Origin of the sequence: Streptomyces spiramenti (assembly GCF_012034385.1) — a bacterium.
Taxonomy (GTDB): Bacteria; Actinomycetota; Actinomycetes; order Streptomycetales; family Streptomycetaceae; genus Streptomyces; species Streptomyces spiramenti.
The window spans coordinates 1-57,067 of the sequence record NZ_JAAVJB010000005.1; the positions used below are offsets into that span (position 1 = coordinate 1).

The window sequence follows — 57,067 nt, forward strand, 5'->3', positions numbered from 1 at the left end:
GGGCGGCGGAGCGGCGCGGCGCGGCCGAGGCCGGAGTCTCCCGCGGCGCCACGGCAGCGGCCTGCCGTTGCATGCCCAGCCCGGCGCCCCGGGCTTCGCGCGTGGCGATCTCCTTCAGCCGCATCGAGAGCTGCAGGGTGGTCGGACGCTCCTCCGGCTGCTTGGCCAGGCAGGCGCGCAGCAGCGGGCCCAGGGCCGCCGGCACGCCCCGCAGCTGCGCCTCCTCGTGCACCACCCGGTAGAGCAGTACCTCCGAACTCCCCTCACCGAAGGGCGACTCGCCGAGCGCCGCGTGCGCCAGCGTCGCCCCCAGCGAGAACACGTCGGTCGCCGGGGTGACGGCCACCCCGCGGACCTGCTCGGGGGCGAGGAAGCCCGGCGACCCCACCGCGGTGCCCACGTGCGTCAGCGTGGAGGCACCCGTCGCCCAGGCGATCCCGAAGTCGATGATCCGCGGCCCCTTGGGCGACAGCAGGATGTTGGAGGGCTTCAGGTCGCGGTGGACGACCCCCGCCTCGTGGACCGCGACCAGCCCCTCGGCCAGCGCGGCGCCGATCGCGGCGGTCTCCGCCGCCGGCAACGGGCCGTCCGCAGCCACCCGGTCGTGGAGGGAGGGGCCCGGCACGTACTGGGTCGCGAACCAGGGCTTCGCCGCGTCGAGATCCGCGGCGACCAGCCGCGCGGTGCAGCCACCACGGATGCGGCGGGCCGCCGAGACCTCGCGCGCGAACCGCGACCGGAACTCGGGGTCCTCGGCGAGGTCGGGACGGATCACCTTCAGCGCCACCCGCTGACCGCGCCGGTCCGAGCCCAGGTAGACCACGCCCATGCCGCCGGCCCCCAGGCGCCGGTGCAGCCGGAACGAGCCGACGACCCGCGGGTCCTCGCGTCGCAGCCGCATCATCGCCATGTCCATCCCCGTCGCCGGCCGGTTGCACTGTCGCGGACAGCTTACGGACTGAGGGCCCCCGCCGCCGACAGGCCGCGCACCCGACGCGCCCTTGGGGGACAACCCTGAGACGGGGGAGCGGGAGTCCACCTTCAGGACGACACCGCACCCCGGTCGTCATACTCCCGGAGGCGCCGGGACGGTACGGCGGGGTGACGACGGCGGGGACGCCTCCGCCATAACGTGGGAACCAGCGGCGGGCGGTCCGTTGTACTCGCCCCCCGAGGCCGATCGCCCGCCGCGACCACGTGACAACTCCCCACGCCCCGGCCCCGGTCGGACCGTCGGGGAGACCGACCAGGCGGCGAGCAGGAGGTGGCGGGAATGGCCCAGGCGGCACCGTCGGCGGCAGCGGTGAAGGACCGGCCGCTGGAGTACGGCCAGGCGAACGGCCGCCGCCACCCCCTCGTCGCGCTCGCCATGGTGCTTCCGTTCGCCCTCGCGCTCGCCGTGCTGTTCGGCGGCGTGGAGGCGGTCGTGACACAGGTGTCGTCCGTGGCCGGTGCGATCGGGTGGTGACACCCGGACCCGGAAGAGCGGCCGGGTCTGCTCGCACCGGATGACGGCCCCGTGGGGACGGGGGTGTCGGACGGCACGGTGGCCGGGGAACCAACGGTTCCCCGGCCACCGTCATGCTCGGCGCCCGCCGGTCTCCTGCACCCACCGCGGACGCGGTGCGAACCGCCCGGGCACAGCGCGAACAGCACAGCGGCCGGGGAACCGTTGGTTCCCCGGCCGCTGCCGGTGGTGGACGATACTGGGATTGAACCAGTGACCTCTTCCGTGTCAGGGAAGCGCTCTCCCGCTGAGCTAATCGTCCGAGGTGGAGACGGGATTTGAACCCGTGTAGACGGCTTTGCAGGCCGTTGCCTCGCCTCTCGGCCACTCCACCACGAGGGGCAGGCCCCTCGAGAGCGGACGACGAGACTCGAACTCGCGACATCCACCTTGGCAAGGTGGTGCTCTACCAACTGAGCTACGTCCGCATTGCCGTTCCGGTCCGCTCACGCTTCCCGGCGACGTGGTGAACTCTATCCGATTCCGGTGACAGCTCAAACCCGGTTCCCCACACCACGTGCGGCGGACCCGCCCACGGGCCGTCGTGCGGACCCCCGTCCTAGACTCGCTCGCGTGCACGACATCGCCCCCATGGCCCGCTTCGGCGGCCTCCTCGCCACCGACCTCCGCGACGTGACCGACGACCCGGGTGCCCTGTCCTCCAGCGGCTGGTGGGCGGTGGCCGCGCGGTACGACGGCGGGCTGGTCTGCGCGCGGTTCGGCGACGTGCGACCCGCGCCGGTACCGTCACCCGGCCGCTGGCACGGCCCCGCTCCCGACGGCTGGCGCAGCTCGCTCGACCGCGCCGCCTACACCGCCGGGGTGCGGCGCATCCGTGAGCACATAGCCGCCGGCGAGGTCTACCAGGCCAACCTCTGCCGTGTCCTGACCGCCGAGGTGGAACCCGACGCCGACATCGACGCCCTCACCGCCCACCTGGCGCGCGGCAACCCCGCACCCCACGCGGGCACCGTCCGGCTGCCGCGCCACGGGGTGGAGATCGCGACCGCCTCACCGGAGTTGTACCTGCGGCGCGCCGGCGACACCGTCGAGTCCGGCCCGATCAAGGGCACCGCGCCCACCGCCGGCGAACTGCTCCCCAAGGACCACGCCGAGAACGTGATGATCGTGGACCTCGTCCGCAACGACCTCGGCCGGGTCTGCGTCCCGGGGAGCGTCACCGTCCCCGAACTGTGCGTCACCGAGAAGCACCCCGGGCTCGTCCATCTCGTCTCCACCGTGCGCGGTCGCCTCAGCCCCGGTGCCGGCTGGCCGGAGCTGCTGGAGCACACCTTCCCGCCCGGTTCGGTGACGGGCGCGCCCAAGTCCAGCGCCCTCGCCGTCATCGACGCCCTGGAGACCGCACCCCGCGGCCCGTACTGCGGCGGGATCGGCTGGGTGGACGCCGACCGGGGCACCGGCACCCTGGCCGTCGCGATCCGCACCTTCTGGATCGACCGACCGGCCGACGGCCCGCCCCTGCTGCGGTTCGGTACCGGCGCCGGCATCACCTGGGGCTCCGACCCCGACCACGAGTGGCGCGAGACCGAACTCAAGGCGGACCGGCTCCTCACCGTCGCGGCCGGCTGAGCCGCCCGCGACCGCCCGGCGGGGCCACGGGCGTCTCGTGCGCGCGTGCCGGACGTCCGTCCTACGCTGGAGGCCGCGGCGCCCCGCGCCCGGCCCGTCCAGGCCGGGCGCGGGGCCGCCGACCGACATCCCCGAGGCGAGGCACACATGCGGATCTGGCTCAACGGCACGCTGCGGACCGAGCAGGAGGCGGGCGTCTCCGTCTTCGACCACGGCCTCACCGTGGGCGACGGCGTCTTCGAGACGGTGAAGACCGTGGACGGGGCGCCGTTCGCCCTCACCCGCCACCTGGACCGGCTCGCCCGGTCCGCCGCAGGCCTCGGTCTGCCCGCCCCCGACCTCGACGAACTGCGTCGCGCCTGCCACGAGACGGTCGCCGCCACGCCCCACCCGCTGGGACGGCTCCGCCTCACCTACACCGGCGGGCGGGCGCCGATGGGGTCCGACCGCGACGAGAAGGTCACCCCGACCGTCCTCGCCGCCCACTTCGGCATCACCCGTCGCCCCGACACCACCGCCGCCGTCACCGTGCAGTGGACGCGGAACGAACGCGGCGCCCTCAGCGGACTCAAGACCACCTCCTACGGCGAGAACGTCGTGGCCCTGGCCGCCGCGCGCGCCCGCGCCGCCACCGAGGCGATCTTCCCCAACACCACCGGCGCACTGTGCGAGGGCACCGGCACCAACGTCTTCGTGGTCATGGACGGCCGGGCGCTGACCCCGCCGCTCTCCTCGGGCGCGCTGGCCGGCGTCACCCGGGCGCTGGTCCTGGAGTGGACCGGCGCACAGGAGGCCGAGCTGCCGATGGACGCGCTGGAACGTGCCGAGGAGGTCTTCCTCACCTCCACGACCCGGGACGTCCAGGCCGTCGCCCGGCTCGACGGCCGCGACCTGCCGGGCGCCCCGGGGCCCGTGACCGCCGAGGCGATGCGTGTGTTCGCCGAGCGGTCCGCCGCCGACATCGACCCCTGACGCGCCCGGTCACCCGCCGGACCCCGATCCGCGGCGGGGGCTGGTCCGCGGCCGAGGCCGTGCGCGAGGATGCGGAGGTGACGACCACACTGCGACCCATCGGCCCCGAGGAGCGCGACGCCGCGGGCGTCCGCTCCCGCCGCTACACGATCTCGGTCAACGGCCGCCCCGCCGGACGGCTCCACCTGGCCGCCGACCCCGCCGGCCCCGAGGCCGGCACGATCGGCCGGATCCACGAGCTCGTCGTGGACCCCGCCGACCGCCGCCGCGGTCGCGGCACCGTCGCCGCCCTCGCGGCGGAGGAGGTGCTGCGTGGCTGGGGCTGCGGCACCCTGGAGGTGCGGCTCGACGCCGGCGCAGAGGCCGCGTCGGGCCTCGCCGAGCAGCTCGGGCTGGTCGAGCGCAGCCGGAACATGGTCAAGGAGGTCGCCCCGGGCGCGACCGCGCCCGACCTGCCGGAGGGGGCGGAGCTGCGGGAGATGACGGCGGCCGAGTACCCGGACTGGCTGGCCGCGGAGCGGGAGGACTTCGTCCGCGCCTGGACCGACCGCGGTGTCCCGGCAGCCGCCGCCGCCCGCCGGGCGGACGGCGCGTACACCCGGCTCCTCGCCGAGGGGCCGGTGACGCCGGGGACGGTCCTGCGGGTGCTGGAGATCGGGGGTGACCGTGCCGGTGCCCTGTGGGTCCGCAACGGCGGGGAGCTGCCCGACGGCGCGGATTCCTACGTGTACTCGGTGCACGTCTCGGAGGGGCGGCGTGGCCAGGGGCTCGGCCGGGCCCTGATGGTCGAGGCGGAGCGGGTGTGCGCCGCCGCCGGCCTCAGCCTGCTGGGCCTCCACGTCTTCGCCGACAACACCCCGGCCCGGCGCCTCTACGACTCCCTCGGCTACCGGACGGTCGCGGTCAACACCGTCAAGCGGATCGGCTGAGCACGGACTCGGTGATCTCCGCGATCCGCTGCCGCAGCCCCTCCTGGCTCGTGCCACCGTCGAGCCGCTGCCCGTCGATGAGGTAGGTCGGCGTCCCGGTGACGCCGAGGGCCGCACCCTCGGCCTGGTCCGCGTCCACCATCAGCATGTGGCGGCCGTCGATCAGCGCGGTGTCCATCTCCTCGGCGTCGAGTCCGAGTTCGGCCGCCACGGTCAGCAGCGTCGCCTGGCCCCGCTTTCCCAGCTCCTCGGTGCGCGCCAGCACCGCCGCGACGAAGTCGTCGCCTCTGCCCTGGGCGTAGGCCTCCTCCGCGGCCTGCGCGGCGGCCAGTGCGTGCTGATGGCGGGGGAGGGGGAAGTGGCGCAGGCGGATGGTCAGCGAGTCGCCGAACCGCTCGCGGAGCGCGATGAGGTCACCGTGAGCGAGGTGGCAGTCGGGGCACTGGAGGTCGCACCACACGTCGAGGACGGCGGCTCCGGGGGAATCGTTCATGGCCGTATTCTCCCTCCCGCGCGCGGTGCGCCGGTGCTCCGGGAGGCGTCGGCGGCGGGGGTGCGGGCCGTCTCACCCCGAAATGTCCCTGACATTCGGCCGGGCAATGGCCCATCGGGGCTCGGCGCGGCAGGATGGAACCATGCTTGGGATGCTTATTTACGCCGTCTGCGGCACGCTGAGCGCCGCGGGGCTCTGGTTCGCCTACCGCTCCTTCCGGCGCCGCCGCTACGCGACGGGGCTGCGCACCGCATCGGTGGCGCTGCTGCCGATGGGTCTCGCCATGACCGGTGTGGTGAGGTTCGTCCTCAACATGACCTTCAACCCGATCGCGTGGGCGGGCGTCGCCGCGGTGGGGCTCGCGGTGGTGCTGTTCATGGTGGCGCGCGCCCTGGACGCGAGGGGGGTTCCCGACGGTGGCTCCGGCCCCACGCCGGGCGAAGCCCCGGCGGCCGTCCCGGCCGTGGCGGGCGCCGGCGGGGAGCTCCCGGCCGCCCCCCGTCGCGAGGCGCCTGCGAAGAAGTCCGGAGGCGCCACCGGGACGGAGGACTTCTCGGACATCGAAGCGATCCTCAAAAAACACGGGATCTGACGAATTAGCAGCCCGCGGGGGCCTTTTGGGCTCAGCGGGGGTCCGGTCTGCGCCATGATCGCCGGGAGATGGCGCACAGAACTCGGGGAGCGATCTCCCCCCTCACGACCGACCGCCCGCCGCCCCTTCCCGGGCGGCGGGCCACCGAGGAACCCCGGGGTTGCCTCTTCGCCCTGGCGCAGCTTCCGCTGATCATCTTCCTTGCGGTGATCGGGACTCTGCTGACCGTGGCGGCGGTGCACGACCTGTTCCTGTTGTGAGCACGTGCCGTGGGGCCGGGGCGCCGAACCCGGACCGAGCCCCCGCCCGGTCCGCCGGCTCAGCGAGCGGCGTCCGCGCGTCGCTGCCGCGCGCGGTACGCGGCGACGTGCAGCCGGTTCCCGCAGGTGCGGCTGTCGCAGTAGCGGCGCGAGCGGTTGCGGGAGAGGTCGACGAAGGCCCGGCCGCAGTCCGGCGCCTCGCAGTGGCGCAGCCGCTCCAGCTCCCCGGCGACCAGCAGGAACCCCAGCGCCATGCCGCAGTCGGCCGCCAGGTGGTCTGCGAGGGAGGCGCCGGGCGCGAAGTAGTGGACGTGCCAGTCGTAGCCGTCGTGGTCGGTCAGCTGCGGCGTGGTGCCGGCCGAGGCCACCATCTCGTTGAGGAGCCCGGCGACCTCCCGTCCGGAGTCCGAGGCCAGTACGCGTTCGAAGCGCTCCCGGGTGCGCAGCACGGCCTGGAGGTCGGCCTCGGTGAGGTCCGCCGGCGCGATGCCGCTGACGGTCAGGGTGCCGACGAACGTCCGGAGGGCCGCGACATCGGTGAGGCGCTCGCCCTCCCCGGTGGCGGGGGCGGTGTTGAGGAGCTCGACCACGTGGTCCAGCGCGCACCGCGTGTCGTGGTTGATGAGCACCTGGTGGGTCTCCCGGTCCGGAGGCGCGGCGAGTAACCGGGAAACTCTAACGCGCGTGCCGGGTACCGCCGCGTGGTGGTGCGGCGGTACCCGGCACGCGCGAGCCGTTTCCCGGCCCCGCCGTCGCCCCGAGTTCGGACGGCGGGGCCGACGGCCTCAGCTCTCCGCGAGGATGTGCGAGAGCTCGGTGTCGAGGTCGAAGTGGCGGTGTTCGGTTCCGGGCGGCACTGCCGCGTCGGTCCGCTTGAGGAAGGACTCCAGAGCTCGGGCGGGAGCTTCCAGCAACGCCTCGCCCTCGGGGGAGCTGAGGGCGATGCAGACCACCCCCTGACCGTGGCTGCGCGAAGGCCACACCCGGACGTCACCGGTGCCGGTGGGCCGGTGGAGCCCCTCGGCCAGCAGATCGCGGGCGAAGACCCATTCGACGGTCTCCTCCGCTCCGGTGTGGAACGTGGCATGCACGGCGTACGGATCGCCGGTGTCATACCGCAGTCCTGCGGGTACGGGCAGTGACGACTCGCTCGATACGACGAGGCGCAGGTGCAGCTCGCAGCTGACCGTGGTGTTCATAGGCGCCAGTGCCTTTCGCTCAGTGTGCGCTCGGGGCTTCGCACGTCGGCGAGATCGATGTGCCACGTACTGGTGGGTTGTAAACCCTTCTGTGCCATTTGCGAGGTTTGAAGTCATTCGAATGGCGCAGTCTGTGGCGTCACGGCTCCCCCGGGCGAGTGATTGCCACAGATGTTCGAATGAGGTCTCTTGAGGGTGAAGCGAGTGCCCGGGAGGGGTGGGGGAGGGGTGCGGGGGGTGGGGTAGTCTGTGATCACCGCAGCGGGCGATTAGCTCAGTGGAAGAGCGCTTCGTTCACACCGAAGAGGTCACTGGTTCGAACCCAGTATCGCCCACCGTGCAGGTCGAGGGGTCGGGGCATCACGCTCCGGCCCCTCGGTGTTTCCGGGGTTCCGCCCGGTCGGCAGAGCGTGTCCGGCGGCTCCTCCGGTGCGACAGGAGCCCGCGGTCGGCGCGGGTTTGGACGGACGGTGACCGACCTGTATGGTTCTCACGTGCCGCAGGGCACCGACGCGAAGGGCGATTAGCTCAGCGGAAGAGCGCTTCGTTCACACCGAAGAGGTCACTGGTTCGAACCCAGTATCGCCCACCCCTGCGAAAGCCGGTCCGTCCGCAGACGGACCGGCTTTCGCGTGTTCACGGGGCGCGTTCCGGGGGTCCGGGCCCGGCCCGGGAATCGTTTCGCCCCGTGACCACCGCCCTCGGTACGATTCACGCGGCTGCGGCGACCGCCGCAGCGGCTGGACCTGTGTTGAGGAGAGACCGGTGTCGGACGTCCGTGTGACCATCCATCGCGATTCCGAGCGGGAAGAGCGTGTGGTGACCACGGGCACTACCGCAGCCGCCCTGTTCGAAGGCGAGCGCTCGATCGTCGCCGCACGCGTCGGCGGTGAGCTGCGCGACCTGGCTCACGAGCTGGGCGACGGCGACGAGGTGGAGCCCGTCGAGATCGGTTCGCCCGACGGTCTCGACATCCTGCGGCACTCCGCCGCCCACGTCATGGCCCAGGCCGTCCAGGAGCTCTTCCCCGCCGCCCGCCTCGGCATCGGCCCGCCCATCCGGGACGGCTTCTACTACGACTTCGACGTCGAGAACCCGTTCCACCCCGAGGATCTCAAGCGCGTCGAGAAGAAGATGCAGGAGATCATCAAGCGCGGTCAGCGCTTCGAGCGGCGGGTCGTCGGCGACGACGAGGCACGTGAGGAACTGGCCGCCGAGCCCTACAAACTGGAGCTGATCGGGCTCAAGGGGTCCGCCGCCGAGGCCGCGGAGGGCGCTTCCGCCGAGGTGGGCGCCGGCGAGCTGACGATCTACGACAACATCGACCCCAAGACCGGCGAGCTGTGCTGGAAGGACCTCTGCCGCGGTCCGCACCTGCCCACGACCCGCCTGATCCCGGCGGTCAAGCTGATGCGTTCCGCCGCCGCCTACTGGCGGGGCAGCGAGAAGAACCCGCAGCTCCAGCGGATCTACGGCACTGCCTGGCCGAGCCGGGAGGAGCTCAAGGCCCACCTGGAGTTCCTCGCCGAGGCCGAGAAGCGCGACCACCGCAAGCTCGGCTCCGAGCTGGACCTCTTCTCGATCCCCGAGGAGATCGGCTCCGGGCTGGCCGTGTTCCACCCGCGCGGCGGCGTCGTCCGACGTGTCATGGAGGACTACTCCCGCCGCCGCCACGAGGAGTCCGGCTACGAGTTCGTCTACACCCCGCACGCCACCAAGGGCACGCTCTTCGAGAAGTCCGGCCACCTCGACTGGTACGCCGACGGCATGTACCCGCCCATGCAGCTCGACGGGGGACAGGACTACTACCTGAAGCCCATGAACTGCCCGATGCACCACCTGATCTTCGACGCGCGCGGCCGGTCCTACCGCGAACTGCCGCTCCGCCTGTTCGAGTTCGGCACCGTGTACCGCTACGAGAAGTCCGGCGTGGTCCACGGACTGACCCGGGCCCGGGGCTTCACCCAGGACGACTCCCACATCTACTGCACCCGTGAGCAGATGGCGGACGAGCTCGACTCGCTCCTCACCTTCGTGCTCAACCTGCTGCGGGACTACGGGCTCGACGACTTCTATCTGGAGCTCTCCACCAAGGACCCGGAAAAGTTCGTCGGCTCCGACGAGGTCTGGGAGGAGTCCACCGCCGCGCTGCGCCAGGCCGCGGAGAAGCAGGGACTGGAGCTGGTCATGGACCCGGCCGGCGCCGCGTTCTACGGCCCGAAGATCTCCGTCCAGGCCAAGGACGCCATCGGCCGCACCTGGCAGATGTCCACCATCCAGGTGGACTTCAACATGCCCGAGCGGTTCGAGCTGGAGTACACCGCCGCCGACGGCAGCCGGCAGCGCCCCGTCGTCATCCACCGCGCGCTCTTCGGCTCGATCGAGCGGTTCTTCGCGGTCCTGCTGGAGCACTACGCGGGCGTCTTCCCGCCCTGGCTGGCACCCGTACAGGCCACCGGCATCCCGATCGGCGACGCCCACGTGCCCTACCTGCAGGAGTTCGCCGCCGAGGCGAAGGCGAGCGGGTTGCGGGTAGAGGTCGACGCCTCGTCGGACCGGATGCAGAAGAAGATCCGCAACGCGCAGAAGCAGAAAACCCCGCTCATGATCATCGCCGGCGACGAGGACGTCGCCGCCGGCGCGGTCTCTTTCCGGTACCGCGACGGCACCCAGCGCAACGGGGTGCCGCGGGAGGAGGCGCTGGCCGAGCTCCTCGAACTCGTCCGGAGCCGCGCCCAGATCTGAGTCCGGCCCGGGCGGCCGGCCGGGGACCCGAACGGTCCCCGGCCGGCCGCCCGTCCTATGCTGGCCGGCATGACGCGTGAGCCCGAGCAGCAGACCGGCGCCGGGGAACCGGACGCCTACCAACGCCTCTGGACGCCCCATCGGATGGCCTACATCCAGGGCGAGGGCAAGCCCACCGGGCCGGGGGCGGGCGACGGCTGCCCGTTCTGCGCCATCCCCGGCCTGGGCGACGAGGAGGGTCTCGTCGTCGCGCGCGGCGAGCACGTCTACGCCGTCCTCAACCTCTACCCCTACAACTCCGGGCACCTGCTCACCGTGCCCTACCGCCACGTCGCCGACTACACCGACCTGACCGGCCCGGAGACCGTCGAGCTGGCCGAGTTCACCAAAGGCGCGATGCGGGCGATCCGGGCCTCGGCCGGGCCGCAGGGGTTCAACATCGGACTCAACCAGGGCGACGTCGCGGGTGCCGGTATCGCGGCCCACCTCCACCAGCACGTCGTCCCCCGCTGGGGCGGCGACGCCAACTTCATGCCGGTGGTGGGCCAGACCAAGGTGCTGCCGCAGCTGCTCGCCGACAGCCGCGCCGCGATCGCCGCGGCCTGGCCGGCCTGAGCCGCCGACGCCGGGCGGTGCCCGGCCCCGCCGCCGACACGTCCCCGGCGGACGGGGACGTGTCGGCGGCGGTGGGCGCTTCCCGCCCGCCACCGGCCCTCCCCACCGGGCGTCCTCACATGCCGTACTCGTCCGCCTTGCGCGGCTCGACCGCCTGCACCGCGCCGCTGAGACCCTGGGCCCGCGCGTTGAACTGCGAGACGTCCACGTTGTTCTCGGCCAGGACCCTGATGGCCGCCTGGTGGGCCACCCGGAGCACCGGCGTCGCCACCCGCAGCGCGTCGTCCGCCATGAAGCGGTGCCGCCAGGGCTTGGTGGCCCAGACGTGCCGGACGCCGAACGGCTCGGGCAGGCTCATCTTCCCGCCCAGCTCGTCGAGCTTCTTCGGGTTGAACCGTGCCAGCGGTGCGCGCGCCGCCAGCCGCACCGCCTCCTTGGCGTCCACCAGCGGGAGGCTCTGCGAGATCTTCTTCCAGGGCTTCACCGGGTTGCGGTAACTGCGGCTCTTACCTGCCGGCTTGCCGTAGAACCAGGGGTGTGTCGGTCCCAGCGCGTGGCCGTTGACCTCGATGCGCAGCGTCCGGTGCAGCACCGTCACGCTGATGAGCATGGTGATGACCAGCCCGCCGTCCCAGAGCACGAACTGCACCCCGAGGTAGTGACGGTCGTTGCTGTCGAACTGCTGCTCGTTGCAGATCCGCTGCACCTCGATGGCGTTGATGCTGTACGCCTCGACGTTGGGGCCGTCGGGCCGCGACACCGCGCCCGCCCCCTCGCCGACGTGGCGCACGACCCAGTGCTTGATCTCCGGGGGCGCCTTGAAGCCACCGGTGTGCACCGGGGTCCGCTCCAGCATGCGCAGCTGGTCCTGCATGGCCCGCACCACGTCCCAGCTGCGGAACGGGTCGATGTCCTTGCCCGCCTCGGCCGGCACGAGGTCCTCCGCCAGCTGCCAGCTGCCCCACCGCACGCCCATGCCGAGGATGCCCTCGGGGCCCGCGTAGTAGGCGACGTTCGACTCCTGCTCCGCGGCGATCTTCGCCAGCCCCAGCCGCAGCCGCTCCGCCTCCGCGTCGTTCGGGTTCTGCGGCACCGCCTCGGGGATCTTCGCCCCCGCGCCGCCACCGCCCGCGAGGTTCGCCCAGTGGGCGCGCAGGTTCTGCGCCGCCTGCTCACTGATGCGCTTGGCCCACAGCCAACCGATGATCGGCGCCGGGAGCACCAGCCACACGTACAGCTGGAGCAGGCCGTCGACCGGCAGGGTGACCACCAGCAGTACCGCCAGGACGGCGAGCGCGACGAGCGCCGCCGTCCCGATCGCACCCGCGCGCTTGTCCTTGGAGCCGGCGAGGGTCCGACGGGCCTGGAACAGGCCCAGCCACACCAGGACACCGGGCAGGAAGAGGACGCCGCACACCAGCATGATCACGGTCAGCCGGTTGTCGCGCTGGGTCCGGATCCGCTTGGCCGCGATCGCGTGCTCCACCACGGTGTGGGGCTCCACGCCGAAGGACTGGATGAGGGGCTTGCGGTCGGAGGCGAGCATCCGCGTCTCCACCGCGCGGGTGAACGCCTCGCCCAGGTTCGGCTCCAGCAGCGAGATCTTCGGATCGGTGACCGCGGCCTTGCCGTTCGGGTCCTTGATCGACTTAGCCTCGCCGTCGCGGTAGGCCGTGGCGGCCAGCGCGGAGCCCGCCGCGGTCTGCCCGTGGCCGGCGCCCGACAACGGCACCTGCGCTCCGGGGCTGAAGTCGAAGTCCACCCCCACCGAGCGTTTGAGCTCCTCCAGGCCCGCCATCGGTACACCCCCAGCTCGGGATCGGTTCACGTCCGCGTCCGGTCGGCCCCAACGGCCCCTGCGTGAGCGGGGGTCGGCCGTCGGCCCCATCGAGCCGGGCACCGCACCAGACCAGGGTAGCGGCGGAGGCCCCCGTGCCGGTCCGATCGCGCGAACCCGTCCGGAACCGTCCGGAACCCGCCCCCGTACCGCTCCCTCCCGCGGCGCCCACCGCCCCCCCGGAGCGGCCCGCCACCCCCGCCCCACCACCCGCCCGGCGAGCGCCCGGCGCCCCCGCCCGTCCGTGCGCTGGCTACGATGGGGCCGCCGGTGGCCGAACGACCACCCGGCCCGCCCCGAGCTGTTGGGAAGACCATGCTCAACAAGTACGCGCGTGCCTTCTTCACGCGTGTCTTCACCCCTCTCGCCGCGCTGCTGATCCGGTTGCGCGTCAGCCCCGACGTGGTCTCCCTGGTGGGCACCGGCGGTGTGATGGCGGGAGCCCTGGTCTTCTACCCCCGCGGTGAGTTCTTCTGGGGCACGATCGTCATCACCCTCTTCGTGTTCTCCGACATGATCGACGGCAACATGGCCCGGCAGCTGGGCCGTTCCAGCCGCTGGGGCGCCTTCCTCGACTCCACGCTCGACCGGCTCGCCGACTCGGCGATCTTCGCCGGACTCGCGCTGTGGTACGCCGGTCGCGGCGACGACCTGCTGCTGTGCGGTCTGGCCATGTTCTGCCTCGCCTCCGGCCAGGTGGTCTCGTACACCAAGGCGCGCGGCGAGTCGATCGGGCTGCCGGTGCGCGTCAACGGGCTGGTCGAACGCTCGGAACGGCTGGTCATCACCCTCGTCCTCACCGGTCTTTCGGGGTTCACCCTTTTCGGTGTCCCGCACATCCAGGTGCTGCTGCCGGTGGCGCTCTGGGTCGTCGGCGTCGGCAGCCTGGTCACGCTCGTCCAGCGGGTCGTGACCGTACGGCGGGAGTCCGCCGAGGCCGACCTCGCCGACGCCGCGGAGGCCGCCCGACTGGAGGCAGCCGCCCCCGGGAACGGCCGCACCGCCGGCACGACCGAGGACGCGCAGGGCAACGGCGGTGAGGACCGATGAGGGAGCAGCTGGCGGACACCGTCTACGGCCTCGGCTGGGCCACCGTGAAGCGGCTCCCCGAGCCCGCCGCCGTGGCCCTCGGCCGCGCCACCGCCGACGCCGCGTGGCACCGCCGCGGTCGGGGGGTACGGCAGCTGGAGGCCAACCTGGCACGGGTGCGCCCCGGTTCGACCGCCGAGGAGATCCGCGAACTCTCCCGGGCCGGCATGCGCTCCTACCTCCGCTACTGGATGGAGTCCTTCCGGCTGCCGGTATGGCCGGAGGACCGGGTCCGGGCCGGGGTGCACGTCCACGGGATCGAGCGGGTCACCGGCACCGCCGCAGAGGGCCGCGGCGTCATCCTCGCGCTGCCCCACATGGGCAACTGGGACCTGGCCGGGGCCTGGCTCGCGACAGCGCAGGACCTTCCCTTCACCACGGTCGCCGAGCGCCTGCGGCCGGAGAGCCTCTACGACCGGTTCGTCGCCTACCGCGAGGGCCTGGGCATGGAGGTGCTGCCGCACACCGGCGGCTCCGCCTTCGGGACCCTCGCCCGCCGGCTCCGCGCCGGCGGCGTGGTCGCCCTCGTGGCCGACCGGGACCTCTCGACCTCGGGGGTGGAGGTCGACTTCTTCGGGGAGGCGACGCGGATGCCCGCCGGGCCCGCCCTGCTGGCCCAGCAGACGGGCGCCGTCCTCTTTCCCGTGACGCTCTGGCACGACACCACGCCGGTGCTCCAGGTCCAGGTCCACGACCCCGTCGAGGTCCCGGCCGACGGCACCCGGGCCGAACGCGGCGCGGTGATGACCCAGCGCCTCGCGGACGAGTTCGCCGCGGGCATCGCGTGCCACCCCGAGGACTGGCACATGCTCCAGCGACTGTGGCTGAGCGACCTCGCCCGGGGAGGGACCGCGTGAGGATCGGCATCGTCTGCCCCTACGCCTGGGACGTCCCCGGCGGCGTGCAGTTCCACGTCAGGGATCTGGCCGAGCACCTGATCCGCCTCGGCCACGATGTCTCCGTGCTGGCCCCCGCGGACGACGAGGCGGGGCTGCCCGACTACCTCGTCTCCGCCGGGCGCACCGTGCCCGTGCCGTACAACGGGTCCGTGGCCCGCCTCAACTTCGGCCCGCTCTCCGCCGCGCGGGTCCGGCGCTGGGTCCTGGACGGCGACTTCGACGTCCTCCACGTCCACGAACCCGCCGCCCCCTCGCTGGCGCTGCTGACCTGCTGGGCGGCGCGCGGGCCCATCGTCGCCACCTTCCACACCTCCAACCCGCGGTCGCGGGCGATGATCGCTGCCTACTCCATGCTCCAGGCGGCGCTGGAGAAGATCAGCGCGCGCATCGCGGTGAGCGAGTACGCCCGCCGCACCCTCGTGGAGCACCTCGGAGGCGACGCCGTGGTCATCCCCAACGGTGTCGACGTCGACTTCTTCGCCCGGGCCGAGACCAACCCGGAGTGGACCGGGACCGCCGACGCGCCGACCATCGGCTTCGTCGGTCGGATCGACGAACCACGCAAGGGGCTGCCCGTCCTCATGCGGGCCCTCCCGGAGATCGTGGCCCGGCGCCCCGGGACCCGGCTGCTGGTCGCCGGGCGCGGCGACGCCGACCAGGCGGTGGCCTCGCTGCCCGCCGGGCTCCGCGACCGCGTGGAGTTCCTCGGCATGGTCAGCGACGAGGACAAGGCGCGGTTCCTGCGCTCCGTCGACCTCTACGTCGCCCCCAACACCGGTGGTGAGAGCTTCGGGATCATCCTCGTGGAGGCGATGTCCGCCGGCGCCCCGGTGCTCGCCAGCGACCTCGACGCCTTCGCCCAGGTCCTCGACCAGGGCGCCGCCGGCGAACTGTTCGCCAATGAGGACGCCGCCGCGCTCGCGCGCGCGGCCGTCCGGCTGCTGGGCGACCCGGCGCGGCGGGACGCCCTGCGGGAGAGCGCCACCGCCCATGTGCGGCGCTTCGACTGGCGCACCGTGGGAGCGGACATCCTCGCCGTCTACGAGACCGTCACCGAGGGCGCGGTGGCCGTCGCCCCCGACGACCGCGCCACCCCGCGCGGGTAGCCTGTCCCCTCGTGACGACCCTGATCATCATCTGCGCCGTACTGCTCCTGACGGGGGTCTACCTCAGCTGGACCGCGGGCCGCCTCGACCGGCTCCACACCCGCATCGACGCCGCCAGGGCAGCGCTCGACGCGCAACTGCTGCGGCGCGCCTCCGTCGCGCAGGAACTGGCGACCTCGGGGGTCTTCGACCCCGCCGCATCGATGGTGCTCTACCAGGCGGCGCACGCCGCCAGGCAGGCGGAGCCGGACCACCGCGAGGTCGCCGAGAGCGAGCTGAGCCAGGCGCTGCGCGCGGTCTTCGGCGAGCCCGGCCAGGTCACCGCGGTCCGCGAGGCACCCGGCGGCGCGGAGGCCGTGAGCGAGCTGGGCGCCGCGGTGCGACGCGTCCCCATGGCGCGGAGGTTCCACAACGACGGGGTGCGCGCGGCGCGTGCCCTGCACCGCCACCGCAAGGTCCGCTGGTTCCGGCTCGCCGGTCACGCCGCCTTCCCGCTCGCGTTCGAGATGGACGACGAGCCCCCCGCGGCACTCGCCGCCCGTGCCGCCGGCCCGGGAGCCACCCGGGGCACCTGACGGGGGCCAACGGCGCGGCGCTGCGGTCCACCGATCGGGGATTGGCCCTTTGCCGCCCACCGCGCCGTCCGCTTTCATCGGTGACGAACCGGTTCGGCCCGCACGCCCGGCACCAGGAGGGCGAACGTCGCGGCCCCACCGGCACCCGACAACCGACGAGAGGTCGCCTCGTGTCCACCACGCCCCCCAGCACGTCCGACGCCACTACCGGTACCACCGCCGAGACCGGCACCGCGCGGGTCAAGCGCGGCATGGCCGAGCAGCTCAAGGGTGGCGTCATCATGGACGTGGTCACGCCGGAGCAGGCGAAGATCGCCGAGGACGCCGGCGCGGTCGCGGTCATGGCGCTGGAGCGGGTCCCCGCCGACATCCGCAAGGACGGCGGCGTCGCCCGTATGTCCGACCCGGACATGATCGAGGGCATCATCGAGGCCGTCTCGATCCCGGTCATGGCCAAGTCCCGGATCGGCCACTTCGTCGAGGCGCAGATCCTCCAGGCGCTCGGTGTCGACTACATCGACGAGTCCGAGGTCCTCACCCCGGCCGACGAGGTCAACCACAGCGACAAGTTCGCCTTCACCACCCCCTTCGTCTGCGGTGCCACCAACCTGGGCGAGGCGCTGCGCCGCATCGCCGAGGGTGCGGCGATGATCCGCTCCAAGGGCGAGGCCGGCACCGGCAACGTCGTCGAGGCGGTCCGCCACATGCGGCAGATCCGCGGCGAGATCGCCCGCCTCCGCGGCTACGACCGCAACGAGCTCTACGCCGCCGCCAAGGAGCTGCGCGCCCCCTACGAGCTGGTCGCCGAGGTCGCCGCGCTCGGCAAGCTCCCGGTGGTGCTCTTCTCCGCCGGTGGTGTCGCCACCCCCGCCGACGCGGCGCTGATGCGCCAGCTCGGCGCCGAGGGCGTCTTCGTGGGCTCCGGCATCTTCAAGTCCGGCGACCCGGCCAAGCGCGCCGCCGCCATCGTGAAGGCCACCACCTTCTACGACGACCCCAAGGTCATCGCCGACGCCTCCCGGGCGCTGGGCGAGGCCATGGTCGGGATCAACTGCGACGACCTCCCCGACAGCCAGCGGTACGCCGACCGCGGCTGGTGACCCCGGCCCCCGGTCGCACCGCCTGCTGACTGCGGCGCGACCGGTCCCCACGCGACCGACCCCGGCGGGCGGGCCGTGCCCCGGCACGCCCCGCCCGCCGCACCCGTTCCCGAAAGGCCAGCCGTGACCACCCCGAACCCCACCGAAGCCGCGCTCCGCCCCGCCGTCGGTGTGCTCGCCCTCCAGGGCGACGTACGTGAGCACCTGGCGGCGCTCACCGCCGTCGGCGCACGGGCCACCACCGTTCGCCGCCCCGAGGAGCTGGCCGCGGTCGACGGTCTGGTGATCCCCGGCGGGGAGTCGACCACGATCTCCAAGCTCGCGGTCGCCTTCGGTCTCATGCAGCCGCTGCGCGCCCGCGTGCGTGCCGGGATGCCCGTCTACGGGTCCTGCGCCGGGATGATCATGCTGGCCGACGGCATCCTCGACCCGCGATCCGGCCAGGAGACGGTGGGGGGCATCGAGATGGTCGTGCGGCGCAACGCCTTCGGGCGTCAGAACGAGTCCTTCGAGGCGAGCCTCCCGGTCGCCGGGATCGAGGGCGGCCCGGTGCACGGTGTCTTCATCCGCGCTCCCTGGGTCGAGTCGGTCGGCGACGGCGCCGAGGTGCTGGCGAGGTACGAGGGCCACCCCGTGGCCGTGCGGCAGGGGCCGCTGCTGGCGACGGCGTTCCACCCGGAGCTGACCGGGGACACCCGGGTGCACCGGCTCTTCACCGACATGGTGGCGCTCACCACCGGAGCGCCGGACGTCGCGGGCGAGGCCGCGGGGGCCGGGCGGTAGGATTCCGGTCCCGGTACTGTTGGTGACTGTGAAGGAGCGAGGCTGTGTCCGGCCACTCTAAGTGGGCAACCACAAAGCACAAGAAGGCCGTGATCGATGCCAAGCGCGGCAAGCTCTTCGCCAAGCTGATCAAGAACATCGAGGTCGCGGCGCGCACCGGCGGGGCCGACCCCGACGGTAACCCGACGCTCTTCGACGCCATCCAGAAGGCGAAGAAGAGCTCGGTGCCCAACAAGAACATCGACTCCGCCGTGAAGCGCGGCGCGGGGATCGAGGCCGGCGGCGCCGACTACGAGACGATCATGTACGAGGGCTACGGCCCCAACGGTGTGGCCGTCCTCATCGAGTGCCTCACCGACAACCGGAACCGCGCCGCCTCCGACGTACGGGTCGCGATGACCCGCAACGGCGGCTCGATGGCCGACCCCGGTTCCGTCTCCTACCTCTTCAACCGCAAGGGCGTCGTCATCGTGCCCAAGAGCGGGCTGAGCGAGGACGAGGTCCTCGGTGCGGTCCTCGAAGCCGGCGTCGAGGAGGTCAACGACATCGGTGAGTCCTTCGAGGTGCTCAGTGAGGCCGGCGACCTCGTCGCGGTGCGCACCGCCCTGCAGGAGGCGGGTATCGACTACGACTCCGCCGAGGCGAACTTCGTCCCCACCATGCAGGTGGAGCTCGACGAGGACGGCGCGCGCAAGATCTTCAAGCTCGTCGACGCGCTGGAGGACAGCGACGACGTGCAGAACGTCTTCGCCAACTTCGACGTCTCCGACGAGGTCATGGAGAAGGTCGAGGCCTGACCGGCAGGCGTCATCCGCGGACCACGGGCGGCACGCCCGGCGCCCTCACAGGCGTCGGGGGCCGCCCGTCCGCGCGTTCCGGGGCGGGACGCCCCGCCCCGGGCGGGACACGGGCGGGCCGCTGGCCCGCGCTGTCGGTGGCGGCCGGTAGCCTGCTCGAAGTGCGGAGACGAGGAGGCGCGTTGCGAGTTCTGGGGGTCGATCCCGGGCTGACCAGGTGCGGGGTCGGAGTCGTGGAGGGCGAGGCCGGTCGTCCGCTGCGGATGGTCGCGGTCGGAACGCTCCGCACGCCCGTCGAGGCGGAGGTCCCGGAGCGGCTCCGTCTCCTGGAGGTCGGCCTGGAGGAGTGGTTGGACACCCACCGGCCCGAACGCGTCGCCGTGGAACGGGTCTTCAGCCAGCACAACGTCCGCTCCGTCATGGGTACGGCCCAGGCCAGCGCCGTGGCGATGCTCTGCGCCGCCCGCCGCGACCTCCCGGTCGCGCTGCACACCCCGAGCGAGGTCAAGGCCGCCGTCACCGGCAGCGGTCGCGCCGAGAAGGCGCAGGTCGGCGCGATGGTGACCCGGCTGCTGCGCCTCACCGAGCTGCCCCGGCCCGCCGACGCCGCCGACGCCCTCGCCCTCGCGATCTGCCACATCTGGCGTGCGCCCGCCCAGCAGCGCCTCGCCCGCGAGAGCCTCCGGTCGCGCACCGCCGCATCCCGTCTCCCGAAGGGCGCCCGTCCATGATCGCCTCCATCCAGGGCACCGTCGCCGCCCTCACGCCCGACGCGGCCGTCATCGAGGTCGGCGGGTTCGGCGTGAGCGTCCAGTGCGGACCGGGGACCCTCGCCACCCTGCGTGCCGGCGAGGCCGCCCGCCTCGCGACCTCGCTCGTCGTGCGCGAGGAGTCGCTGACGCTCTACGGCTTCGTCGACGACGACGAGCGGCAGACCTTCGAACTCCTCCAGACCGCCAGCGGCGTCGGACCCCGGCTCGCCCAGGCGATGCTCGCGGTCCACACCCCGGACGTCCTGCGCGCCGCCGTCGCCACCGGCGACGAGAAGGCGCTCACCGCCGTCCCCGGCATCGGCAAGAAGGGCGCGCAGAAACTCCTGCTGGAGCTCAAGGACCGGCTCGGCGCGCCCACCGGCGGCCCTGTCCGCGCCCCGGCTGCCGCCCGCGGCCCGTCGCCCTGGCAGGACCAGTTGCACGGTGCGCTCGTCGGTCTGGGCTACGCCCCGCGGGAGGCGGAGGAAGCGGTCGTCTCCGTCACCCCCCGCGCGGAGGCCGAGCAGGCCGAGGGCAGGACGCCGGAGACCGGCGCGCTGCTCCGCGCCGCCCTGCAGTCGCTGGGCCGTCCCCGCTGACCGGGCGGCCGAACCCGCCGACCGGTACCACCAGCCCGGGCCCGAGCCCCTCCCCGTCGCCGAACCCCGAGGAATCCCGATGACCCCCATCGCCCCGCCGACCACCCGCGACAGCCGGGGGGCCCGGGCATGAGCGTGGAACCCGGTGGGGAGCGGTTGGTGGACTACGACGCCGACAGCGAGGACCGCGCGGTCGAGGCAGCGCTGCGTCCCCGGCAGCTGGGCGAGTTCATCGGGCAGGAACGCGTCCGGGAGCAGCTGGACCTGGTGCTGCGCGCCGCCCGCGAGCGGGGGGCCACCGCCGACCACGTGCTGCTCTCCGGCGCGCCCGGCCTGGGCAAGACCACTCTCTCGATGATCATCGCCGCCGAGATGGGCGCCCCGATCCGGATCACCTCCGGGCCTGCGATCCAGCACGCGGGCGACCTCGCGTCCATCCTCTCCTCGCTCCAGGAGGGCGAGGTGCTCTTCCTCGACGAGATACACCGCATGTCGCGGCCCGCCGAGGAGATGCTCTACATCGCGATGGAGGACTTCCGGGTCGACGTCATCGTGGGCAAGGGGCCGGGGGCCACCGCGATCCCGCTGGAGCTGCCGCCCTTCACCCTGGTCGGCGCCACCACACGGGCGGGGCTGCTGCCGCCGCCGCTGCGCGACCGGTTCGGGTTCACCGCGCACATGGAGTTCTACGCCCCGGCCGAGCTCGAACGGGTCGTGCACCGCTCCGCCGGGCTCCTCGACGTCGAGGTGGACCCCGCGGGAGCCGCCGAGATCGCCGGCCGCTCGCGCGGTACGCCCCGGATCGCGAACCGGCTGCTGCGCCGGGTCCGCGACTACGCGCAGGTCAAGGCGGACGGTTCCATCGACCGGGAGACCGCCTCGCGCGCTCTGGAGGTGTACGAGGTCGACGAACGCGGGCTGGACCGACTGGACCGCGCGGTCCTGGAGGCACTGCTGAAGCTGTTCGGCGGTGGGCCGGTCGGGCTGTCGACGCTCGCCGTGGCGGTGGGGGAGGAGCGGGAGACGGTCGAGGAGGTCGCCGAGCCCTTCCTCGTCCGGGAGGGGCTGCTCGCGAGGACCCCGCGGGGCCGGGTCGCCACCCCCGCGGCATGGGCCCATCTGGGTCTGACGCCCCCCGCGCAGCAGGCCGGACAGCCCGGCCTCTTCGGGGGCTGACCAGGCGGGCCCGCGTCTCCGGGGCGGTGGTGCACGGCGGGGTCGGGAACGCCCCGGGAGGTCGCGGTCCGGCGACTTCCCGGCCTCGGTGGTAACGGATCGCCTCTCGGGAACCCCGTGGTGTGTCCGCGACGTTGTTCCCCTGGTGAAGCCTCGCTTAGACTGCGCCGACGCCACCCCCGACGAGTGGCGATCCCACCCCAGACCAGGTCGAACGCTCGACGCTCGGCCGCGCTAAGGAATGTCCTCCGCCGTGGAACTTCTTCTTCCGTTCATCCTGCTCATCGGTGTCATGCTTCTCATGACCCGATCGGCCAAGAACAAGCAGCGCCAGGCTATGGAGATGCGCAATTCCATGGAACCCGGCACCGGTGTCCGCACGATCGGCGGCCTCTACGCCATGGTCGTCGAGGTCCGCGAGGACGCGGTCCTGCTGGAGTCCGAGGACGGCTCGCAGCTGCTGTTCGCCAAGAACGCCATCGGCGCGGTGCTGGAGCCCGAGGAGTACGAGCGCATCCTCAGTGGTGACGACGGCTACGACGCCGAGGACGCCCCGGTGGTTCCGGACGACGCCTCCTCGCTGACCGGTACCGACGACGAGCGCGACGCCGAGGAGCGCCGTATCGGCCTCGACAAGGACGGGGACGCCGAGGGCACCACCAAGCCCGAGGCCACCACCGAGCCCGAGGGCACCGACTCGCCGGACGCCCCGTCCACCGGGACCGAGGACACCGAATCCAAGGGCTCCTCGCGCGACGGCGAGAACGGGTCCAAGCCCTGACCGCACACTGACGCCGGCTCGCGGGCCGGCGTCAGTGCCGTAGGTCGTGCCCATTCATCCCGTGAACCGTGCCGCCACCACCGGGCGCGGTGCCGTTGGACAGAGAGAGACGAAAAGGTGGCTGGACCCAACCAGGGCCTCAGGTCTTCCCAGAAGAAGGAATTCAGGTCCACGCAGGCCAAGCCCGGCCGCGCGCTCCTCCTGATCCTGCTGCTCGCCGTGATGCTCACCGGCGGCATGCTGCTCTCCGGGGAGAAGTCCCCCCGGCTGGGGATCGACCTCGCAGGTGGTACGAGCATCACACTCACCGCCACGTCCGACGCCCGCAACGAGGGGGCGGTCAACTCGACCAACCTCAACACCGCGGTGGACATCATCGAGCGCCGTGTCAACGGCCTCGGTGTCTCCGAGGTGGAGGTGCAGGCGCAGGGCGACCGCAACATCATCATCAACATCCCCCAGGGCACGGACGAGCAGCAGGCGCGCGAGCAGGTCGGCACGACCGCGCAGCTCGGTTTCCGTCCCGTCCTGGACGCCCAGATGGTGGGCCAGCCCGGCGAGGAAGTCCCCGAGGGGGAGGAGCCGCCGGCGGAGGAGGAGGCCGAGACCGAGGAGGGTGCGGACGCGCCGTCGGACGACGCCGAGGGCGAGGACTCCGAGGAGGGCACGGAGGGCGACGGCACCGAGTCCAGTGACAACAGCCTCCCCGAGCTCTCCGCTCCCGGGGCCGTCACCGGCGCGACCCAGGCCGCCTTCCGGACCCAGGACGACTCCACCGAGGAGCCCGGCACCGAGGAGGGCGAGGCCCCCGAGGACGACGCTCTTCAGCCCGGTGGCCTCGGTGCCCAGCTCACCGAGCTGGACTGCTCCACCCTCGAAGCCCGGTTGGCGAGCAGCAACGAGAACTCGGCCGCGGGTGACGACGAGGCCATCGTGGCCTGCGACGCCGACGGCATGGTGAAGTACGAGCTCGGCCCGGTCGCCGTCCCCGGCACCGACGTCAGCTCCGCGGACTCGATCTACGACAACCAGTCCGGGCAGGGCTGGATCGTCAACATGGAGTTCAACTCCGCGGGTGCGACCAAGTTCGCCAACATCACCAACGAGCTGCGCACCCAGATGCAGCCGCGCAACCAGTTCGCCATCACGCTGGACGGCGAGGTCGTCTCGGCGCCCCGCGTCAGCGAGCGGCTCGCGGGCGGCTCGGCGACGATCTCCGGCACCTTCGACGAGGAGTCGGCCGGTGAGCTCGCCAACATCCTGAAGTTCGGCGCCCTGCCGATCAGCTTCGAGGAGGGCAACTACAGCACCATCTCCGCGTCGCTCGGTGGTGACCAGCTCAAGGCGGGTCTGATCGCCGGCGGCATCGGTCTGCTGCTGGTCTTCGGGTACCTGCTCTACTACTACCGCGCGCTCTCCCTGGTGGCGATCTTCAGCCTCGCCGCCATGGCCTACCTGACGTACGTGATCATGACGTTGCTGGGCCCGGCCATCGGCTTCGCGATGAGCCTGCCCGCGATCTGCGGTGCGATCGTCGCGATCGGCATCACGGCGGACTCGTTCATCATCTACTTCGAGCGCATCCGCGACGAGGTACGTGAGGGACGGCCGGTCCGCGCCGCCATCGAGCGGGCGTGGCCCCGGGCGCGCCGCACCATCGTCATCTCCGACGTGGTGTCCTTCCTCGCCGCGATCGTGCTCTTCCTTGTCTCCGTCGGTTCGGTGCAGGGCTTCGCCTTCGTGCTCGGTCTGACCACGGCGCTGGACCTGATCATCGTGTTCCTGCTCACGAAGCCGCTGGTCACGCTCGCCGCGCGTCGCCCGTTCTTCGCCAAGGGGCACAAGTGGTCCGGGCTCGACCCCAAGCGGTTGGGCGCACGTCCGCCGATCCGGCGCTCCATGAGCCGCCCCACCACCGTTCCCGCCGAACCGAAGGAGGCGTGAGATGGCACGGCTGAGCACGCTCGGCGCCAGGCTGTACCGCGGCGAGACCGCCTATGACTTCGTCGGCAAGCGGAAGTTCTGGTACGCCATCTCCGTCCTGCTCGTCATCGTCTCCCTGACCGGACTCGGGGTGCGCGGACTCTTCCTCGGGGTGGAGTTCCAGGGCGGCGCCGTCTACAACACCCCGGACAGCAGTTCGCTGACGGTGGAGGAAGCCCGGGACGTCGTCCGCGAGACCGTCGCTCAGGAAGCGCGGGTGCAGACCGTCGGCGACGGCGGGGCGCTGCGCATCCAGGTGACCGACCTGGAGACCGAGCAGTCGGACGTGACGCGCGCCGCGATCGCCGAGGCCGCCGGTGTCCCGGTCGAGGAGGTGGACGCGGAGCTGGTCGGCCCCAGCTGGGGCGAGCAGATGACCGAGAAGGCCTTCCAGGGCATGATCATCTTCATGCTCCTGGTCTGCGTCTACCTGGCCATCACCTTCGAGTGGCGCATGTCGTTGGCGGCGATGGTCGCCTTGCTCTTCGACCTGATCGTCACCATCGGGGTCTACGCGCTGGCGGGATTCGAGGTGACGCCGGGCACGGTGGTCGGGTTGCTGACGATTCTCAGCTACTCGATCTACGACACTGTGGTCGTCTTCGACAAGGCGCAGGAAAAGACGGCCGACCTGGAGAAACAGAGCAGGTTCACCTACGGGGAACTCAGCAACCAGGCCGTCAACGCCACCATCGTCCGGTCGATGAACACCTCCATCACCGGCGCCCTGCCGGTGGCGGCGCTGCTGTTCATCGGCACCGGTCTGCTGGGCGGCGGCATGCTCAAGGACATTGCGTTGCCGCTGCTGGTCGGCCTGATCGCGGGCACCTACTCCTCGCTCTTCATCGCCGTCCCCGTGGTGGTGGACTTCAAGCTCCGTGACCCCGCCATCCGCTCGCACGAGCGCAAGGTGCTGGCCAAGCGCGCGGAGCGCGGCGGCAGCGCGCCGTCGCCCGCCGCCGGCCAGCCCTCGACCGGACTGCCTGGGCAGGGCGGCGAGGCCATGACGGAGGAGGAGTCCGAGGCCGCGGCGCACGCCGCCGCCACCGGACAGGTCACCGTCGAGCGTCGCCAACCGGTCTCGCGCGGCCGGAACCGGGGTCGCCCCTCGGGCAAGCGCCGATGAGCGGGGTGGAGACAGCGGCGCCGCTCGCCGGCGGCGACCGTGAGCTGCTCCTCAACGCCATCCGCGACGTCGCGGACCACCCCCGGGCGGGTGTGGTGTTCAAGGACATCACCCCGCTGCTCGCCGATCCCCACGCCTTCTCGGTCCTCACCGACGCGCTGGCCGCCGCGGTCACGCGGCAGGGTGCCACCGCCGTCGCCGGGCTGGAGGCGCGCGGGTTCATCCTCGCCGCCCCGGCCGCGCTGCGCGCCGGCGTCGGCTTCGTCCCGGTCCGCAAGGCCGGGAAGCTGCCCGGCGAGACGATGGGGGAGAGGTACGAGCTGGAGTACGGCACGGCCGAGGTGGAACTGCACACCGACGCCGTGGGCCCCGGGGACCGGGTGCTGGTCATCGACGACGTGCTCGCCACCGGCGGTACCGCCGAGGCGTCGGTCCGGCTGATCCGCCGCACCGGAGCCGAGGTCGTCGGAGTGACGGTCCTGCTGGAGCTGGGGTTCCTCGGCGGTCGCGAGCGGCTGCTGTCGGCCCTGGACGGGACTCCGCTGGAGTCGCTGATCACCGTGTGAGTCCGGTTCCGGCGCGCCGGAACCGGAGAGCCGTCTCGGGGGTCGGCCCGAGCGCCCCGGCTCCCGTCCCCGGCCCGGCGCCGCAGGAACGCCCGATTCCGGAACACCCCGCACACGTCCGGACACCCGGTGCGACGCCGTGCCCCGCCGGGTCGGCAACGGCCCCGGGGAAGCGCCCGGCCAGGCCCGTCGGACAGGCCGGGGGTCCCGCACGGTCGCTACCATGGCAGTCCGATCGTCTCCCGGGAGTGCACTTGCCAGACGAGCCCACACCGCGCACCCCCGCCGGGCGGCCCCAGGGCGAGCAGGCCCGGGACCGCGTCGGCGCGGACCGGGACGACGCCGCGCAGGGAGCCCCACGGCCCGCCGGTGGCGCCACCGCGATCAGCACCCGAGGGGGTTCGACGCCCCCGCCAGCCGCCGCGCAGCCGGCGCCGTCACCGCCCGCCGAGGCCCCCGCGCCGCAGCCGCCCGTCTCCGGGATCTCCGGCCGCTCCGGCTCCTCCAACCGTGTCCGCGCCCGCCTGGCACGCCTCGGCGTGCAGCGCTCCACCCCGTACAACCCCGTGCTGGAACCCCTGCTGCGAGTGGTGCGGGCCAACGACCCCAAGGCCGACACCGCCGTCCTGCGGCAGCTGGAGCGGGCCTACCAGGTCGCCGAGCGGTGGCACCGCGGGCAGAAGCGCAAGAGCGGCGACCCGTACATCACCCACCCGCTGGCCGTGACGACGATCCTGGCCGAGCTGGGCATGGACCCGGCCACGCTGATGGCGGGCCTGCTCCACGACACGGTCGAGGACACCGAGTACGGCCTGGACACCCTGCGCCGCGACTTCGGCGACCAGGTCGCCCTGCTGGTGGACGGCGTCACCAAGCTGGACAAGGTCAAGTTCGGCGAGGCCGCGCAGGCCGAGACGGTCCGCAAGATGGTCGTCGCCATGGCCAAGGACCCCCGTGTCCTGGTCATCAAGCTCGCCGACCGGCTCCACAACATGCGCACCATGCGGTTCCTGAAGCGGGAGAAGCAGGAGCAGAAGGCCCGCGAGACGCTGGAGATCTACGCGCCGCTCGCCCACCGCCTGGGCATGAACACCATCAAGTGGGAGCTGGAGGATCTGGCGTTCGCCATCCTCTACCCCAAGATGTACGACGAGATCGTGCGGCTGGTCGCCGAGCGCGCCCCCAAGCGGGACGAGTACCTCGCGACCGTCATCGACGAGGTCCTCGGGGACCTCCGGGGCGCCCGCATCAAGGCGACGGTCACCGGCCGACCCAAGCACTACTACAGCGTCTACCAGAAGATGATCGTCCGTGGCCGGGACTTCGCCGAGATCTACGACCTGGTGGGCATCCGGGTCCTCGTCGACTCCGTCCGCGACTGCTACGGCGCGCTGGGCACCGTCCACGCACGGTGGAATCCCGTGCCGGGGCGGTTCAAGGACTACATCGCGATGCCCAAGTTCAACATGTACCAGTCGCTGCACACGACGGTGATAGGACCCGGCGGCAAGCCCGTCGAGCTCCAGATCCGCACCTTCGACATGCACCGCCGGGCCGAGTACGGCATCGCGGCGCACTGGAAGTACAAGCAGCAGGCCGTCGCCGGTGCCTCCAAGGTCCGCAGCGACGCCCCCGCCCGCAAGGGGGAGAAGGCGGGCGAGGCGGTCAACGACATGGCCTGGTTGCGGCAGCTGCTGGACTGGCAGAAGGAGACGGAGGACCCGGGCGAGTTCCTGGAGTCGCTCCGCTTCGACCTCTCCCGCAACGAGGTCTTCGTCTTCACCCCCAAGGGCGACGTCATCGCCCTGCCGACCGGGGCGACCCCGGTGGACTTCGCCTACGCCGTCCACACCGAGGTCGGTCACCGCACGATAGGGGCGAAGGTCAACGGCAGGCTCGTGCCGCTGGAGTCGACCCTGGACAACGGGGACACCGTGGAGGTCTTCACTTCCAAGGCGTCGGGTGCCGGCCCCTCCCGGGACTGGCTGGGCTTCGTCAAGTCGCCCCGGGCCCGCAACAAGATCCGCGGCTGGTTCTCGCGCGAGCGGCGGGACGAGGCGATCGAGCAGGGCAAGGACGCCATCGTCCGCGCGATGCGCAAACAGAACCTGCCGATCCAGCACATACTGACCGGCGACTCACTGGTCACCCTCGCCCACGAGATGCGCTACCCCGACATCTCCTCGCTCTACGCGGCGATCGGGGAGAACCACGTCTCGGCGCAGAGCGTCGTGCAGAAGCTCGTGCAGGCCGTCGGCGGCGAGGAGGCCGCCAACGAGGACGTGGCCGAGACCGCCCCGCCGGTGCCCGCCTCCCTCGGCCGGCGCCGCAGCAGCGGCGACCCCGGCGTCGTCGTCAAGGGCACCGACGACGTCTGGGTCAAGCTCGCCCGCTGCTGCACACCCGTGCCGGGCGACCCGATCATCGGCTTTGTGACCCGCGGCAGCGGCGTCTCGGTCCACCGGGCGGACTGCGTCAACGTCGACGCGCTCTCCCGTGAGCCCGAGCGGATGCTGGAGGTCGAGTGGGCACCCACCCAGTCCTCGGTCTTCCTGGTCGCCATCCAGGTGGAGGCGTTGGACCGCTCCCGCCTGCTGTCCGACGTCACCCGAATCCTCTCCGACCAGCATGTCAACATCCTCTCGGCCGCGGTGCAGACCTCGCGCGACCGGGTGGCCATCTCCCGCTTCACCTTCGAGATGGGCGACCCCAAGCACCTGGGGCACGTGCTGCGCGCGGTGCGCGGCGTCGAGGGCGTCTACGACGTCTACCGCGTCACCTCCGCCCGCCGAGGCGGCTGACGGGAGCGGCGGCTCTCACGACGACGGGCCGGTCGGTGGTCTCAGCCGCCGAACTCGCGCAGCCCCTTCACCGCCTGGTCCAGCAGCTCCTGACGGCCCGCCAGCTCACGCTCCAGCTTCTCCGCCTTCGCCGTGTTCCCGGCGGCACGCGCCTGGTCGGCCTGGCGCCGCAGCTTGTCGACCGCGTCCTGGAGCTGGCCGGTCAGCCCCGCGGCCCGGGCGCGCGCCTCCGGGTTGGTCCGGCGCCACTCGCCCTCCTCGGCCTCCGCGACGGCACGCTCCACCGCCTGGATGCCGCCCTCCACCGAGGCACGGGCGTCCCGCGGCACGTGACCGATGGCCTCCCAGCGCTCGCCGATGGAACGGAGAGCGGCGCGGGCCACCTTCACGTCGGTGATCGGCAGCAGCTTCTGCGCCTCTGTGACCAACTCCTCCTTGCGGGTCAGGTTCTCGCGCTGCTCGGCGTCCCGCTCGTCGAAGACCGTGCCCCGCGCCTGGAAGAAGACGTCCTGCGCCGCCCGGAAGCGCGCCCACAGGTCCTCCTCGGCGTCCCGCTGCGCCCGCCCGGCCGCCTTCCAGTCCCGCATGAGGTCGCGGTACCGGGCAGCGGTGGGAGCCCAGTCGGTCGAGGTGGAGAGCTTCTCGGCCTCGGCGATCAGCTTCTCCTTGCGGCGCCTGGTCTCCTCGCGCTGCGCGTCCAGCGAGGCGAAGTGGGCCTTGCGGCGCTTGGAGAACGCCGACCGCGCCTGGGAGAACCGGTGCCACAGCTCGTCGTCGGTCCTGCGGTCCAGCCGCGGCAGGCCCTTCCAGGTGTCGACCAGTGCCCGCAGCCGCTCGCCCGCGGAGCGCCACTGCTCGCTGGCGGCCAGCTCCTCGGCCTCGGCGACCAGTGCCTCCTTGGCCTTGCGGGACTCCTCGCTCTGCTTCGCCTTGTCGGCCTTGCGCTGCTCCCGGCGCTCGCCGACGGTCGTCACCAATGTGTCGAGCCGCCGGGAGAGCGCGTCCAGGTCGCCCACTGCCGCGCCCGCGTCCACCTGCTCGCGCAGGTGGTCCACGGCGGCGGTGGCGTCCTTCGCCGACAGGTCGGTGGTCCGCACCCGGCGCTCCAGCAGCCCGATCTCGACCACCAGGCCCTCGTACTTCCGCTCGAAGTAAGCGAGGGCCTCCTCCGGCGAGCCCGCCTGCCAGGAGCCGGCGACCTTCTCCCCGTCGGCAGTCCGCACGTACACGGTGCCGGTCTCGTCGACTCGACCCCACGGATCGCTGCTCACAGCGCCTCCTCCATTTGACGCCCGCCCGGTCGTCGCCCGGGTGGCATCGTCCACAGTTCCCAGCCCGGACGGCCCGTGCGCGTCGGCCGGGTCGTCCGGTGGCGGCCCGCACCACACAGTGCCCCGCCCCACGCCCCAACATAGGCGACGGGCGGGCCGGCTGTCCGCACCTCCAGGGGCCCAACTTCCGGCAGGTCCGCACGGCCGGGCCACTGGGCGCCCGTGACCTCCCGGTCACCGGCGAACCGGTTGGCGCCGCGCTCCCCGCCGCCGGTAGGGTGCGGTGACGCACGGCGACCGGCCCGGCCGGGACACCACCCGGCCCGGCGGACGTCGCCGCAGCCGGAGCCGCGAGGAGAGTTGGGACCGACATGCTGATCGCCGGCTTCCCCGCAGGAGCGTGGGGCACCAACTGCTATCTGGTCGCCCCCGCCGCCGGTGAGGAGTGCGTGATCATCGACCCCGGCCACCAGGCCGCCGACGCCGTCGCGCAGACGGTCGAGAAGCACGGCCTCAAGCCGGTGGCCGCCCTCGCGACCCACGGCCACATCGACCACGTCGCCTCGGTGACACCGCTCTGCGGCGCGCGGTCCATCCCCGCTTGGATCCATCCCGAGGACCGCTACATGCTGGGCGACCCGGAGAAGGCGCTCGGCCGCCGCCTCGGCGAGAGGCTGATGGGCGACCTGACGCTGGGCGAACCCGACGACCTGCGGGAACTCGTCGACGGCACCACCCTCCGCCTCGCCGGGCTGGAGCTCGTCGTCTCGCACGCCCCCGGCCACACCCGCGGCTCGGTCACCTTCGGTCTCCCCGAACAGTCCGACGTGCCCCCGGTCCTCTTCACCGGCGACCTGCTCTTCGCCGGCTCCATCGGCCGGACCGACCTGCCCGGCGGCGACCATCCGGAGATCCTCCGGTCCCTGGAACGCGTCTGCCTCGCCCAGGACGACACCACGGTCGTCCTCGCCGGGCACGGCCCCCAGACCACCATCGGCCACGAGCGCGCCACCAACCCCTTCCTGCGGGAGACGGCAGCCGGCCCCGGGGCGGACGGCGCGACACCGCCGGCCGCCCCCCGTCGAGGAATGTGACGACCACACCCCGTGAATACTTTCCGTGCCCCCAAGGGCACCTACGACCTGCTCCCGCCCGACTCCGCGCGGTTCCTCGCGGTCCGCGAGGCGATGTCCGCGCCGCTGCGCCGGGCGGGCTACGGCTACGCGGAGACCCCCGGCTTCGAGCACGTGGGCCTGTTCGCACGCGGCGTCGGTGAGTCCACCGACATCGTCACCAAGGAGATGTACACCCTCACCACCCGCGGCGGCGACGAGCTCGCCCTGCGGCCGGAGGGCACGGCCTCGGTGCTGCGCGCCGCCCTGGAGGCCAACCTCCACAAGTCCGGCAACCTGCCGGTGAAGCTCTGGTACTCGGGCTCCTACTACCGCTACGAGCGTCCCCAGAAGGGCCGTTACCGGCACTTCTCCCAGGTCGGCGCCGAAGCGGTGGGAGCAGAGGACCCGGCTCTCGACGCGGAGCTGATCATCCTGGCGGTGGAGGCGCACCGGTCGCTCGGACTGCGGGAGGTGCGGCTGCTGCTCAACTCGCTGGGCGACCGCGTCTGCCGGCCGGTCTACCGCGAGGCCCTCCAGGAGTTCCTGCGCGGACTGGACCTGGACGACGACACCCGGGCACGCGCGGAGATCAACCCGCTGCGCGTCCTGGACGACAAGCGGCCCGCGGTCCGCGAGCAACTCGTCGGCGCCCCGCTGATGAGCGAGCACCTCTGCGCCGACTGCGCCGAGTACCACCGGCGGGTCCGCGCGCTGCTGACCGCCGCCGGTGTCACCTTCGAGGACGACCCCCGTCTCGTGCGCGGTCTCGACTACTACACCCGTACTACGTTCGAATTCGTACACGACGGGCTCGGCGCGCAGTCCGCGATCGGCGGCGGCGGCCGGTACGACGGCCTCTCGGAGATGATCGGTGGCCCGCCCCTTCCGTCGGTCGGCTGGGCGCTGGGGGTGGACCGCACCGTCCTCGCGCTCGACGCGGAGGGCGTCGGGCCGGAGCTCCCGCCCACGACCGAGGTCTACGCGGTGCCGATCGGCGAGGAGGCCCGCAGCGCGCTGTTCGCGCTGGTCACCGAGGTGCGCCGGGCGGGGATCGCCGCCGACTTCGCCTTCGGCGGCAAGGGCATGAAGAACGCCATGAAGTCCGCGGACCGGTCCGGCGCACGGTTCGCCGTGGTCGCCGGCGACCGCGACCTGGCGGACGGGCGGGTCCAGCTGAAGGACCTCGCCAGTGGTGAGCAGACCGCGGTGGCGCTCGACGGTGCCGTCGAGGAGTTGACCAGGAGGCTCGGCCGGTCCTGAGAACCGGTCCTTCCGGCCTTATCCCGAACCGACACCGCTCGTGCACAATGGGCTGTCGCCAGGTCCCGCTCGCGGGTCCCGGCCCCCACCGCGAGCCGATGACGGGACGCCCACCACATGACAACGACCGCAGCGCACCAGGATTCCGACGCGGACACCGCCGACCCGTCGCCCGGTGCGCCGATCGGGGCCGGACGGCCCTTCGCCTGGCTGCTGGTGGTGACCGGCTTCCTCGGCCTCCTGGCCGGGTGGGTCATCACGATCGACAAGTTCAATCTGCTGGAGGACAGCGAGTACGACCCGGCGTGCAGCATCAACGCCGTCGTCTCCTGCGGTTCGATCATGCAGAGCGACCAGGCGTCGGTCTTCGGGTTCCCCAACCCGATGCTCGGCCTCGTCACCTACGGCGCCGTCATCGCGATCGGCATGGGCCTGGTGGCGGGCGCCCGCTACCACCGCTGGTTCTGGCTGGGCCTCCAGGGCGGCACCCTCTTCGGCGTGGTCTTCTGCACCTGGCTGATGTACCAGTCCCTCTACGTGATCTCGGCGCTCTGCCTCTGGTGCTGCCTCGCCTGGCTCGCCACCATCGTCATGTTCTGGTACACCACGGTCCACAACCTCCGCCACCGCGTGCTCCCGGCCCCCGAGGGGCTGCGCCGCACCGTCCTGGAGTTCCACTGGCTGCTGCCTGCGCTGCACGTCGGCATCGTGCTGATGCTCGTCTTCACCAACTGGGGCAGCGCCCTCTGGGCGTGAGCCGCCCGGCTCCTCGCCGCGCCCACGCGCGCGGCCCCCACGGCCCACCCGCCCTCGGCGGGCGGGCCGTCGGCGTCCGCGAGTAGGGTTGCCGCCGTGGAGCCCGATCTGTTCACCGCAGCCGCAGAGGAACGCCAGGAGCGAGAGCCGGCGGGACGCCCGCTGGCGGTGCGGATGCGTCCGCGCTCGCTGGACGAGGTGCTGGGCCAGCGCCACCTCCTCGGCCCCGGCTCGCCCCTGCGGCGGCTCGTGGGAGAGGGCGGCGGCGGACCCGCCGGACCGGCCTCCGTCATCCTGTGGGGACCGCCCGGCACGGGAAAGACCACGCTGGCGCACGTCGTCAGTCGGGCCACGGACCGCCGCTTCGTCGAGCTCTCGGCCATCACCGCCGGCGTCAAGGAGGTCCGTGCCGTCATCGACGGCGCCCGCCGCTCCGCCGGCGCCTACGGCAAGGACACCGTCCTCTTCCTCGACGAGATCCACCGCTTCTCCAAGGCGCAGCAGGACTCGCTGCTCCCGGCGGTGGAGAACCGCTGGGTGACCCTGATCGCCGCGACGACGGAGAACCCCTACTTCTCCGTGATCTCACCGCTGCTCTCCCGCTCCCTGCTGCTCACCCTCGAACCGCTCACGGAGGACGACCTCCGCGGCCTGCTGCGGCGGGCCGTCGGCGACGAGCGGGGGCTGGGCGGGCTGGTGACGCTCCCCGATGACGCGGAGGAACACCTGCTGCGCATCGCCGGCGGGGACGCCCGGCGGGCGCTCACCGCGCTGGAGGCGGGAGCGGGCGCCGCGCTGGACGCGGGGGAGTCCTCGGTGACTCTGGAACGACTGGAGCAGGCGGTGGACCGCGCCGCGGTGCGCTACGACCGCGACGGCGACCAGCACTATGACGTGGCCAGCGCCCTGATCAAGTCGATCCGGGGTTCGGACGTGGACGCCGCCCTGCACTACCTGGCCCGCATGATCGAGGCGGGGGAGGACCCCCGGTTCATCGCGCGCCGGCTGATGATCTCCGCCTCGGAGGACATCGGCATGGCCGAGCCGACCGCCCTGTCGACCGCGGTGGCCGCCGCGCAGGCGGTGGCGCTCATCGGGTACCCGGAGGCGCGCATCATCCTCGGACAGGCGGTGGTGGCGCTGGCGCTGGCACCGAAGTCGAACGCCGCCTACCTGGCGATCGACGCGGCACTGGCCGACGTGCGGGCCGGCGCGGCGGGTCCGGTGCCGCCGCACCTGCGGGACGCGCACTACAAGGGTGCGGCGAAGCTGGGGCACGGCAGCACCTACCAGTACCCCCACGACCTGCCCGGCGGTATCGCCGCCCAGCAGTACGCGCCCGACGCCGTCCACGGCAAGCGGTACTACCGGCCCACCCGGTACGGAGCGGAGGCGCGGTACGCGGAGGTCGCCGAGCGGGTGCGCGAGCGCCTGTCGGGCCGGCGGCCCCGCCCCGAGCGGACGGGGCGCGGCGAGGGGGAGACGGCCGCGCCGGACACCGCCGCCGAGGGCGCCGGGAGCGGGCCGCGGCAGGTCGAGGCGGGAGCGGACGAGGACTGAGCTGAGAGCGTCCTCACGACCGCACGCCCGGGCGGGTGGCGCCGGGAGCGTCCGTCCGCCCCGGTTGCCGGGAGCATCCGAGGACGGCCGGGCAGGCGGGCGCCCGCGCCCCACGGCCGCCCGTGCCCGACTCCGCGAGCCGATCCCGGCGCGGTGCCCCCCGCGCTCCGGGGTCGCCGCTTCGCCGTCGGGCCTCTTGCCCCTCCCCGTCGTCGCCGGGAGGGGCGGAGCGTTCGCCGCGCCTCAGCGGGCCACCGAGGCGAAGAGGTGGTGCATGGCGTGCCGCAGCCCGACGATGTCGTCCACCGGCGTGTGGAAGTCGAAGCGGGCGTCGAAGCCCCGGCCGCCTGGGCGCCAGAACCGCAGACGGATACCGAAGCGGTCCAGCGCCACGGGGGCGACGTGCTGCCACGGCTCGACCGCCGGGCGGCTCGCCGCGTCCTGCTCCCCGACGAAGGCGCACAGCGCCTCCAACTGGTCCTGGTGTGCGCCGGCGAGGTGCTGGAGCAGTTCGGCCTCGTGCCGGGCCAGCGGGTCCGGCCGGGAGCCGATGAAGTCCTCCGCGCTGACGGACGAGGCGCCCCACAGGTCGTCGGTCCAGGCGTCGTCCGGCTCCAGCCGGAGGAAGGTCTCACCCTCGTCCCGCAGCGGCACCCTGCCCCCGAAGAGCCTGGCGGTGTCGGCGTGGCGGGTGCGGGGGACCGCGTCGAGCCGCCCGCTGATCCAGCCACGGCCCCGGATGCGGTGCGGGACGGCCACCGGCGCGACGTCCGTGATCTCCAGCACTGCGCCGACGTCGTGGACGGCGGTGAGTTCGGCGGCGGCGACGGCCCGTGCGGCGGGTGCCGTGGCGCTGACCAGCATCACCACGGTGCCGTCCGTGTCGACCGCGCGGGTCTCGGCGTGGGTGATCCCGAGGGGGCCGGTTTGTCCTCCGGCCCTGGGACCTGGGATGCTGATTACCGCAGAGGCATCCGATTCGGCTAGAGTGCGCAGGCGCTCGGCGGCATGAGGCTGCCGAACATCGTCTGCGGGACGCGGCTGACCCGTCATGGGGCTCCCTGGGCGAAGTAATGCGCTGTCCGACTAAGGTAAGCCTAACCTAACTTATTGCGGAGGTTCGTTCCACGTGAACCAGTCGCGTCCCAAGGTCAAGAAGTCGCGTGCTCTCGGCATCGCGCTGACCCCGAAGGCCGTCAAGTACTTCGAGAAGCGCCCTTACCCGCCCGGGGAGCACGGCCGGGGCCGCAAGCAGAACAGTGACTACAAGGTCCGTCTGCTGGAGAAGCAGCGGCTGCGTGCCCAGTACGACGTCAGCGAGCGTCAGCTGGTCCGCGCCTACGACCGCGCGCGCAAGGTCGACGCCAAGACCGGTGAGGCCCTGCTCATCGAGCTCGAGCGTCGCCTCGACGCCCTGGTGCTGCGTTCGGGCCTGGCCCGAACCATCTACCAGGCCCGTCAGATGGTCGTCCACGGCCACATCCAGGTGAACGGCAAGAAGGTCGACAAGCCTTCCTTCCGCGTCCGCCCGGGCGACGTCGTGCAGGTCCGCGAGCGCAGCCGCGAGAAGCACCCCTTCCAGGTCGCCCGCGAGGGTGGCTACGCCGGTGAGGGCGAGTCCCCGCGCTACCTGGAGATCAACCTCCCGGCGCTGGGCTTCCGCCTGGACCGCGACCCCAACCGCCGCGAGATCCCCGTGATCTGCGACGAGCAGCTGGTCGTCGAGTACTACGCCCGCTGACGCCCGCGCCGCCGGCTCCCGGCCGGCGGTGAGCGAGGCATCCCCACTGCCGTCCCGCGTGAAGCGGGGCGGCAGTGGTGTACCCGGACCCGGTCCGCGGTGCGGGCCGCCCCGTGCCACCCGCGCACCGCGGAGCGGCGTGCGACTCCACCGACCGCCCCGCGCGGTAGGCTCCGGACTCGTCCCCCGCCCGAAGGCGGGTGGGCGACGGGGGAGTCGAGACAACGACGACCGAGGAAAGTGGTGCGGTGTGTCCGGTGGAGAAGTGGCCGGCATTCTGGTGGCGGTGTTCTGGGCGATCCTCGTGTCGTTCCTGGCCGTCGCCCTCTACCGGCTGGCCCAGACACTCCGGGCCGCCACCCGGTTGGTGACGAGCGTCACCGAGCAGGCGGTGCCCCTCCTCGGGGAGGCCTCGGTGACGGTACGCACGGCCCAGAACCAACTGGCCCGCGTCGACGCCATCGCCTCCGACGTCCAGGAGGTCACCGCCAACGCCTCCGCGCTGTCCTCGACGGTCTCCACCACCTTCGGCGGCCCGCTCGTCAAGGTCGCCGCCTTCGGCTACGGCGTCCGGCAGGCGCTCGGCCGCCGCGGCAACCGCACCCCCGACACGTCGCGCACGGAGCGCGGTCGCACCGTTCCCGGTGCGCGCCGCCCCCGGCGCGGGAGGAGCTGACCCGCTTCCATGTTCCGCCGTGCCTTCTGGTTCGGAGCAGGCGCCGCCGCCGGCGCCTGGGCCACCACCAAGGTCCACCGCAAGCTCCGGTCGCTGACCCCCGAGTCGCTGGCGCAGCGCGCCGCCGACCGGGCGGTCGACACCGGCCACCGGATGCGCGAGTTCGCACTCGACGTGCGCACCGGGATGACGCGTCGTGAGGACGAGCTGCACGACGCCCTCGGCCTCAACCACGGACCGGACGAGCCGGGCGTCCTCCCCGGGCAGGTCCTTCCCGAATGGGTGGAGCGGCCCGGGATCGAGCCGGGGCGACGGGAGCGGTGAGAGTGCGCCGTCGTACCCCCGCCTCCCTGTGGTGCGCCACCGAGGCCGGGGAGGGCCGGTGATGCGCCGCGGACGGCGACTCGCGGTGGACGTGGGTGACGCCCGTATCGGCGTGGCCAGCAGCGACCCCGACGGCCTGCTGGCGACCCCCGTGGAGACCGTTCCCGGAAGGGACCGTGCGGGCGCCCTGCGGCGCCTCAGCGCGATCGTGGCCGAGTACGAGCCACTGGAGGTCGTCGTCGGTCTGCCGCGGTCCCTGAGCGGCCAGGAAGGGCCCGCGGCCACCAAGGTGCGTGATTTCGCCGGGGAGTTGGCGAAACTGGTCACACCCGTGCCCGTCCGGCTGGTGGACGAGCGTATGAGTACCGTCACGGCGGCGCAGTCGATGCGTGCCTCCGGAGTCTCCTCCCGCAAGGGCCGATCCCGTATCGACCAGGCCGCGGCGGTGGTGATCCTGCAGAGTGCGCTGGAGACGGAGCGCTCTTCGGGGCGTCCACCGGGGCAGTGCGTCGAGATGGGCGGTTGATCGCGGTGCGGTAACGTGCCGCGCGAGATGGCAGTCAATCGAACATCGCGGACGGCCCGCGGAGATGTTCGAACGTCCGGCAGGCCCGGACGGACCGCACCGGCGTCGCGAGGGGATCGATGACTGACTACCGCCGGGGCTCCGGCCCGGAACCGTGGGACCCGAACGACCCGCTCTACGGAGAGCAGGGTTGGGGACGGTCCGGTGACGGCTCCTGGGACGGCTACCCGCAGGAGCAGGGTGGATACCCCGGTCACGGGTACCCGGACGGCGGTGCCTCCGACCCGTACGGCGCAGCCCCCCAGGCGCAGCAGCATCCGCAGAGCCAGGGCCACCCGCACCAGGGCGGCTGGGAACAGGGCGGCCAGGGCGGCCAGGGCTACGGCGCCGGTCAGGGGTACGGCTACGACGGCGGGCAGGGGTACGACACCGGCGCGGGCCGGTACTACGGTGACCAGGGCTACGGCCAGGGCCGGGACCACGGCTACGACGCCTACCAGGGCCAGGGCGGCCAGGGGTACGACCCCGGCACCGCCGACCAGCACTACGGCAACCAGGGCTACGGCCACGGTGGCGACCGGGGCGCCGGGCCCGGCTACGGCCAGGGCCCGCCCCCGCCCGGTTACGGCGGGCAGCCCCACCAGGGGCAGGGCCAGGGAGCCCCGGGCCACCCGCAGGGCCACGGTGCCGACCACCAGCAGGGCCAGGGCCAAGGCCAGGGCTACGACGACGGCTACGGCGACCCGCACTCCGGCGCGGCCCCGGCGGGCAACGCCCACGCCCCGCCCGCCGGGCGCGCCCGCCCCGACCGGGACGAGGGCGCCGGCGACGGCCCGGGACCGGACCCCGACACGGGCTGGGACCCCGGACCGGACCAGGGGGAGAACGACTTCTTCACCCGCGAGGACGGCGACTGGGACGAGGGCACCGAGGCCGCGGAGAAGGACGGCCGCGGTCGGCGCGGGGAGAAGCCCGCCAAGCGCCGCGGCGGCGTCGCCTGCCTCGGGGTGGCCGTGATGCTGCTGGGGACGGTCGGTGTCGCCGGGTACTTCGGCAAGCAGTTCTACGACTCCCGATTCGGCCCGCCGCCGGACTTCGCCGGTGAGGGCACGGGGGAGGTGTTCGTCTCCGTCGATGACGGCGACACGCTCACCGCGATCGGCGTGAAGCTCCGCGACGAGGGCGTCGTGGCGAGCGTCGGTGCCTTCACCCGGGCTGCGGAGGGCGCCAACATCCAGCCCGGTTACTACGCGCTGCGGGAGGAGATGTCGGCGCAGTCCGCCGTCGAGGTCATGACCGACCCCGCCACCCTCAACACCCTGATCATCCCCGAGGGCACCCGGTCGCCGGCCGTCTACGAGACGATAGACGCCAAGCTGGAGCTGGAGGAGGGGACCACGGCGGATGTCGCCGCCTCGGGTGTGGTCGAACTCCCCGACTGGGCCGTCCCGGACAACGACGACGTCAAGGAACCGCTGGAGGGCTTCCTCTGGCCGGCCCGGTACGACATCGGTCCCGAGACGGAGCCCCAGGAACTCCTCCAGACGATGGTCGACCGCGCCACCGCGACCTACGAGGAGATGGGGCTCTCCGACGCGGCCTCCGGGCTCGGCCTCGACTCCGCCCTCGACATCATCAACGTCGCCAGTCTCGTGCAGGCCGAGGGCAAGACCACCGACGACTTCACCGCGATGGCCGAGGTCATCTACAACCGCCTCAAGCCCGACAACACCGAGACCAACGGGCTGCTGCAGTTCGACTCCAGCTTCAACTACCTCCGGGGTCAGAGCGAGGCGTTCATCACCGAGAACGAGATCCTCAACGAGAAGGACCCGTACAACACCTACGTCCACAAGGGACTGCCGCCCGGAGCGATCGGCAACCCCGGGGCGGAGGCGGTGGAGGCCGCGCTCAACCCGACCGACGAGGGGTGGATGTACTTCATCACCCTCGACGACGTCACCACCGAGTTCACCCGCAACCACGAGGACCACAATGAGCTCCGCGAGGAGTACAACCGACGGCGCGGCGCCGAGGGCACCGGCTGACGGCCGCCGTGCCGCCGTCCTCGGCTCGCCCATCGCCCACTCCCTCTCGCCCGACCTGCACCGCGCCGCTTACGCGGCACTCGGCCTCACCGCCTGGCGCTACGACCGGTACGAGGTGGACGAGGCCGCCCTGCCCGCCTTCCTCGCGGAGTTGGGCGAGGAGTGGGCAGGGCTGAGCCTGACCATGCCGCTCAAGCGGGCGGTGATCCCCCTGCTGGACGGCCTCACCCCGGCCGCCGCCTCGGTCGGCGCCGTCAACACGGTGCTCTGCGCCGCCGACGGCGCCCGTACCGGCGACAACACCGACATCCCCGGCATGGTCGCCGCGCTGGCCGAACGGGGCGTCACCCGGGTGGAGCGCGCCGCGGTGCTCGGCGCCGGTGCCACCGCCTCCTCCGCGCTCGCGGCACTCGCCCACGTCTGCGACGGCGAGGTCACCGCATACGTCCGCGGCCCGGAGCGGGCCCGAGAGATGGGCGAGTGGGGCGAGCGGCTCGGAGTCGCGGTGCGGACCGCCCCCTGGGAGAGCGCCGCGGAGGCGCTCGACGCGCCCCTGGTGATCGCCACGACCCCGGTCGGGGCCACCGACGCCCTTGCCGCCGCCGCCCCCGAACGGCCCGGAACCCTCTTCGACGTGCTCTACGAGCCGTGGCCCACCGAACTGGCCGCCGCCTGGTCCGCGCGTGGCGGCACGGTCGTCGGCGGGCTCGACCTGCTGCTCCACCAGGCCGTGCTCCAGGTCGAACTCATGACCGGTCGCGCCCCGGCGCCGCTCGCCGCGATGCGCGCCGCAGGCGAGAGCGCGCTGGCCGGGCGCCGGGGCTGAACCGGCCCGACGGCTCGTCCCGCACCATGGACGGCCGCGCGGGCGCGGTCGCGCCGCGTGCGAGGATGGCCGGGCACGAAGCGTGATCGACATGAGGTGGAGGGTCCGTTGAGCAGGCTGCGCTGGCTGACGGCGGGGGAGTCGCACGGCCCCGCGCTGGTGGCGACCATCGAAGGGCTGCCGGCCGGGGTGCCGGTGGACACCGAGGCGGTCGCCGACCATCTCGCCCGGCGCCGACTGGGGTACGGCCGCGGCGCCCGCATGAAGTTCGAGCGCGACGAGGTCACCTTCCTCGGCGGCGTCCGCCACGGCCTCACCCTCGGCTCCCCGGTCGCCGTCATGATCGGCAACACCGAGTGGCCCAAGTGGGAGAAGGTCATGGCGGCCGACCCCGTCGACCCGGAGGAGCTCGCAGCCCTCGCCCGCAACGCGCCGCTGACGCGCCCCCGCCCGGGCCACGCCGACCTCGCAGGCATGCAGAAGTACGGGTTCGACGAGGCACGGCCGATCCTGGAGCGGGCCTCCGCGCGGGAGACCGCCGCGCGGGTCGCGCTCGGGGCGGTCGCCCGCTCCTACCTGCGGGAGACCGCCGGGGTCGAGGTCGTCTCCCACGTCGTCGAACTCGGCGCCGCCCGTGCCCCCTACGGCACCCTCCCCCTCCCGGGCGACGTCGAGCGGTTGGATGCCGACCCGGTGCGCTGCCTGGACGAGGACGCGTCCGCCGCCATGGTGGCGGAGATCGACCAGGCCCACCGCGACGGCGACACCCTCGGCGGCGTGGTCGAGGTCGTGGCGCACGGCGTTCCCGTGGGCCTCGGCTCCCACGTCCACTGGGACCGGCGGCTCGACGCCCGGCTCGCCGGCGCGCTCATGGGCATCCAGGCCATCAAGGGTGTCGAGGTCGGCGACGGCTTCGACCTCGCCCGGGTCCCCGGGTCGCAGGCGCACGACGAGATCCTCGCCACCACCCCCGGCGCGGAGCCCGGCGCCGACGGCAGTCGCGACCTCGGCATCCGTCGTGCCTCCGGCCGGTCCGGTGGCACCGAGGGCGGCCTGAGCACCGGCGAGGTGCTGCGGGTGCGCGCCGCGATGAAGCCCATCGCGACCGTGCCGCGCGCCCTCGCCACCGTCGACGTCGCCACCGGCGAGGTGGCCCGCGCCCACCACCAGCGCTCCGACGTCTGTGCCGTGCCCGCGGCCGGCATCGTCGCCGAGGCCATGGTCGCGCTCGTCCTCGCCGACGCCGTGGCCGAGAAGTTCGGCGGCGACAACGTCGCCGAGACCCGACGCAACGTCCGCGGCTACCTCGACGGACTGGGGGTCAGGTGAGCACCGAACACCCGCTGGTCGTCCTGGTCGGTCCGCCCGGAGCGGGCAAGACCACCGTCGGCGGCCTCCTCGCCGAGCTGCTGGGCGTCGTCCTGCGCGACACCGACGCCGACATCGAGGCGGCCACCGGCAAGGAGGTCTCCGAGATCTTCCTCACCGACGGTGAGGACCACTTCCGCGACCTGGAGGCAGAGGCGGTCGCCGCCGCCGTCGCCACCCACCGCGGGGTGCTCGCCCTCGGGGGCGGGGCCGTGCTGCGGCCGGCCACCCGCGAGCTGCTCGCGGGCCTCCCCGTCGTCTTCCTCGACGTGGCGCTCGCCGACGCCGTGCACCGCGTCGGCCTGGACGCCCCGCGCCCGCTGCTCGCGGTCAACCCGCGCAAGCAGTGGCGCACCATGATGGAGACCCGCCGCCCCCTGTACACCGGTGTCGCCCGCACCGTCGTGGCGACCGAGGGGCGGACCCCCGAGGAGGTCACCCGGGCCGTCCTCACCGCATTGGAGCTGACCCAGGCATGACCGACGACACCGCACCCACCCGCATCACCGTCGCGGGCGAGGCCGGCGCGGCCCCCTACGACGTACTGGTCGGCCACCGGCTGCTGGACCAGCTGCCATCGCTGGTCGGGGACGCGCGCCGGGTGGCCGTGATCCACCCGGAGGCCCTCGCCGAGACCGGCGACGTGCTGCGGCAGGACCTCGCGGACCAGGGGTACGAGGCCATCGCGGTACAGGTGCCCAACGCCGAGGAGGCCAAGACCGCCGAGGTCGCCGCGTACTGCTGGAAGGCCCTCGGCCAGAGCGGGTTCACCCGCACCGACGTGATCGTCGGCGTCGGCGGCGGCGCCACCACCGACCTCGCCGGGTTCGTGGCGGCGACCTGGCTCCGCGGGGTCCACTGGGTGGCCGTGCCCACCACCGTCCTCGGCATGGTGGACGCCGCCGTGGGCGGCAAGACCGGCATCAACACCGCCGAGGGGAAGAACCTCGTCGGCTCCTTCCACCCGCCCGCCGGGGTGCTCTGCGACCTCGCGGCCCTCGCGAGCCTGCCGGTGCACGACTACGTCTCCGGGCTCGCCGAGATCATCAAGGCCGGGTTCATCGCCGACCCCGTCATCCTCGACATCGTCGAGCGGGACCCCGAGGCGGCCCGTCGCGCGGACGGTCCCGTCACCGCCGAGCTGGTGGAACGCTCCATCCGGGTCAAGGCCGAGGTCGTCTCCGGGGACCTCCGCGAGGCCGGGCGCCGCGAGATCCTCAACTACGGCCACACTCTCGCCCACGCGATCGAGAAGAACGAGCGCTACGAGTGGCGCCACGGTGCCGCGGTCTCCGTCGGAATGGTCTTCGCCGCCGAACTCGGCCGTATCGCCGGGAAGTTGGACGACGCCACCGCCGACCGGCACCGAGCCGTCCTCACCTCCGTCGGACTGCCCGTCACCTACCGTGGCGACCAGTGGCCCCGACTGCTGGAGACCATGAAGGTGGACAAGAAGGCCCGCGGCGACCTGCTGCGCTTCATCGTCCTGGACGGCCTGGCGCGCCCGGCGGTCCTGGAGGGGCCGGACCCGGCGATGCTGCTCGCCGCCCACGCGGAGATCGCCGCGTGACCCGCGTCCTCGTCCTCAACGGACCGAACCTCGGCCGGCTCGGCTCCCGCGAACCGGACGTCTACGGCTCCGCCGACCACGGCCGCCTCACCGAACTCTGCCTGGCCGCCGGGCGGGAGCTCGGTCTGGAGGTCGAGGTACGGCAGACCGACGACGAGGCCGAACTCGTCCGCTGGCTGCACGAGGCGGCCGACGGGCGCCTCCCGGTGCTGCTCAATCCGGCCGCCTTCACCCACTACTCCTACGCGCTGCGGGACGCGGCGGCCCAGCGCACCGCGCCCCTGATCGAGATCCACCTGAGCAACCCCCACGCCCGGGAGTCGTTCCGCCACCTCTCCGTGGTCTCGGCCGTCGCCACCGGCACCATCGCCGGTTTCGGCACCACCTCCTACCTGCTGGGGCTGCGCGCGCTGGCGGCCGACCCGGCCGTCACCGGGGGCTGACCGCCTACCGCCCTCCTGCCGGCGGGAGGGCGGTACGCTCAGCACCGCGACATGGCCCAGCGGGCCGCGGTGTGGCACCGTGGCCCCCGCAGCGCGGGGCGCGGCCCCGCCTCGACGACGACGGAGCGGCAGCGCATGACTCACCCCGCGGGGGTCCCCGTCCCACCGCCGGCGCCCCCGGAGGCCGGCGTCACCGGCGAGTTCCGGCTCCCGCCGCCCACCCCGGCGCCCCAGCAGCCTCCCGCCGCCCCCGCGGACCCCGCGAGGGCGGCGCTCGCAGTCCTGCTGATCGGGCCCGCCGGCGCGGGGAAGACCACGGTCGCGCGGCGCTGGGCCGACCACCGGCAGGTCCCCACCGCCCACATCAGCCTGGACGACGTCCGAGAGTGGGTCCGCTCCGGCTTCGCCGACCCCCGCTCCGGCTGGGACGAGCGCTCCGAGGCCCAGTACCGCCTGGCCAGACGCACCTGCGGCTTCGCGGCACGCAACTACCTCGCCAACGGCATCTCCTGCGTCCTGGACGACGCGGTCTTCCCCGACCGGCCCGCCATCGGCCTCGGTGGCTGGAAGCGGCACGTCGGCCCGGGGCTGATCCCGATCGTGCTGCTGCCTGGCCTGGAGGTGGTCCTCGCCCGGAACGCCGAACGCAGCGGCACCCGGCGCCTCGCCGACGAGGAGGTCGCGGCGATCCACGGCCGGATGGCGGGCTGGTACGGATCGGGCCTGCCGATCATCGACAACTCGCGACTGGACGTGGAGACAACGGTCGGGCTGATCGACGAGGCCGTCGCGCGGAGCTTCACCACCCCCCTGGACTGGTGAGCGGTTCCCTGTGGCGGGGACACCGCCGCCCGGGGCAACCTCGGCCACGTCCGGCCCAGTCGGACGGGCCGGCCGCCGGTGCGCTGCGTAGTCTCGGACCATGTCCGAGGTACACGCGGCACGGCGCGCGGCACTGCGCGCCCACTGTTCCCCGGGTGACGGCACGGCGCTGCTGATCTCCCGTCCCGCCAACCTCCGCTACCTGGTCGGTGCGGTGCCCGCCCACGCGGCGCTGTTGCTGACGCCCGGCGGTGAGGACGTCCTCGTCGGCGGCGGGGGCGCGTCCCGGCCCGGGGCACCGGACGACACCCTGCGGCTGCTCGCCGTCGACGGTGACACGGACCCCGCGGCCACCGCGGCCGTCCTCGCGGCCCGCGGCGGGGCCGCCTCGCTCGCCGTCGAGGAGCATCACCTGACGGTGGCGCGGTACCGCGCCGTCCGCGCGGCGGGCGGCGGCCTGCCCCTCGGTGACCTCGCGCGGGCGGTGGAACACCGCCGACTGGTCAAGGACGAGGCGGAGATCGCCGCGCTGCGCACCGCCGCGGAGATCACCGACCGGGCACTGGGCGAACTTCTGGAGTCCATCCTCGTCGGCCGCACCGAGCGCCACCTCGCCCTGGAGCTGGAGCGGCGCCTGGTGGACCACGGCGCGGACGGTGCCGCGTTCCCCACCTCGGTGGCGACCGGCGCCAACTCCGGCACCGCCGGGCACCGTCCGACCGATCGGCGGGTCGAGGAGGGCGACTTCCTCACAGTCCGGCTGGGCGCCCGCTACCGGGGCTACCGCTGCCGGATCGGCCGCACCTTCGTCATCGGCAGCCGCCCGGCCGACTGGCAGATCGAGTTGTACGAGCTCGTCTTCGCCGCTCAGCGCGCCGCTCGGGAGTCGCTGGCCCCGGGGACGGAGTGCCGTGAGGTCGACCGCGCGGCGCGTGCCGTGCTCGACGTCGCGGGCCACGGGGACGCCCTCGGCCCGCTCACGGGGGAGGGGGTAGGGCTCGAAATGGGAGAGGACCCGCGTCTGGCCCCGGCGGCCATGGGTAGACTGGGCGTTCGTGTGCCGGTCACCGTCGAACCCGGGGTTCACCTCCCGGGCCGGGGCGGGGTCCGGATTGACGACACGCTCGTCGTTCGCCCCGTGGCGGACGGCGGACCCGAGCTACTCACCATCACGACCAAGGAACTCCTCGCCCTGTAGCTCCGCTCGGGGGTCGGGCGGGAGCGCCTCCGGTCACCAGCAGCAGCCTCAGGAGATTCCGCGACCGTGGCCACAACGAACGACCTCAAGAACGGCATGGTGCTCAAGCTCGACGGGGGCCAGCTGTGGTCCGTAGTCGAGTTCCAGCACGTCAAGCCCGGCAAGGGCGGCGCCTTCGTCCGCACCAAGCTCAAGAACGTGCTCTCCGGCAAGGTGGTCGACAAGACCTTCAACGCCGGGACCAAGGTCGAGACGGCCACGGTGGACCGACGCGGCATGCAGTTCTCCTACAAGGACGGTGCCGACTTCGTCTTCATGGACACCGAGACCTTCGATCAGCTGACCATCACGCCGGAGACGGCCGGCGAGACCGCCAACTACCTCCTCGAGGGCCAGGACTGCACCGTCGCCATCTACGAGGAGAGCCCGCTCTTCATCGAGCTGCCGGCCTCCGTCGAGCTGGTCATCGAGTACACCGAGCCCGGTGTGCAGGGCGACCGCTCGACCGGTGGCACCAAGCCGGCGCGGCTGGAGACCGGCTACGAGATCGCGGTGCCGCTCTTCATCACCACCGGTGAGAAGGTCAAGGTCGACACCCGCTCGGGCGAGTACATCGGCCGGGTGAACAGCTAACCGTGGCCGCACGCAGCAAGGCACGCCAGCGCGCGCTCCAGATCCTCTTCGAGGCGGACCAGCGCGGCGCTCCCGTCAACGAGGTCCTCGCCGACTGGGTGAGGTTGTCGCTGGACGACGACCGCCAGCCCCGGGTCAGCGAGTACACCATGACGCTGGTCGAGGGCTACGCCGAGAACGCAGTCCGCATCGACGAGCTGCTGTCCACCTACACGGTGGGCTGGCCGCTGGACCGGATGCCGGTGGTCGACCGCAACCTGCTGCGGCTGAGCGCGTACGAGCTGATCTGGCAGGACGAGACGCCCGACGCCGTCGTCCTCGACGAGGCCGTGCAGCTGGCCAAGGAGTTCTCGACCGACGACTCTCCGGCCTTCGTCAACGGCCTGCTCGGCCGCTTGAAGGAGCTCAAGCCGACCTTGCGTCGCTGAGCACCGCCGCCCGCGGACGCAGTACCGCGGCCGGCAGCCGAAACGCCGCGGCGGGGCGGGATACCGGATCTCCGGTGCCCCGCCCCGCCGCGTCGGCGTGTCTCAGTTGTCGTCGGTCTGCACGGCGCGCCGCGCGTCCGCGCCGAGCACGCCCCAGCTGATGAGCTGCTCTGTCAGCACCGAGGGTGACTGGTCGTAGATGACCGCCAGGGTGCGGAGGTCGTCCTGACGGATCGAGAGAACCTTGCCGTTGTAGTCGCCGCGCTGGCTCTGGATGGTCGCGGCGTAGCGCTGGAGCGGTCCGGCCTTCTCGGCGGGGACGTGAGCGAGGCGCTCCAGGTCGAGCACGAGCTTGGGCGGCGGCTCGGCCGCGCCCCCGGGGGTGGTGCCCGGCAGGAGCTCCTGCACCGGCACCCCGTAGAAGTCGGCCAGCTCGGCCAGGCGCTGCACGGTGACCGCACGGTCGCCACGCTCGTAGCTGCCCACCACGACCGCCTTCCAGCGGCCCTGGGACTTCTCTTCGACCCCGTGCAGGGAGAGGCCCTGCTGAGTCCGGATGGCCCGGAGCTTGGCCCCGAGCTGTTTGGCGTATTCGCTGGACATGTGACTCCCCGGAAAGCTGATCTGTAACCCAGTGTGAGGTTACGCAGCGTGATGGGAGCCGTCAAGCGGAGAGGGTTCCCGAATGCTCTGACCAGGGCTGATACCGGCGCATCCGGGGGCGCTGCTATGCTGCCGGGCAGGTGTGGCGGATGCCTGCCGGCCCCGGCCGGAAACCGTCCGTCGGCACCGAACGCCAGGCGTCCTTTAAGACCCGTCCAGAGAGGCGGGGAAGGAGGTCCGATTCGTATGGACGCAACCCAACCGCCGCCCCGCTCCGTGCTGGAGGCGCCGGACATCGCGCGGGTCCTGACCCGCATCGCCCACGAGATCGTCGAGCGCGCCAAGGGCGCGGACGACGTGGTCCTGCTGGGCATCCCCACCCGCGGCGTGCACCTCGCCCACCGGCTGGCCGCCAAGCTGCACGACGTCACCGGGGGACCGGTGCCCGTGGGCTCCCTCGACATCACGATGTACCGCGACGACCTGCGGCTACGTCCCGCGCGGGCGTTGGCGCGGACCGAGATCCCCGCCGAGGGGGTGGACGGCCGGCTGGTCGTCCTCGTCGACGACGTCCTCTTCTCCGGGCGCACGATCCGCGCCGCGTTGGACGCCCTGGGCGACATCGGCCGCCCCCGCGCCGTGCAGCTGGCGGTGCTCGTGGACCGTGGCCACCGCCGGCTCCCGATCCGTGCCGACTACGTCGGGAAGAACCTTCCGACCTCGTTGCGCGAGACGGTCCGGGTCCAGCTCGCGGAGGAGGACGGCCGGGACGGCGTGCTCCTCGGGCGCGACGAGCCGGCCGGCGAGGGCTGAGAAGCACGCGCCGTGTCCCCGGTGCCCGCACCGCGGGCGGGCCCGGCTCCGCCGTGCCCCCGTAACGGCTCCCACCTCCCCTGATCGACGTCTGCCCGAATCTCCACGGAAGGCCCCTGGCAACAGATGAAGCACCACCTCATCTCGGCCGCCGACCTCACCCGCGACGACGCGGTGATGGTCCTGGACACCGCGCAGGAACTGGCCCGGCTCGCCGACCGGCCGATCAAGAAGCTCCCGACGCTCCGCGGTCGCACCGTGGTGAACCTGTTCTTCGAGGACTCCACCCGGACCCGCATCTCCTTCGAGGCCGCCGCCAAGCGGCTCTCCGCGGACGTCATCAACTTCTCCGCCAAGGGCTCCTCCGTCTCCAAGGGCGAGTCCCTGAAGGACACCGCCCTCACGCTGGAGGCCATGGGTGCCGACGCGGTCGTCATCCGGCATCACGACTCCGGGGCGCCGCACCGGCTGGCCACCTCCGGCTGGATCGGCGGCAGCGTCGTCAACGCGGGCGACGGGACCCACGAGCACCCCACCCAGGCGCTGCTCGACGCGTTCACGCTGCGTCACCGACTGGCCGGTGGTGGTGACGGGGTCGGCCGAGATCTGACAGGGCGTCACATCACCATCGTCGGCGACATACTGCACAGCAGGGTCGCCCGCTCCAACGTCCTCCTGCTGACGACGCTGGGAGCCGAGGTCACCGTGGTGGCCCCGCCCACCCTGATCCCGATCGGCTCCGAGGGCTGGCCGTGCGCGGTCTCCTACGACCTCGACGCGGTCCTCCCCAGCACCGACGCGGTCATGATGCTGCGCGTCCAGCGTGAGCGGATGACCGCCGCCTACTTCCCGACCGAGCGGGAGTACGCCCGCCGCTACGGCCTGAACGGCGAGCGGATGGCCGCCATGCCCGAGCACGCCGTCGTGCTGCACCCGGGTCCGATGAACCGCGGCATGGAGATCACCGCCGAGGTCGCCGACTCGCCGCGCTGCACCGCTGTGGAACAGGTCACCAACGGCGTCTCGGTCCGGATGGCGGTGCTGTACCTGCTGCTCGGCGGGGCCCCCGCGAGTCCCGCGCCGCCCACGGCAGCCGCGCCCGCCGCCGCTCCCACCAACACCGCACCCACCGCCACCGCACCCGGCGCCGCCGGGGAAGCCGAGGAGAACCAGTGACCGAAGCCAAGACCCTGATCCGCGGCGCCCGCGTGCTCGGCGGTGAGGAGCGGGACGTCCTCGTCGAGGGCGGCGTCATCGCCGCTGTGGGCACCGCGCTCGACGCCGGTGACGCCCGTGTCGTCGAGGCCGCCGGGCAGGTCCTCCTCCCGGGACTGGTCGACCTCCACACCCACCTGCGCGAGCCGGGCCGCGAGGACTCCGAGACCGTCCTGACCGGCACGCGCGCCGCCGCCTCCGGCGGGTTCACCGCCGTGCACGCCATGGCCAACACCTTCCCGGTGGCCGACACCGCGGGCGTGGTCGAGCAGGTCTGGCGGCTGGGCCGGGAGTCCGGCTACTGCGACGTGCAGCCCGTCGGTGCGGTCACCGTCGGGCTGGAGGGAGCCAAGCTCGCCGAGCTCGGCGCGATGCACGAGTCCGCCGCCGGCGTCCGGGTCTTCTCCGACGACGGCAAGTGCGTCGACGACGCCGTGATCATGCGCCGGGCGCTGGAGTACGTGAAGGCCTTCGACGGCGTCATCGCCCAGCACGCCCAGGAACCGCGCCTCACCGAGGGCGCCCAGATGAACGAGGGCGCGGTCTCCGCCGAGCTGGGCCTCACCGGCTGGCCCGCGGTCGCCGAGGAGTCGATCATCGCCCGCGACGTGCTGCTCGCCGCGCACGTCGGCTCGCGGGTCCACATCTGCCACCTCTCCACCGCGGGGTCGGTCGACATCGTGCGCTGGGCCAAGTCCAAGGGCTGGGACGTCACCGCCGAGGTCACCCCGCACCACCTGCTGCTCACCGACGAACTGGTCCGCTCCTACGACCCCGTCTACAAGGTGAACCCGCCGCTGCGGACCGAGGAGGACGTCCTCGCCCTGCGGGAGGCCCTCGCCGACGGCACCATCGACTGCGTCGCCACGGACCACGCCCCCCACCCGCAGGAGGACAAGGACTGCGAGTGGGGCGCCGCCGCCATGGGCATGGTCGGTCTGGAGACCGCCCTGTCCGTGGTGCAGCACACCATGGTCGACACCGGCCTGCTGGACTGGGCCGGCGTCGCCGACCGCATGTCCCACCGGCCCGCGGCCATCGGCCGTCTCGAAGGCCACGGCCGGCCGGTGGCGGTGGGCGAGCCCGCCAACCTGACCCTCGTCGACCCGGCGCACCGGCAGCCGGTGGATCCCACCGCCTTCGCCTCGCGCAGCCGCAACACGCCCTACCGCGGTCGCGAGCTGCCGGGCCGGGTCACCCACACCTTCCTGCGCGGGCGCGCGACGCTGGTGGACGGTGAGCTGGCGTGACCACCCTGAACGCGGCGGTCGCCGCCCCCACCCGCCTCGCCGTCGAACGGCCCGAGATCAACTGGCCCGGCTACATCAGCTGGACGATCGGCATGATCCTCGTGGTCGTGCTCCTCTACTGGCTGATGCGGCGAGCCTGGCAGCGCCGCGGTGAGGCGCAGGGCGACCTGCCGCCGCTGCCGCAGGTGCCGGCCGCGACCGGCGTCGTCCACCTCGCCGCCACGGGCCGCTACCACGGCTCGACCACGGCCGGTCAGTGGCTGGACCGCATCATCGCCCGCGGCCTGGGCACCCGCAGCCGCGCCGACCTCAGCCTCACCGACGAGGGTCTGCTGGTCGACCGGCCCGGCGCCAGCTCGTTCTTCGTGCCCACCGCCCGACTCCACGGGGCCAGGCTGGACAAGGCCATCGCAGGCAAGGTCCTCACTGAGGGCGGCCTGCTCGTCATCACCTGGGAGCACGGCGGCCGACAGCTCGACTCCGGCTTCCGGTTCGACCAGGCCGGCGAGCACCCCGCCTGGGTGGAGGCGATCAACGCCGCGTCCGTCGCCACCACCGGTACCCCCGCCGCCACCTCCTCCGCCGACACCTCCCGCGCCGGCGACGGAGCCGCGCTCCCGCACCACCAGGAAGGCGCATCGTGACCTCCGTACCCGCGTCCCCCGCCACACTCGTCCTGGAGGACGGCCGCACGTTCGCGGGCCGCTCCTACGGCGCCGTCGGCCAGACCCTCGGCGAGGCCGTCTTCTCCACCGGCATGACCGGCTACCAGGAGACGCTGACCGACCCCTCCTACCACCGCCAGGTGGTCGTCATGACCGCCCCGCACATCGGCAACACCGGCGTCAACGACGAGGACCCCGAGTCCCGCCGGATCTGGGTCGCCGGCTACGTCGTCCGCGACCCCGCCCGCCGCCACTCCAACTGGCGCGCCAGCCGCGGCCTCGGCGAGGAACTCGCCGCCCAGGGCGTCGTCGGCATCAGCGGCGTGGACACCCGCGCCCTCACCCGCCACCTGCGGGAGCGCGGCGCCATGCGCGTCGGCATCTTCTCCGGCGACGCGCTCGCCGACCACGCCGTCCTGCTGGAGCGGGTGCGCTCCGCGCCGCAGATGGCAGGCGCCGATCTCGCCGCCGAGGTCTCGACCACCGAGCCGTACACGGTGCCCGCGATCGGCGAGAAGAAGTACACCGTCGCCGCGATCGACCTCGGCATCAAGGGCATGACCCCGCAGCGGATGGCGGAGCGCGGCATCGAGGTCCACGTCCTGCCGGCCACCACCACACCGGAGCAGATCTACGCCCTCGACCCCGACGGCGTGTTCTTCTCCAACGGCCCCGGCGACCCCGCCACCGCCGACCACCCCGTGGCACTGATGCGCGGCGTGCTGGAACGTTCCACCCCGCTGTTCGGCATCTGCTTCGGCAACCAGATCCTCGGCCGCGCCCTCGGTTTCGGCACCTTCAAGCTGAAGTACGGCCACCGCGGCATCAACCAGCCGGTCAAGGACCGCGCCACCGGCAAGGTCGAGGTCACCGCCCACAACCACGGCTTCGCCGTGGACGCCCCGCTGAACCGCGTCAGCGACACGCCGTACGGCCGGGCCGAGGTCTCCCACGTCTGCCTCAACGACGACGTCGTCGAGGGGCTGCGCCTGCTGGACCGTCCCGCGTTCAGTGTCCAGTACCACCCCGAGGCGGCGGCCGGCCCGCACGACGCGGCCTACCTGTTCGACCGCTTCGTCTCCCTGATGGAGGACCAGCGTGCCTAAGCGCACCGATATCCAGTCCGTCCTGGTCATCGGCTCCGGCCCGATCGTCATCGGCCAGGCCGCCGAGTTCGACTACTCCGGGACCCAGGCGTGCCGGGTACTCAAGGCCGAGGGCCTGCGGGTCGTCCTGGTCAACTCCAACCCGGCGACGATCATGACCGACCCGGAGATCGCCGACGCCACCTACGTCGAGCCGATCACCCCCGAGTTCGTCGAGAAGATCATCGCCAAGGAGCGCCCCGACGCGCTGCTTCCCACACTCGGCGGCCAGACCGCGCTCAACACCGCGATCTCGCTCTTCGAGTCAGGCGCCCTGGAACGCCACGGCGTGGAACTCATCGGCGCCGACGTCGAGGCGATCCGCAAGGGCGAGGACCGCCAGCTGTTCAAGGAGGTCGTCGCGGCGGTCAACGCCCGTATCGGCCACGGCGAGTCCGCCCGCTCCGTCATCTGCCACACCATGGACGACGTGCTCGCCGGGGTCGAGGGCCTGGGCGGTTTCCCCGTCGTCGTCCGGCCCTCCTTCACCATGGGCGGCGCCGGCTCCGGCTTCGCCCACGACGAGGAGGACCTGCGCCGCATCGCCGGCCAGGGACTCGCGCTCTCCCCGACCACCGAGGTGCTCCTGGAGGAGTCCATCCTGGGCTGGAAGGAGTACGAGCTGGAGCTGATGCGCGACAAGCACGACAACGTCGTGGTCGTCTGCTCCATCGAGAACTTCGACCCCATGGGCGTCCACACCGGCGATTCCATCACCGTCGCGCCGGCGATGACGCTCACCGACCGCGAGTACCAGGTGCTGCGCGACATCGGTATCGAGGTCATCCGCGAGGTCGGCGTCGACACCGGCGGCTGCAACATCCAGTTCGCGGTCGACCCCGAGGACGGCCGCGTCGTCGTCATCGAGATGAACCCCCGGGTCTCCCGCTCCTCCGCGCTGGCCTCCAAGGCCACCGGCTTCCCGATCGCCAAGATCGCCGCGAAGCTCGCCATCGGCTACACGCTGGACGAGATCCCCAACGACATCACCGAGAAGACCCCGGCCTCCTTCGAACCCTCGCTGGACTACGTCGTCGTCAAGGTCCCCCGGTTCGCCTTCGAGAAGTTCCCCGGCGCCGACCCCACGCTGACCACCACCATGAAGTCGGTCGGCGAGGCCATGGCCTTCGGCCGCAACTTCACCGAGGCGTTCAACAAGGCGCTGCGGTCCCTGGAGCAGAAGGGGTCGCAGTTCGACTTCTCCCGCACCACGCGCGGCGCGGACGAGTGCGAGGCGCTGCTGCGCGCCGCGGCCGTCCCCACCGACGGCCGCGTCCACACCGTGATGCGCGCCATCCGCGCGGGGGCCACCCAGGAGCAGGTCTTCGCCGCCACCCGGATCGACCCCTGGTTCATCGACCAGCTGTTCCTGGTGAACGAGGTCGCCACCGAGGTCGCCGACGCCGAGCGGCTGGAGCCGGAGCTGCTGCGCCACGCCAAGCGCCACGGCTTCTCCGACGCCCAGATCGCCGAGATGCGCGGCCTGCGCGAGGACGTGGTGCGCGAGGTCCGGCACGCCCTGGACATCCGCCCGGTCTACAAGACGGTCGACACCTGCGCCGCCGAGTTCGCCGCCCGCACGCCGTACTTCTACTCCTCCTACGAGGAGGAGACCGAGGTCTCGCCGCGCGAGAAGCCCGCCGTGATCATCCTCGGCTCCGGGCCCAACCGCATCGGCCAGGGCATCGAGTTCGACTACTCCTGCGTCCACGCCTCCTTCGCGCTGAGCGAGGCGGGCTACGAGACGGTGATGGTCAACTGCAACCCGGAGACCGTCTCCACCGACTACGACACCTCCGACCGGCTGTACTTCGAGCCGCTCACCCTGGAGGACGTGCTGGAGATCGTCCACGCCGAGACCCTGGCGGGCCCCGTGGCGGGCGTCGTCGTCCAGCTCGGCGGCCAGACCCCGCTGGGCCTGGCCCAGGCGCTCAAGGACAACGGGGTCCCCATCGTGGGCACCCCGCCCGAGGCCATCCACGCCGCGGAGGACCGCGGCGCCTTCGGCCGGGTCCTCGCCGAGGCCGGTCTTCCCGCGCCCAAGTACGGCACCGCCTTCTCCTACCCCGAGGCCCGCGACATCGCCGCCGGCATCGGCTACCCGGTCATGGTCCGCCCCTCGTACGTCCTGGGCGGGCGCGGCATGCAGATCGTCTACGACGAGGAGGCGCTCGCCGCCTACCTGGAGCAGCACGCGGGTCTCGTCGCCGACCACCCGGTCCTCGTCGACCGGTTCCTCGACGACGCCATCGAGATCGACGTGGACGCCCTCTACGACGGCGAGGAGCTCTACCTCGGCGGCGTCATGGAGCACATCGAGGAGGCCGGCATCCACTCCGGGGACTCGGCGTGCGCCCTGCCGCCGATGACCCTCGGCGGCCACGACATCAAGCGGCTGCGCGCCTCCACCGAGGCGATCGCCCGCGGTGTGGGCGTACGCGGACTGATCAACATCCAGTTCGCCATGGCGGGGGACATCCTCTACGTCCTGGAGGCCAACCCGCGCGCCTCGCGGACCGTCCCCTTCACCTCCAAGGCTACGGCGGTGCCGTTGGCGAAGGCCGCTGCCCGGATCTCGCTGGGTGCCACCGTCGCCGAACTGCGGGCCGAGGGGATGCTGCCCGCCACCGGCGACGGCGGGACCCTGCCGCTGGACGCGCCGATCTCCGTCAAGGAGGCCGTGATGCCGTGGAGCCGCTTCCGTGACACCCACGGTCGCGGCGTGGACACCGTCCTCGGCCCCGAGATGCGCTCCACCGGTGAGGTCATGGGCATCGACGCCGTCTTCGGCACCGCCTACGCCAAGTCGCAGGCCGCCGCCTACGGCGCGCTGCCCACCAAGGGCCGCGCCTTCGTCTCGGTCGCCAACCGGGACAAGCGCGCGATGATCTTCCCCGCGCGGACGCTCCGGGAGCACGGCTTCGAACTGCTGGCGACCTCCGGCACCGCGGAGGTGCTGCGCCGCAACGGCGTCGAGGTGACCTCGGTGCGGAAGCACAACGAGGGGGAGGGCCCGAACGGCGAGCCGACCATCGTCCAGCTCATCCACGCCGGCCAGGTCGACCTGATCGTCAACACGCCGTACGGCACCGGCGGCCGGCTCGACGGCTACGACATCCGCACCGCGGCGGTCTCGCGCGGTGTGCCGTGCCTGACCACCGTCCAGGCGCTGTCCGCCGCGGTCCAGGGCATCGATGCCCTCGCCCGCGACGAGGTCGGCGTCCGCTCCCTCCAGGAGCACGCCCAGCACCTCAACGCCGCGCGCGCCCAGAGCTGAGAAGGACCGCCCATGCCCACCCCACCGGGCGCAGGCGCCCCCCGCACCACGGCACCCGCCGTGGCGCGGGGCGGCGACCGCGCCACCGCCCACCCCGGCTACCGGCTGCTCTTCCGCACCGTGTTCCGCCGGATGGACCCCGAACGCGCCCACCACCTGGCCTTCGGCGCGATGCGTGCCGTCGCCCGGGTGCCGCTGGTCCGCCGTGCCGTCTCCCGCATCCTCGCCCCCCGCCCGGCCGAACTGCGGGTGCGGGCGCTCGGTCTGGACCTGCCCGGGCCGCTGGGGCTCGCCGCGGGGTTCGACAAGAACGCCACCGGCATCGACGCCCTGACCATGGCCGGCTTCGACTTCGTCGAGGTCGGCACCGTCACCGGCGAGGGGCAGCCAGGCAACCCCGCGCCGCGGCTGTTCCGCCTCCCCGACGACCGCGCGCTGGTCAACCGGATGGGCTTCAACAACGACGGCTCCGCGGTGGTGGCCCGCCGCCTCGCGGACCGTCGACCGGCCTTCGACGCCCGGCTCGGCGTCAACATCGGCAAGACCAAGGCCGTTCCCGAGGCGGAGGCCGCGGCCGACTACGTCACCTCCACCGAGCGCCTCGCCCCCCATGCGGGGTACCTCGTGGTCAACGTCAGCTCGCCCAACACGCCGGGCCTGCG

Annotated in this window: 56 protein-coding genes and 5 tRNA genes (1 of these 61 cut by a window edge); 50 read left to right on the forward strand and 11 right to left on the reverse strand. The window is 72.8% G+C overall.

What is annotated here, in order from left to right:
• A partial coding sequence (locus HCJ92_RS01255) for a serine/threonine-protein kinase (RefSeq protein WP_245240462.1) occupies positions 1–916 on the reverse strand: 916 nt, incomplete at its 3' end.
• A 357-nt stretch (positions 917–1,273) separates the two neighbouring features.
• Here HCJ92_RS01255 and HCJ92_RS01260 point away from each other — a divergent pair.
• A complete protein-coding gene (locus HCJ92_RS01260) occupies positions 1,274–1,468 on the forward strand; it encodes a hypothetical protein (RefSeq protein ID WP_167931479.1) in 195 nt (64 codons plus the stop codon).
• Between the two features lie 226 nt (positions 1,469–1,694).
• Here the strand turns inward: HCJ92_RS01260 and HCJ92_RS01265 are convergent.
• The 3 genes from HCJ92_RS01265 to HCJ92_RS01275 form a co-directional block, all read right to left on the reverse strand.
• A tRNA-Val gene (locus HCJ92_RS01265) sits at positions 1,695–1,769 on the reverse strand.
• Position 1,770: 1 nt separating this feature from the next.
• Positions 1,771–1,841: transfer RNA gene (locus tag HCJ92_RS01270), tRNA-Cys, on the reverse strand.
• Between the two features lie 21 nt (positions 1,842–1,862).
• A tRNA-Gly gene (locus HCJ92_RS01275) sits at positions 1,863–1,935 on the reverse strand.
• 145 nt (positions 1,936–2,080) lie between these two features.
• On the opposite strand from HCJ92_RS01275, the gene HCJ92_RS01280 reads away from it, so the two are divergent.
• The 3 genes from HCJ92_RS01280 (at position 2,081) to HCJ92_RS01290 (ending at position 4,998) form a co-directional block, all read left to right on the forward strand.
• Positions 2,081–3,097: a chorismate-binding protein gene (locus HCJ92_RS01280; RefSeq protein WP_167931480.1), complete on the forward strand. Its 1,017-nt coding sequence runs from the start codon at positions 2,081–2,083 to the stop codon at positions 3,095–3,097.
• Positions 3,098–3,244: 147 nt separating this feature from the next.
• Positions 3,245–4,069, forward strand: a complete 825-nt coding sequence (locus HCJ92_RS01285) for an aminotransferase class IV (protein WP_167931481.1) — start codon at positions 3,245–3,247, stop codon at positions 4,067–4,069.
• Positions 4,070–4,146: 77 nt separating this feature from the next.
• A complete protein-coding gene (locus tag HCJ92_RS01290; RefSeq protein WP_167931482.1) occupies positions 4,147–4,998 on the forward strand; it encodes a GNAT family N-acetyltransferase in 852 nt (283 codons plus the stop codon).
• Here HCJ92_RS01290 and HCJ92_RS01295 read toward each other — a convergent pair.
• Positions 4,982–5,491, reverse strand: coding sequence for a DsbA family protein (locus tag HCJ92_RS01295; RefSeq protein WP_167931483.1), 510 nt, complete (start codon positions 5,489–5,491; stop codon positions 4,982–4,984). The genes HCJ92_RS01290 and HCJ92_RS01295 overlap by 17 nt on opposite strands.
• A gap of 151 nt (positions 5,492–5,642) precedes the next feature.
• Here HCJ92_RS01295 and HCJ92_RS01300 point away from each other — a divergent pair, with 151 nt between their 5' ends.
• On the forward strand, positions 5,643–6,083 hold the full coding sequence (locus HCJ92_RS01300; protein ID WP_167931484.1) for a hypothetical protein: 441 nt from the start codon (positions 5,643–5,645) through the stop codon (positions 6,081–6,083).
• 68 nt (positions 6,084–6,151) lie between these two features.
• Positions 6,152–6,343, forward strand: a complete 192-nt coding sequence (locus HCJ92_RS01305; RefSeq protein ID WP_167931478.1) for a hypothetical protein — start codon at positions 6,152–6,154, stop codon at positions 6,341–6,343.
• Between the two features lie 59 nt (positions 6,344–6,402).
• On the opposite strand, the gene HCJ92_RS01310 is transcribed toward HCJ92_RS01305, so the two are convergent.
• Together HCJ92_RS01310 and HCJ92_RS01315 are read right to left on the reverse strand one after the other, a co-directional pair.
• Positions 6,403–6,972, reverse strand: coding sequence for a CGNR zinc finger domain-containing protein (locus HCJ92_RS01310; RefSeq protein ID WP_167931485.1), 570 nt, complete (start codon positions 6,970–6,972; stop codon positions 6,403–6,405).
• 156 nt (positions 6,973–7,128) lie between these two features.
• Positions 7,129–7,542, reverse strand: coding sequence for an SsgA family sporulation/cell division regulator (locus tag HCJ92_RS01315; protein WP_167931486.1), 414 nt, complete (start codon positions 7,540–7,542; stop codon positions 7,129–7,131).
• A 263-nt stretch (positions 7,543–7,805) separates the two neighbouring features.
• Between HCJ92_RS01315 and HCJ92_RS01320 the strand changes: the two genes are divergently transcribed.
• From HCJ92_RS01320 to HCJ92_RS01335, 4 genes are all read left to right on the forward strand, one after another.
• Positions 7,806–7,877, forward strand: a tRNA-Val gene (locus tag HCJ92_RS01320).
• A gap of 182 nt (positions 7,878–8,059) precedes the next feature.
• A tRNA-Val gene (locus HCJ92_RS01325) sits at positions 8,060–8,131 on the forward strand.
• Positions 8,132–8,307: 176 nt separating this feature from the next.
• Positions 8,308–10,287: a threonine--tRNA ligase gene (thrS, locus tag HCJ92_RS01330; protein WP_167931487.1), complete on the forward strand. Its 1,980-nt coding sequence runs from the start codon at positions 8,308–8,310 to the stop codon at positions 10,285–10,287.
• Between the two features lie 57 nt (positions 10,288–10,344).
• Positions 10,345–10,902, forward strand: coding sequence for an HIT family protein (locus tag HCJ92_RS01335; RefSeq protein WP_167931488.1), 558 nt, complete (start codon positions 10,345–10,347; stop codon positions 10,900–10,902).
• A gap of 115 nt (positions 10,903–11,017) precedes the next feature.
• Here the strand turns inward: HCJ92_RS01335 and HCJ92_RS01340 are convergent, their stop codons facing one another.
• Positions 11,018–12,700 carry a hypothetical protein gene (locus HCJ92_RS01340; RefSeq protein ID WP_167931489.1) on the reverse strand — a complete coding sequence of 561 codons (1,683 nt, stop codon included), beginning with the start codon at positions 12,698–12,700 and terminating at the stop codon, positions 11,018–11,020.
• A gap of 354 nt (positions 12,701–13,054) precedes the next feature.
• Here HCJ92_RS01340 and pgsA point away from each other — a divergent pair, with 354 nt between their 5' ends.
• The 15 genes from pgsA (at position 13,055) to HCJ92_RS01415 (ending at position 28,872) form a co-directional block, all read left to right on the forward strand.
• A complete protein-coding gene (pgsA, locus tag HCJ92_RS01345; protein ID WP_167931490.1) occupies positions 13,055–13,789 on the forward strand; it encodes a phosphatidylinositol phosphate synthase in 735 nt (244 codons plus the stop codon).
• Positions 13,786–14,685, forward strand: coding sequence for a phosphatidylinositol mannoside acyltransferase (locus tag HCJ92_RS01350; protein WP_167931491.1), 900 nt, complete (start codon positions 13,786–13,788; stop codon positions 14,683–14,685). Before pgsA ends, HCJ92_RS01350 begins: the two co-directional genes overlap by 4 nt.
• Positions 14,682–15,833 carry a glycosyltransferase gene (locus tag HCJ92_RS01355; RefSeq protein ID WP_167931492.1) on the forward strand — a complete coding sequence of 384 codons (1,152 nt, stop codon included), beginning with the start codon at positions 14,682–14,684 and terminating at the stop codon, positions 15,831–15,833. The genes HCJ92_RS01350 and HCJ92_RS01355 overlap by 4 nt, the downstream gene beginning before the upstream one ends.
• Before the next feature lie 11 nt (positions 15,834–15,844).
• A complete protein-coding gene (locus tag HCJ92_RS01360) occupies positions 15,845–16,408 on the forward strand; it encodes a hypothetical protein (RefSeq protein ID WP_167931493.1) in 564 nt (187 codons plus the stop codon).
• A gap of 170 nt (positions 16,409–16,578) precedes the next feature.
• Positions 16,579–17,508, forward strand: coding sequence for a pyridoxal 5'-phosphate synthase lyase subunit PdxS (pdxS, locus tag HCJ92_RS01365; protein WP_167931494.1), 930 nt, complete (start codon positions 16,579–16,581; stop codon positions 17,506–17,508).
• Between the two features lie 123 nt (positions 17,509–17,631).
• Entirely contained in the window at positions 17,632–18,291 is a 660-nt protein-coding gene (gene pdxT, locus HCJ92_RS01370; RefSeq protein WP_167931495.1) for a pyridoxal 5'-phosphate synthase glutaminase subunit PdxT, read from the forward strand.
• Between the two features lie 44 nt (positions 18,292–18,335).
• Positions 18,336–19,088 (forward strand): YebC/PmpR family DNA-binding transcriptional regulator, encoded by a 753-nt coding sequence (locus HCJ92_RS01375; protein WP_167931496.1) that lies wholly within the window; start codon positions 18,336–18,338, stop codon positions 19,086–19,088.
• A gap of 182 nt (positions 19,089–19,270) precedes the next feature.
• Positions 19,271–19,819 carry a crossover junction endodeoxyribonuclease RuvC gene (ruvC, locus tag HCJ92_RS01380; RefSeq protein WP_167931497.1) on the forward strand — a complete coding sequence of 183 codons (549 nt, stop codon included), beginning with the start codon at positions 19,271–19,273 and terminating at the stop codon, positions 19,817–19,819.
• Positions 19,816–20,439 (forward strand): Holliday junction branch migration protein RuvA, encoded by a 624-nt coding sequence (gene ruvA / locus HCJ92_RS01385; protein ID WP_167931498.1) that lies wholly within the window; start codon positions 19,816–19,818, stop codon positions 20,437–20,439. The genes ruvC and ruvA overlap by 4 nt, the downstream gene beginning before the upstream one ends.
• Positions 20,440–20,568: 129 nt before the next feature.
• A complete protein-coding gene (ruvB, locus tag HCJ92_RS01390; protein WP_167931499.1) occupies positions 20,569–21,615 on the forward strand; it encodes a Holliday junction branch migration DNA helicase RuvB in 1,047 nt (348 codons plus the stop codon).
• Positions 21,616–21,868: 253 nt separating this feature from the next.
• Complete coding sequence (yajC, locus tag HCJ92_RS01395) at positions 21,869–22,396, forward strand: preprotein translocase subunit YajC (protein WP_420824656.1); 528 nt, start codon at positions 21,869–21,871, stop codon at positions 22,394–22,396.
• Between the two features lie 117 nt (positions 22,397–22,513).
• Positions 22,514–24,340: a protein translocase subunit SecD gene (gene secD / locus HCJ92_RS01400; RefSeq protein WP_420824657.1), complete on the forward strand. Its 1,827-nt coding sequence runs from the start codon at positions 22,514–22,516 to the stop codon at positions 24,338–24,340.
• Position 24,341: 1 nt separating this feature from the next.
• Positions 24,342–25,505, forward strand: coding sequence for a protein translocase subunit SecF (secF, locus tag HCJ92_RS01405; protein ID WP_167931501.1), 1,164 nt, complete (start codon positions 24,342–24,344; stop codon positions 25,503–25,505).
• Positions 25,502–26,071, forward strand: a complete 570-nt coding sequence (locus HCJ92_RS01410; RefSeq protein WP_167931502.1) for an adenine phosphoribosyltransferase — start codon at positions 25,502–25,504, stop codon at positions 26,069–26,071. The genes secF and HCJ92_RS01410 overlap by 4 nt, the downstream gene beginning before the upstream one ends.
• 383 nt (positions 26,072–26,454) lie before the next feature.
• Entirely contained in the window at positions 26,455–28,872 is a 2,418-nt protein-coding gene (locus HCJ92_RS01415) for a RelA/SpoT family protein (protein WP_420824658.1), read from the forward strand.
• Positions 28,873–28,913: 41 nt separating this feature from the next.
• Here HCJ92_RS01415 and HCJ92_RS01420 read toward each other — a convergent pair whose 3' ends face one another.
• Complete coding sequence (locus tag HCJ92_RS01420; RefSeq protein ID WP_167931504.1) at positions 28,914–30,143, reverse strand: DUF349 domain-containing protein; 1,230 nt, start codon at positions 30,141–30,143, stop codon at positions 28,914–28,916.
• 371 nt (positions 30,144–30,514) lie between these two features.
• On the opposite strand from HCJ92_RS01420, the gene HCJ92_RS01425 reads away from it, so the two are divergent.
• The 4 genes from HCJ92_RS01425 (at position 30,515) to HCJ92_RS01440 (ending at position 34,834) form a co-directional block, all read left to right on the forward strand.
• Positions 30,515–31,237 carry an MBL fold metallo-hydrolase gene (locus tag HCJ92_RS01425; RefSeq protein WP_167931505.1) on the forward strand — a complete coding sequence of 241 codons (723 nt, stop codon included), beginning with the start codon at positions 30,515–30,517 and terminating at the stop codon, positions 31,235–31,237.
• A 12-nt stretch (positions 31,238–31,249) separates the two neighbouring features.
• A complete protein-coding gene (gene hisS, locus HCJ92_RS01430) occupies positions 31,250–32,518 on the forward strand; it encodes a histidine--tRNA ligase (RefSeq protein ID WP_167931506.1) in 1,269 nt (422 codons plus the stop codon).
• Between the two features lie 117 nt (positions 32,519–32,635).
• Positions 32,636–33,274: a vitamin K epoxide reductase family protein gene (locus HCJ92_RS01435; protein WP_167931507.1), complete on the forward strand. Its 639-nt coding sequence runs from the start codon at positions 32,636–32,638 to the stop codon at positions 33,272–33,274.
• Between the two features lie 96 nt (positions 33,275–33,370).
• Positions 33,371–34,834: a replication-associated recombination protein A gene (locus HCJ92_RS01440; RefSeq protein ID WP_338053962.1), complete on the forward strand. Its 1,464-nt coding sequence runs from the start codon at positions 33,371–33,373 to the stop codon at positions 34,832–34,834.
• A 243-nt stretch (positions 34,835–35,077) separates the two neighbouring features.
• Here the strand turns inward: HCJ92_RS01440 and HCJ92_RS01445 are convergent, their stop codons facing one another.
• Positions 35,078–35,698: a DUF2470 domain-containing protein gene (locus HCJ92_RS01445; RefSeq protein ID WP_338053964.1), complete on the reverse strand. Its 621-nt coding sequence runs from the start codon at positions 35,696–35,698 to the stop codon at positions 35,078–35,080.
• 265 nt (positions 35,699–35,963) lie between these two features.
• Here HCJ92_RS01445 and rpsD point away from each other — a divergent pair, with 265 nt between their 5' ends.
• From rpsD to nusB, 14 genes are all read left to right on the forward strand, one after another.
• Positions 35,964–36,575: a 30S ribosomal protein S4 gene (rpsD, locus tag HCJ92_RS01450; RefSeq protein ID WP_167931509.1), complete on the forward strand. Its 612-nt coding sequence runs from the start codon at positions 35,964–35,966 to the stop codon at positions 36,573–36,575.
• 250 nt (positions 36,576–36,825) lie between these two features.
• Positions 36,826–37,251 (forward strand): DUF948 domain-containing protein, encoded by a 426-nt coding sequence (locus tag HCJ92_RS01455; RefSeq protein ID WP_167931510.1) that lies wholly within the window; start codon positions 36,826–36,828, stop codon positions 37,249–37,251.
• A gap of 9 nt (positions 37,252–37,260) precedes the next feature.
• Entirely contained in the window at positions 37,261–37,575 is a 315-nt protein-coding gene (locus HCJ92_RS01460; RefSeq protein WP_167931511.1) for a DUF6167 family protein, read from the forward strand.
• Positions 37,576–37,636: 61 nt separating this feature from the next.
• Positions 37,637–38,101, forward strand: a complete 465-nt coding sequence (gene ruvX, locus HCJ92_RS01465) for a Holliday junction resolvase RuvX (protein ID WP_167931512.1) — start codon at positions 37,637–37,639, stop codon at positions 38,099–38,101.
• A gap of 119 nt (positions 38,102–38,220) precedes the next feature.
• On the forward strand, positions 38,221–40,149 hold the full coding sequence (mltG, locus tag HCJ92_RS25265; RefSeq protein WP_167931513.1) for an endolytic transglycosylase MltG: 1,929 nt from the start codon (positions 38,221–38,223) through the stop codon (positions 40,147–40,149).
• Positions 40,097–40,975 (forward strand): shikimate dehydrogenase, encoded by an 879-nt coding sequence (locus tag HCJ92_RS01475; protein WP_167931514.1) that lies wholly within the window; start codon positions 40,097–40,099, stop codon positions 40,973–40,975. The genes mltG and HCJ92_RS01475 overlap by 53 nt, the downstream gene beginning before the upstream one ends.
• Positions 40,976–41,083: 108 nt before the next feature.
• The gene (gene aroC / locus HCJ92_RS01480) at positions 41,084–42,304 is read left to right on the forward strand and encodes a chorismate synthase (protein ID WP_167931515.1); all 1,221 of its coding nucleotides are present in this window, start codon (positions 41,084–41,086) and stop codon (positions 42,302–42,304) included.
• Positions 42,301–42,822 carry a shikimate kinase gene (locus tag HCJ92_RS01485; protein WP_167931516.1) on the forward strand — a complete coding sequence of 174 codons (522 nt, stop codon included), beginning with the start codon at positions 42,301–42,303 and terminating at the stop codon, positions 42,820–42,822. Before aroC ends, HCJ92_RS01485 begins: the two co-directional genes overlap by 4 nt.
• Complete coding sequence (gene aroB / locus HCJ92_RS01490) at positions 42,819–43,913, forward strand: 3-dehydroquinate synthase (protein ID WP_167931517.1); 1,095 nt, start codon at positions 42,819–42,821, stop codon at positions 43,911–43,913. The genes HCJ92_RS01485 and aroB overlap by 4 nt, the downstream gene beginning before the upstream one ends.
• A complete protein-coding gene (aroQ, locus tag HCJ92_RS01495) occupies positions 43,910–44,356 on the forward strand; it encodes a type II 3-dehydroquinate dehydratase (RefSeq protein WP_167931518.1) in 447 nt (148 codons plus the stop codon). The genes aroB and aroQ overlap by 4 nt, the downstream gene beginning before the upstream one ends.
• Positions 44,357–44,491: 135 nt before the next feature.
• Positions 44,492–45,178 carry an AAA family ATPase gene (locus HCJ92_RS01500; RefSeq protein ID WP_167931519.1) on the forward strand — a complete coding sequence of 229 codons (687 nt, stop codon included), beginning with the start codon at positions 44,492–44,494 and terminating at the stop codon, positions 45,176–45,178.
• Positions 45,179–45,278: 100 nt separating this feature from the next.
• Positions 45,279–46,376, forward strand: coding sequence for a M24 family metallopeptidase (locus tag HCJ92_RS01505; RefSeq protein WP_167931520.1), 1,098 nt, complete (start codon positions 45,279–45,281; stop codon positions 46,374–46,376).
• A 66-nt stretch (positions 46,377–46,442) separates the two neighbouring features.
• Positions 46,443–47,009: an elongation factor P gene (gene efp / locus HCJ92_RS01510; protein WP_167931521.1), complete on the forward strand. Its 567-nt coding sequence runs from the start codon at positions 46,443–46,445 to the stop codon at positions 47,007–47,009.
• Between the two features lie 2 nt (positions 47,010–47,011).
• Complete coding sequence (gene nusB / locus HCJ92_RS01515; protein ID WP_167931522.1) at positions 47,012–47,437, forward strand: transcription antitermination factor NusB; 426 nt, start codon at positions 47,012–47,014, stop codon at positions 47,435–47,437.
• Between the two features lie 102 nt (positions 47,438–47,539).
• Here the strand turns inward: nusB and bldD are convergent, their stop codons facing one another.
• Complete coding sequence (bldD, locus tag HCJ92_RS01520; protein ID WP_167931523.1) at positions 47,540–48,040, reverse strand: transcriptional regulator BldD; 501 nt, start codon at positions 48,038–48,040, stop codon at positions 47,540–47,542.
• Between the two features lie 246 nt (positions 48,041–48,286).
• Between bldD and pyrR the strand changes: the two genes are divergently transcribed.
• From pyrR to HCJ92_RS01555, 7 genes are all read left to right on the forward strand, one after another.
• Positions 48,287–48,853, forward strand: coding sequence for a bifunctional pyr operon transcriptional regulator/uracil phosphoribosyltransferase PyrR (pyrR, locus tag HCJ92_RS01525; protein ID WP_167931524.1), 567 nt, complete (start codon positions 48,287–48,289; stop codon positions 48,851–48,853).
• A 126-nt stretch (positions 48,854–48,979) separates the two neighbouring features.
• Positions 48,980–50,029 (forward strand): aspartate carbamoyltransferase catalytic subunit, encoded by a 1,050-nt coding sequence (locus HCJ92_RS01530; RefSeq protein WP_167931525.1) that lies wholly within the window; start codon positions 48,980–48,982, stop codon positions 50,027–50,029.
• Positions 50,026–51,318 (forward strand): dihydroorotase, encoded by a 1,293-nt coding sequence (locus HCJ92_RS01535; RefSeq protein WP_167931526.1) that lies wholly within the window; start codon positions 50,026–50,028, stop codon positions 51,316–51,318. Before HCJ92_RS01530 ends, HCJ92_RS01535 begins: the two co-directional genes overlap by 4 nt.
• A 5-nt stretch (positions 51,319–51,323) precedes the next feature.
• Positions 51,324–51,962 carry a PH-like domain-containing protein gene (locus HCJ92_RS01540; RefSeq protein WP_245240469.1) on the forward strand — a complete coding sequence of 213 codons (639 nt, stop codon included), beginning with the start codon at positions 51,324–51,326 and terminating at the stop codon, positions 51,960–51,962.
• A complete protein-coding gene (carA, locus tag HCJ92_RS01545) occupies positions 51,959–53,089 on the forward strand; it encodes a glutamine-hydrolyzing carbamoyl-phosphate synthase small subunit (RefSeq protein WP_338053963.1) in 1,131 nt (376 codons plus the stop codon). The genes HCJ92_RS01540 and carA overlap by 4 nt, the downstream gene beginning before the upstream one ends.
• The gene (gene carB, locus HCJ92_RS01550) at positions 53,082–56,405 is read left to right on the forward strand and encodes a carbamoyl-phosphate synthase large subunit (protein WP_167931527.1); all 3,324 of its coding nucleotides are present in this window, start codon (positions 53,082–53,084) and stop codon (positions 56,403–56,405) included. The genes carA and carB overlap by 8 nt, the downstream gene beginning before the upstream one ends.
• 12 nt (positions 56,406–56,417) lie before the next feature.
• Positions 56,418–57,067: the 5' portion of a quinone-dependent dihydroorotate dehydrogenase gene (locus HCJ92_RS01555; protein WP_167931528.1), read on the forward strand. It continues 553 nt past the right edge of the window; only the first 650 of its 1,203 coding nucleotides appear in the window; it begins with the start codon at positions 56,418–56,420; the stop codon falls past the right edge of the window.

Coding starts and splice junctions, on each gene's coding strand:
- HCJ92_RS01340 (WP_167931489.1), bottom strand. CDS start 12,700: ATGGCGGGCCTGGAGGAGCTCAAACGCTCGGTGGGGGTGGACTTCGAC.
- ruvX (WP_167931512.1), top strand. CDS start 37,637: ATGCGCCGCGGACGGCGACTCGCGGTGGACGTGGGTGACGCCCGTATC.
- HCJ92_RS01295 (WP_167931483.1), bottom strand. CDS start 5,491: ATGAACGATTCCCCCGGAGCCGCCGTCCTCGACGTGTGGTGCGACCTC.
- HCJ92_RS01305 (WP_167931478.1), top strand. CDS start 6,152: ATGGCGCACAGAACTCGGGGAGCGATCTCCCCCCTCACGACCGACCGC.
- bldD (WP_167931523.1), bottom strand. CDS start 48,040: ATGTCCAGCGAATACGCCAAACAGCTCGGGGCCAAGCTCCGGGCCATC.
- HCJ92_RS01410 (WP_167931502.1), top strand. CDS start 25,502: ATGAGCGGGGTGGAGACAGCGGCGCCGCTCGCCGGCGGCGACCGTGAG.
- HCJ92_RS01285 (WP_167931481.1), top strand. CDS start 3,245: ATGCGGATCTGGCTCAACGGCACGCTGCGGACCGAGCAGGAGGCGGGC.
- ruvA (WP_167931498.1), top strand. CDS start 19,816: ATGATCGCCTCCATCCAGGGCACCGTCGCCGCCCTCACGCCCGACGCG.
- HCJ92_RS01530 (WP_167931525.1), top strand. CDS start 48,980: ATGAAGCACCACCTCATCTCGGCCGCCGACCTCACCCGCGACGACGCG.
- ruvB (WP_167931499.1), top strand. CDS start 20,569: ATGAGCGTGGAACCCGGTGGGGAGCGGTTGGTGGACTACGACGCCGAC.
- mltG (WP_167931513.1), top strand. CDS start 38,221: ATGACTGACTACCGCCGGGGCTCCGGCCCGGAACCGTGGGACCCGAAC.
- HCJ92_RS01500 (WP_167931519.1), top strand. CDS start 44,492: ATGACTCACCCCGCGGGGGTCCCCGTCCCACCGCCGGCGCCCCCGGAG.
- HCJ92_RS01475 (WP_167931514.1), top strand. CDS start 40,097: ATGAGCTCCGCGAGGAGTACAACCGACGGCGCGGCGCCGAGGGCACCG.
- pgsA (WP_167931490.1), top strand. CDS start 13,055: ATGCTCAACAAGTACGCGCGTGCCTTCTTCACGCGTGTCTTCACCCCT.
- HCJ92_RS01460 (WP_167931511.1), top strand. CDS start 37,261: ATGTTCCGCCGTGCCTTCTGGTTCGGAGCAGGCGCCGCCGCCGGCGCC.
- HCJ92_RS01315 (WP_167931486.1), bottom strand. CDS start 7,542: ATGAACACCACGGTCAGCTGCGAGCTGCACCTGCGCCTCGTCGTATCG.
- HCJ92_RS01260 (WP_167931479.1), top strand. CDS start 1,274: ATGGCCCAGGCGGCACCGTCGGCGGCAGCGGTGAAGGACCGGCCGCTG.
- HCJ92_RS01505 (WP_167931520.1), top strand. CDS start 45,279: ATGTCCGAGGTACACGCGGCACGGCGCGCGGCACTGCGCGCCCACTGT.
- HCJ92_RS01300 (WP_167931484.1), top strand. CDS start 5,643: ATGCTTATTTACGCCGTCTGCGGCACGCTGAGCGCCGCGGGGCTCTGG.
- HCJ92_RS01435 (WP_167931507.1), top strand. CDS start 32,636: ATGACAACGACCGCAGCGCACCAGGATTCCGACGCGGACACCGCCGAC.
- aroB (WP_167931517.1), top strand. CDS start 42,819: ATGACCGACGACACCGCACCCACCCGCATCACCGTCGCGGGCGAGGCC.
- HCJ92_RS01350 (WP_167931491.1), top strand. CDS start 13,786: ATGAGGGAGCAGCTGGCGGACACCGTCTACGGCCTCGGCTGGGCCACC.
- pyrR (WP_167931524.1), top strand. CDS start 48,287: ATGGACGCAACCCAACCGCCGCCCCGCTCCGTGCTGGAGGCGCCGGAC.
- HCJ92_RS01425 (WP_167931505.1), top strand. CDS start 30,515: ATGCTGATCGCCGGCTTCCCCGCAGGAGCGTGGGGCACCAACTGCTAT.
- HCJ92_RS01335 (WP_167931488.1), top strand. CDS start 10,345: ATGCTGGCCGGCATGACGCGTGAGCCCGAGCAGCAGACCGGCGCCGGG.
- HCJ92_RS01445 (WP_338053964.1), bottom strand. CDS start 35,698: ATGCTGGTCAGCGCCACGGCACCCGCCGCACGGGCCGTCGCCGCCGCC.
- secF (WP_167931501.1), top strand. CDS start 24,342: ATGGCACGGCTGAGCACGCTCGGCGCCAGGCTGTACCGCGGCGAGACC.